Origin of the sequence: Cypionkella sp. (assembly GCF_030652235.1) — a bacterium.
Lineage (GTDB): Bacteria > Pseudomonadota > Alphaproteobacteria > Rhodobacterales > Rhodobacteraceae > Cypionkella.
The window spans coordinates 1-57,073 of sequence record NZ_JAUSBA010000010.1; the positions used below are offsets into that span (position 1 = coordinate 1).

51 protein-coding genes and 1 pseudogene are annotated in these 57,073 nt (G+C 60.1%); 19 read left to right on the forward strand and 33 right to left on the reverse strand.

The window, feature by feature from the left end; translation table 11 throughout:
• From Q7V03_RS02075 to Q7V03_RS02090, 4 genes and pseudogenes are all read left to right on the forward strand, one after another.
• On the forward strand, positions 1–468 hold a 468-nt coding region (locus tag Q7V03_RS02075), incomplete at its 5' end, for a tyrosine-type recombinase/integrase (RefSeq protein ID WP_304923953.1).
• Positions 465–1,457, forward strand: coding sequence for a tyrosine-type recombinase/integrase (locus Q7V03_RS02080; RefSeq protein ID WP_304923954.1), 993 nt, complete (start codon positions 465–467; stop codon positions 1,455–1,457). The genes Q7V03_RS02075 and Q7V03_RS02080, both read left to right, overlap by 4 nt.
• Positions 1,454–2,464, forward strand: a complete 1,011-nt coding sequence (locus Q7V03_RS02085) for a tyrosine-type recombinase/integrase (RefSeq protein WP_304923955.1) — start codon at positions 1,454–1,456, stop codon at positions 2,462–2,464. Before Q7V03_RS02080 ends, Q7V03_RS02085 begins: the two co-directional genes overlap by 4 nt.
• A gap of 180 nt (positions 2,465–2,644) precedes the next feature.
• Positions 2,645–2,806, forward strand: a pseudogene (locus Q7V03_RS02090) (JAB domain-containing protein); the annotation flags it as partial.
• Here Q7V03_RS02090 and Q7V03_RS02095 read toward each other — a convergent pair.
• From Q7V03_RS02095 to secA, 3 genes are all read right to left on the reverse strand, one after another.
• Entirely contained in the window at positions 2,784–4,307 is a 1,524-nt protein-coding gene (locus Q7V03_RS02095; RefSeq protein ID WP_304923956.1) for a phosphate ABC transporter substrate-binding/OmpA family protein, read from the reverse strand. The pseudogene Q7V03_RS02090 and the gene Q7V03_RS02095 sit on opposite strands and share 23 nt — an antisense overlap.
• 36 nt (positions 4,308–4,343) lie before the next feature.
• A complete protein-coding gene (locus Q7V03_RS02100; RefSeq protein ID WP_304923957.1) occupies positions 4,344–5,387 on the reverse strand; it encodes a hypothetical protein in 1,044 nt (347 codons plus the stop codon).
• 159 nt (positions 5,388–5,546) lie between these two features.
• On the reverse strand, positions 5,547–8,258 hold the full coding sequence (gene secA, locus Q7V03_RS02105; protein WP_304923958.1) for a preprotein translocase subunit SecA: 2,712 nt from the start codon (positions 8,256–8,258) through the stop codon (positions 5,547–5,549).
• A gap of 198 nt (positions 8,259–8,456) precedes the next feature.
• On the opposite strand from secA, the gene Q7V03_RS02110 reads away from it, so the two are divergent.
• The 4 genes from Q7V03_RS02110 to Q7V03_RS02125 all read left to right on the forward strand — a co-directional run bounded on the left by Q7V03_RS02110 (position 8,457) and on the right by Q7V03_RS02125 (position 11,453).
• Entirely contained in the window at positions 8,457–9,305 is an 849-nt protein-coding gene (locus Q7V03_RS02110; RefSeq protein WP_304923959.1) for a peptidylprolyl isomerase, read from the forward strand.
• 99 nt (positions 9,306–9,404) lie between these two features.
• Complete coding sequence (gene argJ, locus Q7V03_RS02115) at positions 9,405–10,727, forward strand: bifunctional glutamate N-acetyltransferase/amino-acid acetyltransferase ArgJ (protein WP_304923960.1); 1,323 nt, start codon at positions 9,405–9,407, stop codon at positions 10,725–10,727.
• A 74-nt stretch (positions 10,728–10,801) separates the two neighbouring features.
• Positions 10,802–11,200, forward strand: coding sequence for a (deoxy)nucleoside triphosphate pyrophosphohydrolase (locus Q7V03_RS02120; protein WP_304923961.1), 399 nt, complete (start codon positions 10,802–10,804; stop codon positions 11,198–11,200).
• Between the two features lie 112 nt (positions 11,201–11,312).
• Positions 11,313–11,453 carry a hypothetical protein gene (locus tag Q7V03_RS02125; RefSeq protein ID WP_304923962.1) on the forward strand — a complete coding sequence of 47 codons (141 nt, stop codon included), beginning with the start codon at positions 11,313–11,315 and terminating at the stop codon, positions 11,451–11,453.
• Positions 11,454–11,537: 84 nt separating this feature from the next.
• On the opposite strand, the gene infB is transcribed toward Q7V03_RS02125, so the two are convergent.
• The 6 genes from infB to pip all read right to left on the reverse strand — a co-directional run bounded on the left by infB (position 11,538) and on the right by pip (position 18,596).
• Positions 11,538–14,147 (reverse strand): translation initiation factor IF-2, encoded by a 2,610-nt coding sequence (gene infB / locus Q7V03_RS02130; protein ID WP_304923963.1) that lies wholly within the window; start codon positions 14,145–14,147, stop codon positions 11,538–11,540.
• Between the two features lie 5 nt (positions 14,148–14,152).
• Complete coding sequence (locus Q7V03_RS02135) at positions 14,153–14,788, reverse strand: RNA-binding protein (RefSeq protein ID WP_370651061.1); 636 nt, start codon at positions 14,786–14,788, stop codon at positions 14,153–14,155.
• 22 nt (positions 14,789–14,810) lie between these two features.
• Positions 14,811–16,421: a transcription termination factor NusA gene (gene nusA, locus Q7V03_RS02140; protein WP_304923964.1), complete on the reverse strand. Its 1,611-nt coding sequence runs from the start codon at positions 16,419–16,421 to the stop codon at positions 14,811–14,813.
• A gap of 14 nt (positions 16,422–16,435) precedes the next feature.
• Complete coding sequence (gene rimP, locus Q7V03_RS02145; RefSeq protein WP_299506256.1) at positions 16,436–17,041, reverse strand: ribosome maturation factor RimP; 606 nt, start codon at positions 17,039–17,041, stop codon at positions 16,436–16,438.
• Positions 17,042–17,177: 136 nt separating this feature from the next.
• A complete protein-coding gene (locus tag Q7V03_RS02150; protein ID WP_304923965.1) occupies positions 17,178–17,531 on the reverse strand; it encodes a cupin domain-containing protein in 354 nt (117 codons plus the stop codon).
• Positions 17,532–17,603: 72 nt separating this feature from the next.
• Positions 17,604–18,596: a prolyl aminopeptidase gene (gene pip / locus Q7V03_RS02155; RefSeq protein ID WP_304923966.1), complete on the reverse strand. Its 993-nt coding sequence runs from the start codon at positions 18,594–18,596 to the stop codon at positions 17,604–17,606.
• 60 nt (positions 18,597–18,656) lie between these two features.
• Here pip and ubiG point away from each other — a divergent pair, with 60 nt between their 5' ends.
• Entirely contained in the window at positions 18,657–19,400 is a 744-nt protein-coding gene (ubiG, locus tag Q7V03_RS02160) for a bifunctional 2-polyprenyl-6-hydroxyphenol methylase/3-demethylubiquinol 3-O-methyltransferase UbiG (RefSeq protein WP_304923967.1), read from the forward strand.
• Positions 19,401–19,507: 107 nt separating this feature from the next.
• On the opposite strand, the gene Q7V03_RS02165 is transcribed toward ubiG, so the two are convergent.
• From Q7V03_RS02165 to Q7V03_RS02195, 7 genes are all read right to left on the reverse strand, one after another.
• Entirely contained in the window at positions 19,508–20,107 is a 600-nt protein-coding gene (locus Q7V03_RS02165; protein WP_304923968.1) for a TetR/AcrR family transcriptional regulator, read from the reverse strand.
• Positions 20,108–20,176: 69 nt separating this feature from the next.
• Positions 20,177–21,730, reverse strand: coding sequence for an ABC transporter substrate-binding protein (locus Q7V03_RS02170; RefSeq protein WP_304923969.1), 1,554 nt, complete (start codon positions 21,728–21,730; stop codon positions 20,177–20,179).
• A complete protein-coding gene (locus tag Q7V03_RS02175) occupies positions 21,727–22,707 on the reverse strand; it encodes an ABC transporter ATP-binding protein (protein ID WP_304923970.1) in 981 nt (326 codons plus the stop codon). Before Q7V03_RS02175 ends, Q7V03_RS02170 begins: the two co-directional genes overlap by 4 nt.
• Positions 22,704–23,675: an ABC transporter ATP-binding protein gene (locus tag Q7V03_RS02180; protein ID WP_304923971.1), complete on the reverse strand. Its 972-nt coding sequence runs from the start codon at positions 23,673–23,675 to the stop codon at positions 22,704–22,706. Before Q7V03_RS02180 ends, Q7V03_RS02175 begins: the two co-directional genes overlap by 4 nt.
• Entirely contained in the window at positions 23,672–24,529 is an 858-nt protein-coding gene (locus Q7V03_RS02185; RefSeq protein ID WP_304923972.1) for an ABC transporter permease, read from the reverse strand. Before Q7V03_RS02185 ends, Q7V03_RS02180 begins: the two co-directional genes overlap by 4 nt.
• On the reverse strand, positions 24,513–25,463 hold the full coding sequence (locus Q7V03_RS02190; RefSeq protein ID WP_304923973.1) for an ABC transporter permease: 951 nt from the start codon (positions 25,461–25,463) through the stop codon (positions 24,513–24,515). The genes Q7V03_RS02185 and Q7V03_RS02190 overlap by 17 nt, the downstream gene beginning before the upstream one ends.
• Before the next feature lie 3 nt (positions 25,464–25,466).
• Complete coding sequence (locus tag Q7V03_RS02195) at positions 25,467–27,491, reverse strand: CocE/NonD family hydrolase (RefSeq protein WP_304923974.1); 2,025 nt, start codon at positions 27,489–27,491, stop codon at positions 25,467–25,469.
• Between the two features lie 120 nt (positions 27,492–27,611).
• Here Q7V03_RS02195 and Q7V03_RS02200 point away from each other — a divergent pair, with 120 nt between their 5' ends.
• Both Q7V03_RS02200 and Q7V03_RS02205 read left to right on the forward strand, forming a co-directional pair.
• Positions 27,612–29,636, forward strand: a complete 2,025-nt coding sequence (locus Q7V03_RS02200; protein ID WP_304923975.1) for an FAD-dependent oxidoreductase — start codon at positions 27,612–27,614, stop codon at positions 29,634–29,636.
• Entirely contained in the window at positions 29,633–31,165 is a 1,533-nt protein-coding gene (locus Q7V03_RS02205) for a trimethylamine methyltransferase family protein (protein WP_304923976.1), read from the forward strand. Before Q7V03_RS02200 ends, Q7V03_RS02205 begins: the two co-directional genes overlap by 4 nt.
• A gap of 24 nt (positions 31,166–31,189) precedes the next feature.
• On the opposite strand, the gene dnaJ is transcribed toward Q7V03_RS02205, so the two are convergent.
• The 3 genes from dnaJ to Q7V03_RS02220 form a co-directional block, all read right to left on the reverse strand.
• Positions 31,190–32,335, reverse strand: coding sequence for a molecular chaperone DnaJ (dnaJ, locus tag Q7V03_RS02210; protein WP_304923977.1), 1,146 nt, complete (start codon positions 32,333–32,335; stop codon positions 31,190–31,192).
• A 70-nt stretch (positions 32,336–32,405) separates the two neighbouring features.
• On the reverse strand, positions 32,406–34,313 hold the full coding sequence (gene dnaK / locus Q7V03_RS02215) for a molecular chaperone DnaK (RefSeq protein WP_304923978.1): 1,908 nt from the start codon (positions 34,311–34,313) through the stop codon (positions 32,406–32,408).
• A gap of 372 nt (positions 34,314–34,685) precedes the next feature.
• Positions 34,686–35,507: an ABC transporter permease gene (locus Q7V03_RS02220; protein ID WP_304923979.1), complete on the reverse strand. Its 822-nt coding sequence runs from the start codon at positions 35,505–35,507 to the stop codon at positions 34,686–34,688.
• 136 nt (positions 35,508–35,643) lie between these two features.
• On the opposite strand from Q7V03_RS02220, the gene cysQ reads away from it, so the two are divergent.
• From cysQ to Q7V03_RS02260, 8 genes are all read left to right on the forward strand, one after another.
• Entirely contained in the window at positions 35,644–36,438 is a 795-nt protein-coding gene (cysQ, locus tag Q7V03_RS02225) for a 3'(2'),5'-bisphosphate nucleotidase CysQ (RefSeq protein WP_304923980.1), read from the forward strand.
• Entirely contained in the window at positions 36,435–37,223 is a 789-nt protein-coding gene (locus Q7V03_RS02230) for a 3-deoxy-manno-octulosonate cytidylyltransferase (protein ID WP_304923981.1), read from the forward strand. The genes cysQ and Q7V03_RS02230 overlap by 4 nt, the downstream gene beginning before the upstream one ends.
• Entirely contained in the window at positions 37,220–38,437 is a 1,218-nt protein-coding gene (locus tag Q7V03_RS02235) for a glycosyltransferase family 2 protein (RefSeq protein ID WP_304923982.1), read from the forward strand. Before Q7V03_RS02230 ends, Q7V03_RS02235 begins: the two co-directional genes overlap by 4 nt.
• Positions 38,438–38,610: 173 nt before the next feature.
• Entirely contained in the window at positions 38,611–39,504 is an 894-nt protein-coding gene (gene galU, locus Q7V03_RS02240; RefSeq protein WP_304923983.1) for a UTP--glucose-1-phosphate uridylyltransferase GalU, read from the forward strand.
• Between the two features lie 3 nt (positions 39,505–39,507).
• Positions 39,508–40,674, forward strand: coding sequence for a glycosyltransferase family 1 protein (locus Q7V03_RS02245; protein WP_304923984.1), 1,167 nt, complete (start codon positions 39,508–39,510; stop codon positions 40,672–40,674).
• A 62-nt stretch (positions 40,675–40,736) separates the two neighbouring features.
• Positions 40,737–41,726, forward strand: coding sequence for a glycosyltransferase family 2 protein (locus Q7V03_RS02250; RefSeq protein ID WP_370651064.1), 990 nt, complete (start codon positions 40,737–40,739; stop codon positions 41,724–41,726).
• Positions 41,723–43,420: a beta-1,6-N-acetylglucosaminyltransferase gene (locus tag Q7V03_RS02255; protein ID WP_304923986.1), complete on the forward strand. Its 1,698-nt coding sequence runs from the start codon at positions 41,723–41,725 to the stop codon at positions 43,418–43,420. The genes Q7V03_RS02250 and Q7V03_RS02255 overlap by 4 nt, the downstream gene beginning before the upstream one ends.
• 1 nt (position 43,421) lies before the next feature.
• Positions 43,422–44,828, forward strand: coding sequence for a nodulation protein NodH (locus Q7V03_RS02260; protein WP_304923987.1), 1,407 nt, complete (start codon positions 43,422–43,424; stop codon positions 44,826–44,828).
• Here the strand turns inward: Q7V03_RS02260 and Q7V03_RS02265 are convergent.
• The 14 genes from Q7V03_RS02265 to Q7V03_RS02330 form a co-directional block, all read right to left on the reverse strand.
• Positions 44,825–45,292: a PTS sugar transporter subunit IIA gene (locus Q7V03_RS02265; RefSeq protein ID WP_054006688.1), complete on the reverse strand. Its 468-nt coding sequence runs from the start codon at positions 45,290–45,292 to the stop codon at positions 44,825–44,827. The genes Q7V03_RS02260 and Q7V03_RS02265 overlap by 4 nt on opposite strands.
• 36 nt (positions 45,293–45,328) lie before the next feature.
• Positions 45,329–45,904, reverse strand: coding sequence for a ribosome hibernation-promoting factor, HPF/YfiA family (gene hpf / locus Q7V03_RS02270; protein ID WP_304923988.1), 576 nt, complete (start codon positions 45,902–45,904; stop codon positions 45,329–45,331).
• A gap of 224 nt (positions 45,905–46,128) precedes the next feature.
• The gene (lptB, locus tag Q7V03_RS02275; RefSeq protein WP_304923989.1) at positions 46,129–46,881 is read right to left on the reverse strand and encodes an LPS export ABC transporter ATP-binding protein; all 753 of its coding nucleotides are present in this window, start codon (positions 46,879–46,881) and stop codon (positions 46,129–46,131) included.
• Positions 46,881–47,369 (reverse strand): LptA/OstA family protein, encoded by a 489-nt coding sequence (locus tag Q7V03_RS02280; RefSeq protein ID WP_304923990.1) that lies wholly within the window; start codon positions 47,367–47,369, stop codon positions 46,881–46,883. The genes lptB and Q7V03_RS02280 overlap by 1 nt, the downstream gene beginning before the upstream one ends.
• Before the next feature lie 12 nt (positions 47,370–47,381).
• Complete coding sequence (locus tag Q7V03_RS02285; RefSeq protein WP_304923991.1) at positions 47,382–47,984, reverse strand: hypothetical protein; 603 nt, start codon at positions 47,982–47,984, stop codon at positions 47,382–47,384.
• Complete coding sequence (locus Q7V03_RS02290; RefSeq protein ID WP_304923992.1) at positions 47,984–48,961, reverse strand: SIS domain-containing protein; 978 nt, start codon at positions 48,959–48,961, stop codon at positions 47,984–47,986. Before Q7V03_RS02290 ends, Q7V03_RS02285 begins: the two co-directional genes overlap by 1 nt.
• Positions 48,942–49,556, reverse strand: a complete 615-nt coding sequence (locus tag Q7V03_RS02295) for a ribonuclease D (RefSeq protein WP_304923993.1) — start codon at positions 49,554–49,556, stop codon at positions 48,942–48,944. The genes Q7V03_RS02290 and Q7V03_RS02295 overlap by 20 nt, the downstream gene beginning before the upstream one ends.
• Before the next feature lie 259 nt (positions 49,557–49,815).
• Positions 49,816–51,420 carry an FGGY-family carbohydrate kinase gene (locus Q7V03_RS02300; protein WP_304923994.1) on the reverse strand — a complete coding sequence of 535 codons (1,605 nt, stop codon included), beginning with the start codon at positions 51,418–51,420 and terminating at the stop codon, positions 49,816–49,818.
• Between the two features lies 1 nt (position 51,421).
• A complete protein-coding gene (locus Q7V03_RS02305; protein ID WP_304923995.1) occupies positions 51,422–52,150 on the reverse strand; it encodes an SDR family oxidoreductase in 729 nt (242 codons plus the stop codon).
• Between the two features lie 15 nt (positions 52,151–52,165).
• Positions 52,166–53,395, reverse strand: a complete 1,230-nt coding sequence (locus tag Q7V03_RS02310) for a sugar ABC transporter permease (RefSeq protein WP_304923996.1) — start codon at positions 53,393–53,395, stop codon at positions 52,166–52,168.
• Positions 53,392–54,201 (reverse strand): ATP-binding cassette domain-containing protein, encoded by an 810-nt coding sequence (locus tag Q7V03_RS02315; RefSeq protein WP_304923997.1) that lies wholly within the window; start codon positions 54,199–54,201, stop codon positions 53,392–53,394. Before Q7V03_RS02315 ends, Q7V03_RS02310 begins: the two co-directional genes overlap by 4 nt.
• 68 nt (positions 54,202–54,269) lie before the next feature.
• On the reverse strand, positions 54,270–55,322 hold the full coding sequence (locus Q7V03_RS02320) for a sugar ABC transporter substrate-binding protein (protein WP_304923998.1): 1,053 nt from the start codon (positions 55,320–55,322) through the stop codon (positions 54,270–54,272).
• A 217-nt stretch (positions 55,323–55,539) separates the two neighbouring features.
• A complete protein-coding gene (locus tag Q7V03_RS02325; RefSeq protein ID WP_304923999.1) occupies positions 55,540–56,421 on the reverse strand; it encodes an AraC family transcriptional regulator in 882 nt (293 codons plus the stop codon).
• 114 nt (positions 56,422–56,535) lie between these two features.
• Positions 56,536–56,898 (reverse strand): hypothetical protein, encoded by a 363-nt coding sequence (locus Q7V03_RS02330; RefSeq protein WP_304924000.1) that lies wholly within the window; start codon positions 56,896–56,898, stop codon positions 56,536–56,538.
• Between the last annotated feature and the right edge of the window lie 175 nt (positions 56,899–57,073).

Sequence of the window (57,073 nt, forward strand, 5' to 3'; positions counted from 1 at the left end):
AGCTACGGATTGCGTGCAAGAGAGATCGCGGCCCTGTGCCTCGATGATATTGATTGGGTGCATGAACAGATCAGTATCCCAAGGCGCAAAGGCGGCCAGTCGACCCGATATCCGCTGTCGGCGACCGTCGGCGAAGCCATAATCGCCTATTTGCACATTCGGCGCACGGATATCGCTGATCGCCAAGTCTTCTTGGCCGCAAGATCGCCCTATACCCCTATGACGCATACGGGTGTGTCATGCATGGTTTCGGGCCGCATGCACAGCATCGGCATTCAGGTTGCACGTGCTGGCTCGCACACATTGCGCCATGCCTGCGTTCAGCACCTTGTAGAAGCCGACCTGCCCTTCAAAGTCATTGGCGATTACGTCGGTCATCGCCACCCCGCATCCACATTGGTCTATGGCAAGGTAGCGGTGCACAAGCTGCGAGAGATGGTCCTTGCCCAAGGGGAGGACGTGCTATGACCGCCCCTTGGGACAGCTTTCAAAGCATTCTGGCCCCTCAGATCGAACAATACCTGCGTGTAAAACGCGCCATGGGATGCAAGTTCGCCTGCGAAGATCGCCAACTTCGGCTGCTCGACCGATTTCTCAACATCCGCGGCGTGGAAAGCATTGAGGCGATTGACGCACAGTGCCTGCAGGACTTCTTGGATTCCCGCAAACGCACCAACCCGCGCAGCTACAACAATCTGCTCGGAGATGTTCGACGGTTGTTCGACTGGATCGCCAGCCAACACATCCCAGGTGCCTCACCGGTAACGATCAAGGCTCAGCCGCAAACAGCGCGACAGCTGCCCTACCTGTTCTCTGACGAGACGATACGGCGCCTGCTGACTTTGGCAGCAGCATTGCCAGACAACGCGCGAGCGCCGCAGCGCGGCATCATCTATGAGATGATCTTTGCCTTGCTCGCCAGCCTTGGCCTAAGGGTCGGGGAAGTCGCTAATCTGCAATGGGGCGATGTGGACCTGACGCGCGACGTGGTGGAGATCCGCAACACCAAATTCGGCAAGGACCGACTTGTGCCCTTTGGACCCAAGCTGGCCGTCAGGCTGCGCACCTATCGGACACAACGGGAGCAAAATGGGTTCGTCTGCTCAGGCGCCCATCACTTGTTTTCCTGGAATGGCCGTACACCGATCAGCACCAACAGCATCCGCAACACGTTCCGTGATGATCTGTTGCCCCAACTCGCCCTTGCGATACCGATTGGCGTTTTCGGCCCACACGTTCATGGCCTGCGCCATTCATTCGCCGTGCGCACCCTGCTGAACTGGTACCGCCAAGGGATCGCACCAGCCGACCGTCTTCATCATCTGTCCACATTTCTGGGGCATCTCAATCCGAGCAGTACCGCTGTTTATCTGACTATCACGAACGACCTGCTTGGTGCCGCCAATCACCGCTTTGAGGCCTTCGCACCAACCCTATGCGGGGGAATCAAAGCATGACACAGCTGAACCTTGCCGCCGCCGTTCACCATTACTTTCTGGAGCATCTGCCGCGCCACAAAGGCCTGCAATCCAGCACGATCCGCAGTTATCGAGACAGCCTGCGCCTGTTCCTGATCTTCGTGGCCGATGCCAATCGGATCGGGGTCAGTGGCCTCGGGTTCGAGCATTTGGACTACTCTGCTGTGCAGGCATTCCTAAACAACCTGGAACTCAAGCGCGGTAACGCCATCAGCACGCGCAACCAACGCCTGACGGCCCTGCACGTTTTCTTCGAGTATCTCTGCCAGACCGCACCAGAGATGTTGCCGGTCAGCGCCAAGGTTGCAGCCATACCGATGAAGCGCCATCAGCGTCCAGAGATGAAGTTTCTGGCACGTGATGAGGTCGAGGCGCTCTTTGCCTGCATCCCCGCCCAGGATCGTCTTTCGCTGCGCGACCGCGCGCTCCTCATGCTGCTCTACAACACCGGTGCGCGCGTCTCAGAAGTCGCGCAACTGAAGGTGGGCCAACTCGATTTAGCCTCACCGGCGCGGGTCAGGCTGCTCGGTAAAGGGTCAAAGTGGCGAACCTGCCCTCTTTGGAGCCAGACCGCCAAGGCGTTGCAGGACATGCTGGATGAACGCACCACGGCTCTTTCGCCAGATACCATTGTGTTCGTCGGCGGCACAGGCGTCGGGATGACCCGTTTCGGCATCTACAAGCGTATTCGCCATTACGCCAAACTCTGGGAGGCGGCGGGCGTACAAGCCTCACGCACCCACATCACGCCCCACGTGTTTCGGCACACAACGGCGGTCCATCTTCTCGAGTCAGGGGTGGAGGTCAACGTCATTCGGGGCTGGTTGGGGCATGTCAATCTGGAGACGACCAATCGATACGCCGAGATAACCATACGCATGAAGGCGGAAGCCCTGAAACTGCTTGAGCCGGTTGCTAGTGGCAAAGCGCGAAAATCCGCATGGCGAGATGACGCGGCCATGCTGGCGTGGCTGTCATCCCTGTAGCGATATGACAGTGGGCGGCATGATTGGCCGCCCACTGTCTCGACAATCATCCTTCGCCCAAAACCAGAAACACCCGATACCAGCAGACATGCACCGTTATGTGCCCAGCCTTGCCTCAGAAGCCATTGCAAGAGCTACCGATCTTGACCGTGGGGCACATAAGAAAACGGGGCACAAAATGTGCATAACCACCCCTCAGGCGACCCCACCCCGTCGCAAGCCGACATCAGCATGACCCTGCAAGTGCAAGGGGCAGCACTGGTGTTGGGCATCACTTTGCATGACCATCTGATCATCGGCAAAAGTCGCGAGCTTAGTTTTAGGGCGGCGGGGTATCTGTAGCCTCGGGTTTGAACGACGGCTTCAACCAAACCTCCACACGGCGGTTCAGGCGGCGACCAGCGGCGGTTTCATCGCACGCCATCGGCAGCGCCTCGCCAAATGCCTCAACCTTCGGCAAGGCCGCCTCGGGCACCGCAGCGGCTTGTTTCAGCGCCGCGAGAATACCATCGGCACGGTCTTGCGACAGATCGAGATTGACCTTCGCCGCGCCCGAGCCATCCGAGAACCCGGCCAAGATCAGCACCTTGTCACGAAACATCCCGATCTCGATCAATCGCGCCAAATCTTCCAGGTTATCTTGGCTCGCCGCATCCAGCGCCGAGGTACCGTCCTGAAATCGGAAGGTTAGCGACAACCGATCCGCGCTGTCCATCAGATCGACCAGCCGTTTCAGATCGGCCAAGGTAGTCTCCGCGCCCGCGCCCTGAATCGCGTTGATCAGCCGCAATCCGTCCGCCGTCATCGGCTGGCTTTCGGGGCTGCGGTCAATATAGCCGCCGCGGGCTATCGCCGCTTGGGCTGTGGGCAGCGCCAGAAACTCCAAGAACTCGCGCGCCATCAGCGGAAGCCGGCGGCGCGGCGTCAACAGAAACACCGGCAGCGTCAGCGGATAATCCCCGGCCTTCACCGCCAAAGCGCTGGGCAACAAGGGAAAACCGCAACTGTCCGACAGCGGCAGCGCCCGCGCCGCACCAATCGACGCCCGCCCGGTCAGCGCGATGGCCCAAGGGTCTTTGGCGACTGCACCCGCCAGTGCACGCAGATCGGCATGGGTGACGCTCGCCGCCGGATCGCGCCCCAACCGTGCCGACAAAGCCCGTTGCAGATCGCTGTCCGCCGCCAGCCCATGCAGCACCAACGGCATATCTGGGCCGCCAACCTGTGCCCAATTCTTCACCTCTCCGGCCAAAACCTTCGCCAGATCAATCGTCGAAATCCCCGGCAGCGGGTTATCGGGGGCCACAATCGGCACCAGTGCATCCAGCGCCATCGCCTTCGATCCCAGATCGGGCTCCACCGCCGAGGCCACCATCAACTCGGCGCGCCCGGCTTTCAGTTCGATCCGGGCTTGGTCGGGCGGCAGCGGGCGGAAGGAAATCTCGGCCAGAACTTTTGCCGTCGCGGGGTCGGTCAGCACCGCAGGCGCGCCCGCTGTGGTGGGGGCGGTATAGACCAGCCCGCGTGACTGCGCGAAAGCCGCGATCAGCGGCGGCAGCAGCGCCGCCCCCGCATCCGCCTCGCCCACCAGCCGGATCACCGCTTTCGGGGCGGTCAGATCGGGGCAAGCCGGGCCATCACAGATCACCCCCGAGGCGTCGAGGGTCAGAGGGCCGTAAGCGCTTGCGATGCGAAAAAACTCGCCGTCATAGCCTTGCAGCGTACCCGCAATGCTCAGCGCGCCATCGCGTGAGGTCAGGGTGACATCCTGCGCCACAGTCACTGTGGGCACCACCGAACACGGGAAAAGCGCGGCGATGATCGCCGCGCGCCAGTAACCCATCATAAATCGCCCTGCCTGACCCTGAGTCTGTGACCCTTAGTTTGAGGAGGCGATAGTCATGTCCGGCACAAGATTTTTCAACACCAGATAGTCACCCACCGCATCACATTCGGGCATGGCAAGCGACATATCACTCACCTTCACCGCGCCTGCGGTGGTTTGCAGCGTTTGGCCCAGCAGTTCGCGGCCACAGGTGGCCTCGGTGACAGCGGCTTCTACCACGATCTCGGTCTTGATCTGGCTGTCTTTGGGATAGGTGTAGACCTGCGCCAGCATCGGCAGATCGGTGGTCGTATCGCCCAACAGGGTCAGGAAACCACCCTTGGCGGGCGCACCCACAATCGGTTGATGCGGCGTGGCTGCCGAGACATCCCCCGGCCCGCCGAAATCAGAGCCATCCTCGAAGCCGTGCAGTTGGAAGGCATCGTCTTGCTGCCATTGCACCGCAAAACGGCGCATCCCGGCCAGTTCTGGCACAGCAATCGAAGCAGCAACCGAGGTGTTGTCCTTGAACATCACCTCAACCTGAGCGTCGTGCAGCAGCGCGGGCAGATCGGTGAACAAAGCCCCGGTCAGCGTGGTTTTCGCGGTAACGGTCAGGCCCGCATGTTTCAGCACCACCCGCTCATCGGCGTGACAGGGGGCGACCAGCGTCACCGCGATCAACGCGTTGTCTGCATTGGAAAGTTCCAGCGAGACCGGGCAGGTATCGGCGCGCACGGGTTTGGCGGTGATTTCAGCCATCGGCGTGGGTGCAGCCGGGGTCGTTTCAGCCAGGACAGCGGGCATTGGCTTTGGTGCGGGCATTTCTGCCGCAGGGGCCGTCACGCTGGCCATCACCGGAGCGGCCGCTTTGGATAGTGCAGGTTTTGCCGTTGCCGGGGCTTCCAGCGCCACCATCGGGACAGACTTTTCGACAACCTCGGTCGCGGCGACCCGCTCGATGGCCTGGGGGAGGGTGGCAGGCTGGTTCTCAGCCGCGTGCGGCTGTGGCGCTTTGCCCGACATGCTTTGCACCAATTGTCCGGCCCCAAGCGCAATCGCGATCACGGCGACGCCACGGGCCAGTCTGCGCTTCATATCCACCGCCATCGGTTGCTCCATCGAAATCCGTTTGCGGGGTTCTGCCCCTCAAACGCGGCGGGGATGCGGCGCAATCAAGGAATGTTTCCGAAAACGCGGGCCATAAATGGGCAGGGGCGGCAAAAGCCTCCCCTGCACCAGCATTCCAGAAGCAGATTAAACCAGTTTGCCGTGGCACGCCTTAAAGCGCTGACCCGAACCGCAGGGGCAAGGATCATTGCGCCCCGGATCGCCCCAAGTCGTCGGGTCACTTTCGACAAAACCCGCCAGCGCCGCCATAACGGTCGCAGGCGCTGCCACTTCGACCGGATCCGCCGCGCGATCAGCGGCCTGTGCGGCCTGCTGTTGCGCGATAAACTGCGCCATCATGGCCTCTTGCTCGGCTTGGCTGATCGGTCGAATCTGCGCCAGCTTCTGCGTCACGTCTTGGCGCAGAGAGTTCAGCATCGATTCGAACAGCGTGAAGCTTTCGGTTTTATACTCGTTCAGCGGATCGCGCTGCGCATAGCCGCGGAAGCCCACGACCGAGCGCAGATGTTCAAGGCGCAGCAAGTGGTCGCGCCATTTTGCGTCAATGCTTTGCAGCAACAGCTGCTTTTCGATGTTGCGCATACTGTCCGGCCCGAAAGCCTCCAGTTTTTCGCCCATCAAAGTGTCGCTGGCCGCGATGATCCGATCGCGGATGGCTTCCTGATTGGTGCCTTCTTCGGCGGCCCAAGCCGCAACCGGCAAATCGAGGCCCATCTTTTCGATCAGCGCCTCATGCAACGCTGCGCTATCCCAACGGTCGGCATAGGTTTTCGGCGGCATGTAGTGGTCGACCAGATCCTCGGCAACCTGATGGCGCATATCCATGACGATCTCGCCCAGATCCTCGGCCTGCATCACTTCCAGACGCTGACCAAAGATCGCCTTGCGCTGGTCGTTCATAACATCGTCGAACTTCAGCAACTGCTTGCGGATATCAAAGTTGCGGCCTTCCACCTTGGCCTGCGCGCGTTCCAGCGATTTGTTGACCCATGGGTGAACAATCGCCTCACCTTCCTTCATGCCCAGCTTCGACAGCACGGCATCAAGACGTTCGCTGCCGAAAATCCGCATCAGATCGTCTTCGAGCGACAAAAAGAAGCTGGAACGCCCCGGATCGCCCTGACGGCCCGAGCGGCCACGCAACTGGTTGTCGATCCGGCGTGATTCGTGACGCTCTGTCGCCAGAACGAACAAACCGCCGGCCTTTTTCACCGCTTCTTCTTCATCGGCATGTTCTGCTTCAATGCGCGCGCGCACTTCATCGGGATGCACAGATGGATCCGAGGCAATCGCTTCCATCACTTTGAATTCGACGTTGCCGCCGAGTTTGATGTCGGTGCCCCGGCCCGCCATGTTGGTGGCAATGGTCACGGCGTTCAACTTGCCCGCATCCGCCACAATCTGCGCTTCCTGTTCATGCTGGCGCGCGTTCAACACGTTATGCGGGATGCCCGCCGCCTTCAGCATTTCCGAAAGCGCCTCGGATTTATCAATCGATGTGGTGCCCACCAAAATCGGCTGCCCGGTCGCATGGGCTTCTTGAATGGTCTTGACCACGCCTTCAAACTTTTCACGCGCGGTGCGGTAGACGGCGTCATGCTCGTCTTTCCGCTTCACCTCGCGGTTGGTCGGCACTTCGACCACGCCCAGTTTGTAGATTTCCATGAACTCGTCAGCTTCGGTGCTGGCCGTCCCGGTCATCCCTGCCAGCTTGTCATACAGACGGAAGTAATTTTGGAAGGTCACCGAAGCCAAAGTGACGTTTTCCGGTTGAATGGCCACGCCTTCTTTCGCCTCAATCGCCTGATGCAAGCCATCCGACAAGCGGCGGCCTTTCATCATCCGACCGGTGAATTCGTCAATCAGCATCACCTCGCCATCGCGCACGATATACTGCTGATCGCGGGTGAACAGCTTGTGCGCCCGCAACGCTTGCGTGACGTGATGCACGATGGTGGTGCTTTCAGGCTCGTATAGGCTTTGCTCGGCGGGCAGAATCCCAGCCTCGTGCAATGCGTTCTCAATAAACTCGTTACCGTCTTCCGAATAGGTGACGTTGCGGGTTTTCTCATCCAGCTTGTAATGCGTCTCGTTCAGCGTCGGGATCAGTTTATCCACCAGCTGATACAAATCGCTGCGGTCTTGACTTGGCCCCGAGATGATCAGCGGAGTCCGTGCCTCATCGACCAGAATCGAATCCACCTCATCGACAATCGCAAAGTTATGCCCGCGCTGGTTCATCTCCTCCAGCGAGGCTTTCATATTGTCGCGCAGATAGTCAAAGCCCAACTCGTTGTTGGTCGCATAGGTGATGTCGGCGCGGTAGGCCTCGCGCTTCTCAACTTCACCCTGATAGGGATAGACAACGCCGGTGGTCAGACCCAAAGCGCCGTAAACCTTGCTCATCCATTCCGCATCGCGCTTGGCGAGGTAATCATTCACCGTCACCACATGCACGCCCTTGCCCGAAAGCGCGTTCAGATAAGCCGGGAAAGTCGCGACCAAGGTTTTACCCTCACCCGTGCGCATCTCGGCGATATTGCCCTGGTGCAGAAAAATCCCGCCCATCAGCTGCACATCAAACGCCCGCAGACCCAAGGCCCGCTTGGCAGCCTCGCGGCAATTCGCGAATGCCTCAGGCAGCAGCGCGTCAAGGCTTTCGCCCGCTGCAATCCGCCGCTGAAACTCGGCGGTTTTCGCTATGATCTGATCATCGCTCAGTGCCGCAAATTCCGGCTCCAGCGCGCTAATCTTTGCCACCAAGGGGCGCACCGATTTGACCATCCGGTCATTCGGCGTTCCAAACATCTTCCGCGAAAGCGATCCAAGACCCAGCATGTTTTCTCCGCCCGGTCGTATCGACCACCGGTATTGACAATATCGTGTGAGGCTCTGACTTGCCCGGCCCGTCCAGCTTCCTTAGAAGGGCGGCAAACCTTGGGCAAACCCGCATCACACGCGACCCGTGCGATGTAAGGGCAAGGCCCGGCATAGTCAACGTCACGCAGGGTTGCGGACCGATCAGGAGAGTGTGAGATGGCAAAAGCGATGCGGTTTATGGCGGGGATGGCATTGTCCCTCGCCCTTGCAGCCCCGGCTTTGGCGCAAGATCCGACCGCCGATACGGTGATCGCCACCGTCAACGGCACCAATATCACTTTGGGCAATATGATCGTCGCGCGCGAAAGCCTGCCCGATCAGTATAAATCCCTGCCGCCGGATGTGCTGTTTAAGGGCATCCTTGACCAGTTGGTGCAGCAAACCGTGCTGGAACAGTCGATGGGCGACAAGCTGACCACGAAAGACACGCTGCAACTGGAAAATGACCGTCGCAGCTATCTGTCGAACGCCGCGTTGAAGCCGGTTGTGACAGCGGCCGTCAGCGATGCAGCGCTGCAAAAAGCCTATGACGATAAATTCAAAGACTCCAAGCCCGCCACTGAATATCACGCCGCTCACATCCTTGTGGACAGCGAAGAAAAGGCCAATGAGCTGAAGGCCGAACTGGCGAAAGGTGCGGTTTTCGCCGACCTCGCCAAAGCCAATTCCACCGACACCGGGTCAGGCGCGCAGGGCGGTGATCTGGGCTGGTTTGGTCTGGGTGCGATGGTCAAGCCGTTTGAAGATGCCGTCGTCGTCGCCAAAGTCGGCGAAGTCACGGGCCCGATCAAATCCGATTTCGGCTGGCACCTGATCTTGGTCAGCGAAACCCGTGTCGCCGCAAACCCGACGCTGGATGAGATGCGTGACGAGTTGGCTCAAGGCATCGAGCAAACGGTTGTCGAGGACCACATCAAAATCCTGACCGAGGCCGCCAAGATCGAAAAACCCGGTGAAGCTGTCGATCCGAAATTTCTCGGCGATGCCACGCTGCTGGATAAATAACAGTTACGCAGAGGCGCTAAATCGCTAAACATCGGCGCGCAGACCTTGGCGGTTTGCGCGCCGATTTCAGATATGCAACATATGCAAACGGGGGCCAGCATGGCGAAGAAAGAGTTGAAGGCGAAGGTCAAATCCTTGAAGGCCAAGCTGAAAGCCGCGACGCCCGCCGTCGAGGTGAAGGTTAAAAAAGCCAAACTGGTTTCGCCCCTCGCCCCCGCCGCCTTTCCCTGCCTGCCCCTGATCGCAGGCGTCGAATTTGCCGCCGTCGAGGCAGGCATCAAATACCAGAATCGTAAAGACGTGATGCTGGTGCGCCTGGCCCCCGGCACCGTGATGGCCGGGGTGTTCACCCGCTCCACCACCCGCTCGGCTTGCGTGCGCGATTGCCAAGCCAAACTGGCGCTGAAAGTCCCGGCCGATTCGGGTGCTGCCATTGTGGTGAACTCCGGAAACTCCAACGCCTTCACGGGCCGCGTTGGTGACGAGGCCGTTGCCGCCGTCACCATCGGCGTGGCTGATGCTTTGGGCATCCCCGCTGCCCGCGTGTTTTCTTCCTCTACGGGCGTGATTGGCGAACCGCTGCCCTACGCCAAAATCACCGACAAAACCGCTGAACTCGTTGCTAACTTGCGCGAAGACGCCGTCGAAATGGCCGCCCATGCGATGATGACCACCGATACTTTCCCGAAAGGTGCCGCCGCTACGGTTCAAGGCGACGGCGGGTTGATCCAGATCGCAGGCATCGCTAAAGGCTCGGGCATGATCGCGCCAGATATGGCGACGATGCTGGTCTATATCTTCACCGATGCCAAAATCAGCGCCACGATCTTGCAAAAACTGCTGTCGCGCAACACCGACGACACTTTCAACGCCATCACGGTGGACAGCGACACTTCGACTTCTGACACCCTTCTGTTGGCCGCCACAGGCAAATCCGAAGCGGCCGAGTTAAAAGGCACCTACCTGAAAGCCTTCGAGACCGCCCTGCGCGGCGTGATGATGGACCTTGCCCATCAAGTGATCCGCGACGGCGAGGGTGCCACCAAATTCGTCGAAGTTCGCATTACGGGGGCGGCCACTAACGCTGACGCCCGCAAACTCGCCATGGCCATCGCCAACTCGCCCTTGGTGAAAACTGCCATCGCCGGCCAAGATCCAAACTGGGGCCGCATCGTCGCGGCCATCGGCAAATCGGGGGCCGAGGCCGACCGCGATAAACTAAACATCCGCTTCGGCGATATCATTGTCGCTGAAAACGGCTGGCGCAACCCGGACTATAAAGAAGAAGACGGTGCCGCCTACATGCTGCAATCTGATCTGGTGATCGCGGTAGACATGGGCCTTGGCAAATCCAAACGCTCGGTCTGGACTTGCGATCTGACCAACCGCTACATCGAAATCAACGCCGACTACCGCTCTTGAATTTCATCTTGGCATAAATACTCCGGGGGTCCGGGGGCTGGCCCCCGGTTCCTTCGTCTCAGCGGAGCGACCCCATGAAAACCCTGCTTGTCTCCGCCGTCGCCCTGATCGACCCCGAAGGCCGCGTCCTCTTGGCCCAACGCCCCGAAGGCAAATCCCTCGCAGGCCTGTGGGAGTTTCCCGGCGGCAAAGTAGAGCCCGGTGAAACCCCCGAAGCAGCCCTGATCCGCGAGTTGAAAGAAGAACTCGGCATCGACACCTGGAAAAGCTGCCTCGCGCCGTTGACCTTCGCCAGCCACAGCTACGAGACGTTCCACTTGCTGATGCCGCTGTTCGCCTGTCGCCGTTGGGAGGGTATCGCCGCCCCGCAAGAAGGCCAAAACCTGGCATGGGTGCGGCCGCAAAATCTGCGCGACTACCCGATGCCCGCAGCCGATCTGCCGCTGATCCCTATCTTGCGTGATTGGCTTTAGAACTTGCCCAAAAATTCCGCCAGTTTTCGATGAATATGGCAAAATTGTAGTGGGAATTTTAACGAATCGCCGCTAGCCTTCTGGTTGAACACGCTAATTGGGGGATTGGCACATGCTGCGAACGATTTCAGTAGGAAGTTGTGTTTCTATTCAGGGGTTGCTGGTTGGCCAGATGGCTGATGGCAAGATCATGGTCAAGGTTGATGAAAAGACCTTCATCGGCTATCCGGTCGCCCGCGCCAAAGCAACTTAAATCCATCATCAGAATAAAGAAAAAGGCCGGGTTTACCCGGCCTTTTCTATTAGGGATAGCCCCCCAGTTCTGGGGAACCTTTGACTAGGCCAAAGTGCGCTGAATTTCTTCGCGCTCGAAGATCTCGATGACATCGCCTGCGCGCACATCGTCGTAACGTTCAAACGCCATGCCACATTCCTGACCCGAGATGACTTCCTTCACCTCGTCCTTGAAGCGCTTCAGCGTCTTCAGCGTGCCTTCATGGATCACCACGTTATCGCGCAGCAAGCGCACGCCCGCCGAACGACGCGCAACGCCTTCGGTCACCAAGCAGCCCGCAACTTGACCAATGCCAGTGACCTTGAACACTTCTTTGATCGTCGCATAACCGATGAAGGTTTCGCGAATCTCGGCCTTCAACAAGCCCGAAGCCGCCGCCTTGATGTCATCCACCAGATCATAAATGATCGAGTAATAGCGGATTTCCACGCCCTTCTGATGCGCCGAGTTCCGCGCCGAGGCATTTGCCCGGACGTTAAACCCGATGATCGGACATTTGCTGGCTTCCGCCAACATCACGTCGGTATCGGTGATCGCACCGACGCCATAAGACAGCACGCGAACACGGACTTCCTCGTTGCCAACCTTTTCAAGCGCTTGCACGATGGCTTCGGCAGAACCCTGCACGTCAGCCTTCACCAGCACCGGCAGTTCAGCTACCGACTGATCCGCCTTGGCTTTCGCCATCAGCTGTTCCAGCGTGGTTGCAGCCCCGGCAGCCGCGCGTTTGTCCTTGGCGGTTTTCAAACGGTAATCCGCGATTTCCCGCGCCTGCGCTTCGGTTTCCACCACGTTCAGTGTGTCACCAGCCGATGGCGTTCCCGACAAGCCCAGCACTTCAACCGGAACCGAGGGGCCAGCCTCATCAATCCGCTCGCCCTTGTCGTTGATCAAGGCGCGCACTTTGCCCCACTGCTCGCCGACGACAAAGATGTCGCCTTTGCGCAGGGTGCCGTTCTGCACCAGAACCGTCGCGATAGGACCACGACCGACGTCAAGTTTCGCTTCAATCACGGCCCCCGCAGCAGCCCGGTTCGGGTTGGCGCGCAGTTCCAGAATTTCGGCCTGCAAAGCAATGGCTTCCAGCAGTTCGTCAATGCCTTGGCCGGTCTTGGCCGAAACTTCCACGTCCTGCACGTCGCCCGACATCTGTTCCACAACGATCTCGTGTTGCAGCAGACCGGTGCGCACCTTGGTCGGGTCGGCGCCGTATTTGTCGACCTTGTTGATCGCCACGATCATCGGCACTTTCGCCGCTTTCGCATGGGCAATCGCCTCAATCGTTTGCGGCATCACGGCGTCATCCGCTGCAACCACCAACACCACAATATCCGTCACCTGTGCCCCGCGCGACCGCATCGAGGTAAAGGCGGCGTGACCGGGTGTGTCGAGGAAGGTCAGAACCTGACCCTTTTCGGTCGTCACCTGATAGGCACCGATGTGCTGGGTGATGCCACCGGCTTCGCCCGACACCACATTCGCCTTACGGATCGCATCCAGCAGCGAGGTTTTGCCGTGGTCAACGTGACCCATGATGGTGACAATCGGCGGCCGGGTGATCCGGGTGCCTTCGGCATCCGCAACCAGCTCAATCGCTTGTTCCACATCAGCATCCGACACACGCACTGCTTTGTGGCCGAATTCTTCGATCACAAGTTCAGCAGTGTCAGCGTCGATGGCTTCGTTCATCGTCACCATCATGCCCATTTTCATCAGGCTTTTGACAACATCTGCCGCTCGTTCGGTCATCCGGTTTGCCAGTTCAGCCACCGTGATGGTTTCCGGCAACTGCACGTCGCGGAATTGCTTCTCGGGCTTGCCTATTCCCAGCGCTTTCTGACGCGCCTTTTCTTGCTTGCGCTTCATCGCGGCCATCGAGCGGGTACGACCACTTTCGCCAGCCAGCGCATCATTCAGCGTCAACTTGCCTGTGCGGCGACCGTCATCGGTCTTGGCCTTGGCATTACGCTCACGTTCTTCACGATCCCGGTCAACCTTGCGGACGGCCAATGCGGGCTTGGCCCCCATCGGAGCGCGCGCGGCAGTTTCCGCCGCAGTTGGCGCTGCAGCAGGCGCATTGCGATCAGCGCGTTCGCCGCGTGCTGTCGGTGCAGCAGCTCCGGCAGGTTTTTCAGGCGCAGCAGGCTGGCGGCGCGAGGTGCCAAGCACATCGGCCTTGCGGGCCGCAGCTTTCGCCACAGCCTCAGCCGCGGCTTCAACGCGCACGCGTTCCTCTTCATCCGCCTTGGCTTTCGCCGCAGCCAAACGCTCGCGCTCTTCGCGCTCTTTGGTTTCGGTTTCTTCGCGCTTGCGGGCGCGTTCTTCTTCACGCGCCTTGTCGTCCTCGGCCCGGCGCGCGTTGTCTTCGGCTTCGCGGGCTTTCGCCACGCGCAAGGCCGCCAGACGGCGTTCCATTTCGGCATCGGAAATGCCAGCGGGGCGCTTGGAAGGATCGCCCAGATGTGATGCAGACCCAGGCGCAGCCGCTCCGGGCGTGCCCGGTTTGGCCGCAGCCACCGGCACGACCACGCGCTTGCGCTTCGTCTCGACCACAACGCTTTTCGTGCGGCCATGGGAGAAGCTTTGCTTCACCTGACCGGAACGAGGTGCGCCACCCAGGCCGAGGGGTTTTTTGCCGTCTGTATCGCTCATGCGTCCTACGTATCCTTCAAGGCGATCTCGTCGCCATCCTGCTGAACGGTTTGCCCACGCAACCCAGCCAGCCTTGCCGCTTCCTCTACAACACGCGTCGTGAGTCCACCAGCGCCAAGCGCGGCGTGTATCGCACGTTCGCGCCCGAAAGCCAAACCCAATTCCTCCGCTGACAAAAAGCCGATATACGACCCCTCGCCATCCGGCGCGCGTAGCTTAGTTTTGCCGCGTTCGGACCCGTCGGCGGCTTGCAGAAGCACCCGCACCTTGTCCTTTTGCAGCCATTCCTTGACCTTCTCATAGCCCATCACGGCCCCGCTGGCCTTGCGGGCCAGACTGATCAGATCAACCACCCGCCGCAACAGCAGCGTTTCTACCAGATCGGCCAGATCATCCGGCAGCTTGACCGGCTGGCGCGCGGCGCGAGAGAACAAACCCTTCTTCGCCGCCTTTTCTATCGCCGCCCGGTCGGCCGAGACATAGAACCCCCGACCCGGCAACCGCGCCAGAATATCCGGCACGATCAGATCTTCTGGCCCCAGACAAAACCGGATCAGACCCGCTTTCGGCTGAACTTCCCCAGTCGCAATGCACTTGCGTTCCGGGTCGTCTTGCAGATTTTCTCGGCCACCGCGCGTCACGGGCTTCCCTCCGAGGCCTAAATCAGGCCTCGGCCTCCTCGTCTTCGTCGACTTCTTCCGTGGCCGTGGCCAGTTCAGTCGGATCAACCCAGCCCAGCATCACCCGGGCGGTCATCACCAAAGTCTGCGCCTCTTCCAGCGAAACGTCAAATTTCTCCAGAACGCCCTCATCCTTCTTGCGTTGACCTTTCTCGGTGGTCCAGCCACCCGCCAATTCCCAATCGGCGCAGGTGGCAAAATCTTCCAGTGTCTTGATGCCGTCGTTCGCAAGCGCTTCCAGCATTTGCGGAGTAAGCCCCTCAAATTCAACCAGGCTGTCTTCCACGCCCAACGCACGTGCGGCTTCCATTGCCTTGGTGTTAATCGCTTCGAGGTATTCGCGCGCACGGGTCTGCAACTCGCCCGCAGTGCCTTCATCAAAGCCGTCAATCGACAGGAGCTCGTCCGTCTCGACGTAAGCGACTTCTTCCAGATTGGCGAAGCCTTCGGACACCAACAGTTGAGCCATCATCTCGTCGATATCCAACGATTCCATGAACAGCTTGGTGCGTTCAGCGAATTCAGCCTGACGACGCGCGGATTCGTCGGATTCGGTCACGATATCAATGTCCAAGCCGGTCAACTGGCTGGCCAGACGCACGTTCTGCCCCCGGCGACCAATCGCCAAAGACAGTTGCTCATCTGGCACCACAACTTCGATCTTGCCCGCATCATCGTCGATCACAACTTTCGAGACTTCCGCTGGCTGCAACGCATTCACCAGGAAGGTCGCCTGATCGGCGTTCCACGGAATGATGTCGATCTTCTCGCCCTGCAATTCGTTCACAACCGCCTGAACCCGGCTGCCGCGCATACCGACGCAAGCGCCGACCGGATCAATCGAGTTGTCATAGCTGATCACAGCGATCTTCGCCCGTGAACCCGGATCCCGCGCCACAGCTTTGATCTCGATGATGCCGTCGTAAATCTCTGGCACTTCCATCTTGAACAGTTCTGCCATGAACTGCGGGTCGGTCCGGCTTAGGAACACCTGCGGACCGCGCGCTTCGCGGCGCACGTCCTTGATGTAGCAGCGAATCCGATCATTCGGGCGATACGACTCGCGCCCGATCTTCTCGTTGCGGCGCAGAATCGCTTCGCCCCGGCCAATATCGACGATGATATTGCCGTATTCTTCGCGCTTGACCTGACCGTTGATGATCGTGCCCTTGCGGTCTTTGAATTCTTCGTACTGACGGTCGCGCTCGGCCTCACGGACCTTTTGCAAGATCACTTGCTTGGCCGACTGCGCCGCGATCCGGCCCAGATCAACCGGCGGCACTTCGTCGATGATCTCATCACCCACAACCGGGTCTTTCAGGTGGTCTTTCGCTTGCTTCACCGTCAACTGAGCGTGGTGATTCTCGACGCCATCATCCTCAACCACCGTCCGAATACGCGCAAAGGTGGCGCGGCCGGTCTTGCGGTCGATCTTCACCCGGATGTCCATATCCGCGCCGTAGCGCGACTTGGCCGCACGCGCGAGGCTGTCTTCCATCGCCTGAATGACCAGCTCGGGCTCGATCATCTTTTCGCGTGCCACCGCTTCGGCGGTTTGCAAAAGCTCAAGCTGGTTGGCAGAGGTAATCGCCATCGGAATTCTCCCGCTTAGTGTTTGGTGGGTTCTGGAGCGTCTTCTTCGTCGCCCTCAGATGTTTCAATCTCGTCAAAGGCTGATTCGTCGATCACGCCGCTGGCTTTCCTCTGCCGCAGCATCTCGGTGATCAGCTCGTCGGTCAGGATCAGCTTGGCATCAGCCAGCCATTCAAACTGCAAACCGATGGTGACAGTTCCGGTTGGTTCTTCAATCTCGATCAGCACTTCGTCGCCCTCAACTCCGGCCAAAGTGCCTTTGAAGCGGCGGCGGCCGTCGATCAGCTCGGTGGTCTCGACGCGGGTTTCCCAGCCCTTCCACATCTCAAAATCCTTAAGACGGGTCAGCGGGCGGTCGATGCCGGGCGAGGACACTTCGAGCACGAAGTTCTCTTCAATCGGGTCTTCCACGTCCAGCACAGCCGAAACCGCAGTGGAAATCTCGCCGCAATCATCCACCTCAATCCCGCCATCAGGACGGTCGGCCATGATTTGCAAGGTGCGGGTCGCCCCGCCCATAAGTCGAATCCGCACCAGTTCAAAGCCAAGCCCTTCGATCACCGGAGTGACGATATCGGCCAAGCGGCGATCCATAGCGGTTTTGGCAATCAGATCAGACATGATGTTCCAAAAACAAAAAACGGGCCAACAGGCCCGCGTGTGACGATCGGTAGCTTCAGGTTTGGACCCTGATGCAGCTGTTATCAGGGATATAGGCCGATCCCCCATGGTTTGCAAGCTGCATCTGTAACTGTAACTACCCCTGCACGATCACATACAGCTTACGCACCTGCTCGATCACCCGCCATTCGCCCTTCCAGCCCAAGGGTAAGGCAATCGCGTCGCCTGCACCAAGCTGCGCTTTGCTGCCATCGGCATGGGTCATTTCAAGCTTGCCGCTGATGAAATGGCAAAACTCCGACGACGCACTACGGTCAGCGGTAAAGCGGCCCGGCGTGCATTCCCACACCCCGATTTCCACCTTTCCATCGGCGGAAGTGAACAGCGCGATTGAGGCTTCCTGCTGGTTGCCCTCAATACTGGTGGATTTGGGCGCGAAGGCGTCCAGCGGGGTGTTGGCAAGCGCGAGGAAGGCTGAAAAGTCGATCATAGCGGCCTCATTGGGGGGAAGTGTTAGACGTGTTTTAACGCGGCAAGGTCAGGGCTTTTGTTTGTAGGGGTTCTATTTTGTCCCGAGTTGGGATCGGTCCCGCAAAGCATCCATCGCCGCAACCAAAGCCTCGGAAATTCCCGGCTCTGACAGCGCATGGCCCGCCATCGGCACCACCTTCAACTGCGCTTTATCCCAGCCATCGGCCAGTTTCGAGGCCGACACTGGTGGGCAGATCATATCAAACCGCCCCTGCACAATATTCGCGCCGATATGGGCGATCTTGTGCCGGTTTTGCAGGATCCAGCCGTCGGTTTCCAAGAAGGCCGCGTTGACGAAATAATGGTTCTCTAGCCGCGCGAAAGCCCGCGCATAATCTGCAGGGCCGTCGCCCCCCATGAACCCCTCGGATGATACGGAAGCCAGCGCATTCTCCCACCCCGCCCAGATCCGCGCGGCTTGGGTTTCCTGAACCAAATCGCCCCCGAACAGCCGCCGATGATAGGCGGCGATCAGATCATCCCGCTCTTCAGGTGGAATCAGCGCCACAAACCGCGCCCAAAGATCGGGATAAAACGCCCCCGCCCCACCGCCGTAGAACCAGTCCAACTCGGCCCGCGTGGCCAGAAATACGCCCCGCAAGACCAGATGCTTGACCCTGTCGGGATGCGAGATCGCATAGATCAGCGCTAAGGTCGCGCCCCAACTGCCGCCGAACAGGATGAACTGCTCCACCCCCATCGCGGCGCGGATTACCTCGATATCACGGACCAGATGCCAGGTGGTGTTATCCTCAACCGAAGCATGGGGCCGTGACCTTCCACAACCCCGCTGATCGAACAGGATCACACGGTAGATCGCCGGATCAAAATACCGCCGCATCGCCGGGCTACAGCCCCCCCCCGGCCCGCCATGCAGCACCAGAACCGAGATGCCATCAGGCCGCCCGCATTGCTCGACATAAATCCGGTGGCCCTCGCTCACATCCAACATCCGCTGATCGAACGGATCGACCGGCGGGTAAAGATATTCTGCTGCGCGCTTTTGCCCTGATCTGTGGTCCATATTCATCCTATATAATCGGTTCAGATTGCGCCACCACCGCCCGGCGCGCAAGGAGTTCCGATGAGCCAGACCAACACAATCGACCCCGCAGAAGTCGCCAAGTTTGAAGCGATGGCCGCAGAATGGTGGGATACCGAGGGCAAGTTCAAGCCACTGCATCTGATGAACCCGTGCCGTTTGGATTATATTACCAGCCAGATTGCTGCCGAGTTTGATCGGGATTTGACGCAGGCCATGCCGTTCAAAGGACTGCGTATCCTTGATATTGGCTGCGGCGGTGGCTTGCTTTCGGAACCGATGGCGCGGCTGGGGGCGGATGTGGTGGGCGCGGATGCCGCACCCCGCAACATCCCGGTGGCGCAGGTTCATGCGGCACAATCGGGGCTAGCGATTGACTACCGCCATACCACGGCAGAAGATTTGGCGGCCTCAGGCGCGCAGTTTGATGTGATTTTGAACATGGAAGTGGTCGAGCATGTCGCCGATCCGCAGGGCTATTTGACCGCCTGTCAGCAGTTGCTGAAACCGGGGGGGCTGATGATTTGCTCGACCCTGAACCGCAACGCCAAAAGCTTTGTGATGGCGATCATCGGCGCGGAATGGGTGATGCGCTGGTTGCCGAAGGGCACGCATGATTGGGCGAAATTCATCACGCCGGACGAGCTTTACGATCTGATCCGCAAGGCGGGGCTTGATCCGGTGGACCGCAAGGGGATGGTGTTCAACCCGATCAGCTGGAAGTGGGCGACCTCGGCGCGGGATTTGTCGTGCAACTATGTGACGGCCAGCGTGAAGCGCGGGTGAGCCTGCAGGTTCTTCCCCGCGGGGAATGACTTGTGTGTGATAGCAGAATATCTACCATATATAGACAGAATGCCGCGCGAATGGCGATTTTGGCAGCAGAATCCGCGTTAAAGTGGCCCCAGAGCCAGTTCCAAGGTTGAAACGCAGATCTGTTTGGCGGCTTTGGGCGAGAGCAATTTCGGCTCGATGCACCGCTCTAACCCCAAGCCATCCACCAAGGCGATCAGCATTTGGGCCAGCGATTTGACATCGACCGTCAGCCCGCGCTCGGTGGCAACCTCGGCCAGTGCGCTTTCAAGATCGCGGCGGTAGCGGGTGTATTGGCGGCGGTGTTCGCGTTTCAGCGCCGGGTTGTTGACGATTTCTGACCATAGGGCGAGCCAGATGTTCAACTCTTCCCGGCTGAAAAACTCGGGCGCGAACATGGCGTCGAGGATCGCCAGCAGGCGCGATTTCTTGGGGTTCGGCGCTTCTAACCCGGTGTGCAGGCGCTCATACATCGCGCGATACACCGCCACTAACAGGCCGTCTTTCGATTTGAAATGATGGGTGATCAGACCGCGCGACACCCCGGCCTCGTTGCAAATGTTGTCGATGGTAAATTCCAGAATTCCGCCGCGCGCGAGACAGGCCAGACCCGCCTGCACCAGACTGGCCGAGCGTTGCTCGGAGGTCATGCGGCTGTATTTCGGCGCGGTGCTGGTCATCATTTGCCTTTAAGATGGGCCGGGCCGGAAAACCCGGCCCGGTTGATGTCGCCGATTGCAGGGCGGCGATCAAGCCTTGGTAAACATCACCGGGTCTGGATGACCATCGGCCATGATCACGGGTTTGATGTTGCTGTGATGGATGGCGATGTAAGGCTCGAAACAGATGAAGATGAAATCGCCCGAGGCTTCCATCAGATCCTCCATCTTGTTGAAGATGGCTTTGCGCTTGGCTTCATCCTGTTCGGTGAGGCCCTGCTGATACAGGGATTCAAATTCGGCGCTGTCGAAGAAGGCCCAGTTGTAGATGCCGATCTGATCGGGACGGAACCAGACGAGGTTTTCGGTGGGATCAATGCCGCCCGCGAAATTCATCAACGCCAGTTCGAGCGATTTGTAACCGTCACCTGCGGTCTTGTCGCCTGCTGCCCAATAGGCGGCGTCTTCGGTGGGCTGGATTTCGATGGTGATGCCAGCCTCGGCCATATTCGCTTGGAAGATCTGCGCGATGGCTTGGGTGGTGCTGTCGGTCAACGCCACAAGGGTCAGGGTCAGGTCGGAAACGCCAGCCTCGGCCAGCAGGGCCTTGGCCTTTTCGACATCGCGGGTCGGGATCAGGTTTGCGGCACGCGCAAAAGGCCCGGTCGGCGGCACAACGCCCGTCGAGCGAGTCGCCAGCCCGTCATAAGCGCCGATCAGCACCGCGTCGCTGTCATAGGCGTATTGGATGGCTTGGCGGACGCGTATGTCCTTTAGGGGCTCGGCGTTCTGGTTGATCACCAGCCACGAATAGCGGGTCGATTGCGCCTCAATGAGAGTGGCGTTTTCTGGCATGGCCGCTTTGATTTGCGCTGTGGCACTGACGGCCAGTTTGGTGAAATCGAAGGCGTCGGCTTCAAAGGCGAGTTGGGCGGCCTGATCATCGCTGACGATGTAAATTTCCACGGTGGGGAAGGCGGGATTTGGGCCTGTCCAATCGGGATTGGCGGTGAGGGTGATTTTCTGGTTCTGCTCCCACGCGGCAAAGCGGTAGGGGCCACATTCGGCGGGGGCTTCGGTGGTATAGCTGCCGCCGACTTTCTCGGTGGCGGCTTTGCAGATGATATTGCCGCCGTAATAGGGCAGCGCGATCACCATGAAGGGGGCGAAGGCTTCTTTCAGGTGGATGATGCCAGAGCGGGCGTCGATGACTTCAACATGGTCGAGTTTTTCGAATTGGTAGGCCCAGGCGGAATCGCTGCCTGCGATGCGCTCAAACGAGAATTTGACATCTTCGGGGGTGACGGGGCCAAAACTGTTTGACCATTGCAGGCCTTCGCGCAGGGTGAAGCCGATTTTGGTGGGGTCGATCCAGTCGATTTTCTCGGCACCCCAAGGCTGCCATTTGTTGCCGTCGCGCATGTCGCCAAGCCGGACAAGGGCGACTTGGGTGCAGCGGGGGATGATCTCATCCAGCTCGCCGATGATGCCTTTGGGGTCAAGGCACTGGAAATCGGCGGTTGCGCGGATGCGCAGGGTGTCGCCTTCGGCCGCCCAAGCGAATTTCGCGGGCAGGGTCAGGGCGGCGAGGGCTGCGCCTGCGGTTTGCAGGAAACCGCGACGGTCGGTGCGCCAATGGGTCATGATAGGGCTCCTGTTGGGGGTGTGGCGAAGTGGCAGCGTGCGAACCTGTGTGGGCTGATTTCGCGTAAGGTTGGGGGATCGGTGCGGCAGATCGCTTGGACGAGGGGGCAGCGGCTTTGGAAGACGCAAGCCTTGGGGCGGTTGAGCAGGCTGGGGATCTCGCCTTTGATCGCAAGGTCTTGGCGACGCTTGCGCGGGTCTGGTAGCGGCTCGGACGCGATCAGGCTTTGGGAATATGGGTGCAGGGGGTGGGCGAAGGTTTGTCTTGTGGGGCCGATTTCGACAAGGCGGCCCAGATACATTACCGCGATGCGGTCCGAGACATGGCGAACCATCGCAAGATTGTGGCTGATGATCAGGTAGCTGAGGTTCAGCCGGGTTTTGAGGTCGGTCATCAGGTTGAGAATTTCACCTTGGACTGACACATCAAGGCCCGCGGTGGGCTCGTCTGCGATCACCAGTTTGGGGTTCAGCACCAGCGCGCGGGCGACGCCGACCCGGCGGGCTTGGCCACCTGAAAGCTCGTGCGGGTAGCGAGTGGTGAAATCGGGGGGGAGGCCGACAAGAGCGAGCATTTCGGCGATTTTGGTTTTGGGGGCGGGGTGGCCGTGGATGGTCAGCGGCTCGGCCAGCAGGGCACCGATGGTCATGCGGGGGGAAAGCGAGGCGATGGCGTCTTGGAACATCATCGCGGTGTGCGCGCGCATGGCGGTAAAATCTGCGGGGGTGCGGCGTGCGGTTTGGTCGAAGTGGATGGTGCCGTGGGTGGCGGGGGTTAGACCCAGCAGCGCGCGGGCGAGGGTGGTTTTGCCGGAACCGGATTCGCCGACAAGACCCAAGGTTTCGCCGGGGTTCAGGGTGAAGGAGACATCGGCGAAGATTTGCAGGCTGCGGCGGGATTTGGGGTTGAGGGCGGAGAGGATGCCACCGCGCAGAGGCAGGTCGAGGGCGAGGTTTTGGACGGTGAGCAGGGTCATGGCTGCCCCCCGGCCTTGTGGCACAGCGCGGATTGGGTGGGCGAGATTTGCACGCGGGGCGGTGGGGTGGCGCAGATCGTCTCGGCCAGCGGGCAGCGGGGGGCAAAGCTGCATCCGATGGGCGGATTGCGCAGATCGGGCAAGCGGCCGGGGATGGTGGGCAGGATTGGGGCGGCTTGTTCAAAATGACCGGGATCACAGGCGATCAGCCCGCTTGTGTAGGGATGGCGGGGGGCGTGGAACAGATCGTCTACCAAAGCCTCCTCCACGACCTCGCCCGCATACATCACGTAGACGCGGTCACAGAGTTCGGCCACAACGCCAAGGTGGTGCGTAATTACCAGAATCGCGCCTTGATACTCGCGGCGCAGGTCGCGCAGCAGGTGGATGATTTGCGCCTCCATCGTCACATCCAGCGCGGTGGTGGGTTCATCTGCGACGAGAATCGTCGGGTTCATCAGCAAAGCGGCCGCGATGGCGACGCGCTGGCGCATGCCGCCGGACAGTTGGTGCGGGTAGCGCCGCAGGGTCAGGTCGGGGTCGGGCATGCCGACGCGGGTTAGCAGGGCGCGGGCGCGGTTTAGTTTTTCAGCGCGGGGGATTTGCGCGGCGTGCTGGAAATCGACCAGTTGCGCGCCCATCGTCAGTACCGGGTTAAAGGCGGTCATTGGGTCTTGGAAGATCATCGCAATGTCTTGGCCGCGCAGGGCGCGCTGGGCCTCGGGTGGAAGCGTCAGAATGTCTTGGCCCTTGTAGCGCACGGCGCCGCTGGTGACTTGGGCGGCGTGTGGCAGCAGGTTGATCACGCTGGCCGCAAGGGTGGATTTACCGCAGCCGCTTTCGCCGACGATGCCGATGACTTCGCCTGCGCGGGCGATCAGACTGGCGCCACGCAGGGCCGAAAGTTTGCCGTGGTCGGTGTGATAGGCGATGCTGAGGGCGTCGATTTCTAGCAGGGGTGGATTCATCGCGGCCTCGCGGTGGCAAAGCGGGGGTCTAGGGCGTCGCGCAGACCTTCGCCGAGGAAGGTGAAGCCAAGGGTTGCCAGCACGAGGGGGGCCCCGGCGGCGATCACAAGGGTGCTGGAGGCGCGGATGGCGGTATAGCCGTCGTAGAGGATGTTGCCCCAGGAGGGCGTTGGCGGTTTGACGCCAAGGTTGAGGTAGCTGAGCCCAGCCTCCAGCATGATCACCACGGGGATGTCCATCGACAGCACGATACACAGCGGGCCGAACACGTTGGGCAGCAGGTGCATCAGCAGGATGCGGGGGGTGCTGGCGCCGATGGCTTGTTCGGCCACGATGAAATCGGCGCTGCGCAGGCTTAGGGTTTGCGCGCGGATCAGGCGGGCGTAACCGGGGATTGAGACGAGGACGACGACGAGGATCAAGGTGCCGGTGCCGGGGCCAAGCACGGTGATGATGGCAAGGGCAAACATCATCATCGGCAGCGAGTTCAGCGCGTCGAAGATCAGCACCAAGGCGGCATCCAGCCAGCGCGGGCCGTAGCCTGCGATCAGGCCCAAAAGGATGCCGATGCTGCCTGCCAGACCTATGGCGGTGAGGGCGATGGTGAGGGCTGTGCGTGCGCCGTAGATGATGCGCGACAGGGTATCGCGGCCCAACTGATCGGTGCCCAGCCAATGCGCAAGGCTTGGGGCTTGCAGTTTGGCGCGCACATTAAGGGCAAGCGGATCGTAAGGCGCAAGGATCGGCGCGGCCACGGCCATCAGAATGAACAGCGCCACAAGAATGAGGCCCATCAGCCCCATCGGATCGCGGATCAGGGCGCGCAGCGCGCGCAGGTTAGCGGGCCAGCGCATCGCGCACCCTCGGGTCCAGCTTGGCAATCAGCAGGTCGGCGCAGGTGATCACCAGCAGGTAGAAGGCTGTTGTCACCAGCACGGTGCCCATCACCACGGGGTAATTGCGCTTGAACACCGCGCCCGTGATCAGCGTGCCGATGCCGGGGCGCGAGAACACGGTTTCGACAAACACCGCGCTGGACAGGATGCTGCCAAGGCCGACGGCGATGACGGAAATGGTGGGCACGATGGCAAGCCGCAGGGCATAGCGGGTGACGACGCGCCGTTCGGGCAACCCAAAGGCGCGGGCGGTGCGGATGTGGTTGGCCGCCATGATTTCCAGCATCGAGGCGCGGACCATGCGGGCGAGGTAGCCGACCCAGCCGATGCCCACCGCGATGGAGGGCAGGATCAAGGCTTTGATTTGTGACGGAATATCGCCCGCCTTGCCCGCACCGATGGCGGGCAGCCATTGCAGCCAGACCGCAAAGATCAACAGCAGGTAGATGGCCACGACAAAGGACGGCACAGATATGAAGCTGACCGAGATAAGGCCGAGGGCGCGGTCGATCATGGTGCCGCGATAGACCACCGCCAGAACGCCGAGGGTGATGCCGAGGGTCAGCGCCCATGTCAGGGCGACGGTGCCGAGCAGCAGGGTTTGCGGGAAGGCCTCAAGGATTTGGTCCAGCACCGGGCGTTTTGACCACACGTCGATGCCCAGATCGCCTTGGGCCGCATTGGTGAAGAAGCGCCAAATTTGCACGGCGACGGGTTGATCGAGGCCCATGCGTTCGGTCAGCATGGCTTTCAGCGCGGGGGTGGCCCGGGGGCCGAGGGCAACGCTGGCGGGGTCGCCGGGGACAAGGAACACCATGCCATACATCGCCAGCATGACCACAAACAGGATCAGCACCGCGAGGGCGACGCGTTTGATCGCATAGGTCAGCATCGGTCAGACCATGTCACGCGCGATCTCCTCATCCCAATTGCGTTCAAAAATCAGGGTGTCGGCCTCGTGGATTTTCAGGGTTTGCTCGACGCGGAAATGGGTGGCGGTGCAGGACATTCTTCCGGTGGAATGGTGGTGGATGGTGGTTTGCGGGAACTGCATGGTGACTTTGTAGTCGGTGAGGGTGACGGCAGAGAGCGGGTCGCCGTCGATGATTTCATGGCGGATGATGCCGGTGGCGGTTTGGGTTTGGCCAATGTCTGGCATGGTTTTGGAATAGGTCCAGCGCGGGAAATCGACGGTCATTTTGCCCGACAGCAGATCACGGGTGACGCGCCGCAGCGGTGGGTTTTCGACCGGGTGATAGCTGTGCGGGGTCTGGGGCGCGCGGATGGGTGGGGCGAAGGTGGCGAGGTTGGCGTCTTCGGGGCGCGGCGGGCGGATGGGGAGTTCTAGGTGGCTTTCGCCAAGATGCACGGTAAGGGTGGCAAGCTCGGGTGAGGGCCAGGCGATCGGGTAGTAGGTGGTGGAGATTGACACTGCGATGCGGTGGCCGGGCGGGAAGGCGTGGGCAATGTCGTCTAAGTCAACGGTGGCGGTGTAGGTTTGGCCGGGGATCAGGGCAGCGGCATGTTCGTGGCTGTCGCGGTGGGTCAGATTCAGCAGGCCAATGGCGACGCGGGTAGAGCGGCCATCGGGGGCAACGTCATTCAGCCGGACGGCGACGAGGGCTTGGGGTTTGTCGCTGGAGAAGCTCAGGTGCAGTTGGGCCGCGCCGAGGATTTCTTTCTGTTTCGTCAGGGGGGCGCTGATGAACACCAGCGAACCGCCATCATCCTCGCGCTGATCAGTGGGCCAGTCGGCATCGTTGCCGTAGCGCCCAACTTCTCCGGCGGTCAGGCCGACCCAGAGGGGAGAGCAGATTTGAGCGGTGCCACCGCCTTTGCCGCCGAGGGTGCCGTGGTTCCCAAGCGTCAGGCGTTCGGGTTGAATCCGGAGGGAGGGCCAAGTGTCTTCGGCCACCCAGCGCCCGGGGCGGGCGTGGTAGCAGGTTTGCGGCGGCACATAATCCTGCATCCAGACGCGATACATCGGCTGATCCATCATGCCGGTGTCGATGCCCTTGGTCCAATGATCCAACCAGCGCAGCAGTTCTTGCAGCCAGCCGATGGCGGGTTCAACCGTGACCTCATGCGGGTAACTGTGCGCCCAAGGACCGATCAGGCCAAGGCGGGGGCCTTTCAGGTTCGCAAGCAGGCGCGGCACGGCTTCGGAGTAATTGTCGGCCCAGCCGCTGATCGCATAGACCGGGATTTTGATGGCCGAAAAATCTTCACAGATCGAACCCTGCTTCCAATAGGCATCGCGGCGCTGGTGGTGCAGCCATTCGATGATCCACGGTTGGTTGGCTTGGATGCGGTCCATCCACATCGCGCGCCACGCCTTGCCGAAAATTTGCGGATCAGGCGGCAGGTCGTTGCCGGAAAACATGGTGGCAGACCAGTCGAAATTGTCTTTGGAAAGACAGCCGCCGACCCAATGAATATCGGTGGCGTAGCGGTCATCGGTAGACCCCACCGTGATGACGGATTTCAGCGCCGCAGGCTGGCGCGCGGCGATTTGCAAGCCGTTGAAGCCGCCCCATGAAATGCCGATCATCGATACTTGGCCATCGCACCACGGTTGCTGCGCCAGCCATTCTATTGCGGCGACACCGTCGAGCTGCTCTTGCTCGGTATATTCGCCTGTGATCACGCCATCGCTGTCGCCCGTGCCGCGAATATCCAGCCGGATGCAGGCGTAACCGTGGCCTGCAACATACATATGCAGGCCCTGATCGCGGGTGCGGGTGCCGTCGCGCAACCGATAGGGCAGGTATTCTAGCAAGACCGGAACTGGGGTCGCCCCGGTCAGAGCCATCTCGGGCAGCCAAAGCTTTGCCGCCAGTCGTGTGCCATCGGGCAACGGCACCCAGAGGGTTTCGATGACCTGCACTTGATGCGGAAACTTGGTCTGGATGTGCGGCATATTATCCTCTTGTTGAACGATCATGTAACAAGACGATTGCACTTGGCAACATAAATTTAAGGCCATTGACGCATAGAGAAATCCACTCATACTATACGATCATTCAACACCGAGGCGACTATGGACCCCACCCACGCGATCTTGTTTGAGCCTGTGCGCATCGGGCCCGTCACTGCGCCGAACCGATTCTACCAGACTCCGCATGCCACGGGCCTGGGCTGGCAACGCCCGCAGGCGGGGGCAGCTTTGCGCGGGATGAAGGCAGAGGGCGGCTGGGGCGTGGTCTGCACCGAGTATTGCTCGATCCATCCGACCTCGGATGACAGCCCGCATGGCTTTCTGACTTTGTGGGATGACAGCGACATATCCGCGTTGGCGCTGACGGCGGATGCGATCCATGCGCATGGCAGTCTGGCGGGGATTGAGCTTTGGCATGGCGGCGCGCATGCCTCTAACCGGATGACGCGGCTGCCGGGGGTTGCGCCAGATGTGCAGCCTGCGATGTTCCATCTGCCGACGACCGCGCGGGCGATGGATGCCAGCGATATCAAAGCATTTCGGGGCTGGCAGCGGGATGCGGCGCGGCGCGCCAAGCGCGCTGGCTTTGATATTGTCTACGTCTATGCGGGCCACGATTATCTGCCGTTTCAGTTCTTGTCAGGCCGCAGCAACACGCGGGGCGATGCCTATGGCGGCAGTTTGGAAAACCGCGCGCGGCTGCTGCGTGAGATGATTGAGGATACCAAAGAGGCCGTCGGCGACACCTGCGCCGTCGCGGTGCGGCTGGCGGTGGACGAGTTGCACGGCCCGCGCGGCATCACCAGTGCAGGCGAGGGGCGCGAGGTGATTGAGATGCTGGCCGAACTGCCAGACCTGTGGGATGTGAATATCGCGGGCGCGCTGGGCAATGACAGCAAATCGGCGCGCTTCAGTGCCGAGGGGTTTCAGGAACCCTATGTGGGGTTCGTGAAAAGCCTGACGACGAAGCCCGTGGTGGCGGTGGGCCGCTTCACTTCGCCCGAAACCATGGTGGCGCAGATCAAACGCGGGGCGCAGGATTTCATTGGGGCCGCGCGGCCCTCCATCGCTGATCCATTCCTGCCGTTGAAAATTCGCGAAGGCCGGGCGGATGAAATCCGCGAGTGCATCGGCTGCAACATTTGCCGCGCCGCCAACAACGAGGCGGTGCATCTGCGCTGCACGCAAAACCCGACGATGGCCGAGGAATGGCGGCAGGGCTGGCATCCTGAGCGGATTGCGGTTCTGCCCAAGCGGCAAAAGGTGCTGGTGGTGGGTGCCGGGCCTGCGGGGTTAGAGGCGGCGCTGAGTTTGGGGCGGCGCGGGGCCGAGGTGAGTTTGGCCGAGGCCGGTGGCGTTTTGGGCGGACGGATTTTGCGCGAATCGACGCTGCCTGGTTTGGGAACGTGGATCAGGGTGCGCGATTGGCGGGCGCATATGCTCGGCAAATTGGACAATGTGCAGGTCTATCCCGGTAGTGAGATGACGGTGGGTGACATCGCTGATTTCGGAGCGGATCATGTGGTGCTGGCGACGGGCTCGCGCTGGCGACGCGATGGCGTGGGGGTGATCGGGATGCAGGCGTTGGATTTGCCCAAGGCGCTGACTCCTGACGATATTTTTGCTGGGGCTGCGGTGGAAGGCCCGGTGGTGATCTATGACGACGAGCACTACTTCATGGGTGGCGCGTTGGCGGAACGGCTGCGGACGCTGGGCCATGCGGTTTGCTATGTGACACCGCATGCGACGGCGTCTAGCTGGACGACGCTGACCGATGAGCAGGTATTTGTGCAGACGCGGTTGCTGGAGGCCGGGGTCGAGATTGTCGCCTTGCATCTGCTGGTCGGGCAGGCGGTTGGGGTTGTGCGGTTGGCCTGCGCCTATACTGGCCGCGAGACAGAACGCTTTTGCGGGACGCTGATTGCCGTGACGGGACGGCTGCCCGTGGATGATCTTTATGCGCCATTGCTGGCCGCTGGCATTGCCGTTTCACGCGTGGGGGACTGTTTGCAACCATCCTCCATCGCCGATGCGGTCTATTCGGCGCACCGCTTTGCGCGCGGATTTGGCGCGGCAGTGGAGCCTGTGTTGCGGCGCGAAAAACCGCCGTTGAAAGGATTGCTATGACCGATTCCGCCCCGCGCAAACGCAGCGCGACCCGTGGCCCGCGCACGATGGGGGCGCTGCATCAGGCACCATTTGGTCAGGTGCCGCGGCCTTATGCGCCCACCGAAGTGCTGTCGGCGGATCATGTCATGGCGATCCACCGATCCGCTTTGCGGGTGTTGGCTGAGATTGGCATGGCGGTGCTGGAGCCGCGGGCGCGGGACTTATTCGCACAAGCGGGGGCAGAGGTTTCGGGCGAGATGGTGCGGCTGGATGCGGATTTGGTTGGCGGTTTGCTGTCGACGGTGCCGCGCACTTTTGGGCTAGAGGCGCGCAATCCGGCACGGAGTCTGCGGTTTGGTGGTGTGGATTGCGTGTTCGCCTCGGTCGGCGGGCCTGCCTATGTGATGGACAATGACGGCGGTCGCCGCACGGGCAGCTTTGCCGAGATGCAGGATTATCTGAAGCTTATTCAAAGTCTTAACGTGATCCACCAAAGTGGGGGCAATCCGTTTGAACCGATGGATCTGCCTGCCGACACCCGCTATCTCGACTGCTTTCATGCGCAGATTCGGCTGTTGGACAAGAACTGGCAGACCGAAACCTTGGGGCGACAGCGGACGTTGGACGGCATCGAGATGGCGGCGATTTCTTTGGGCACCACGCCGGAAGGCTTGCGCGACCGCCCGTGTTTGCTGGGCATCATCAACACCAACTCGCCGTTGCAGCTGGACATCCCGATGGCCGAGGGGCTGATGACGATGGCGGAATACGGGCAGGTGGTGGTGATCACCCCGTTCACGCTGGCGGGCGCGATGAGCCCGGTGACGCTGGCGGGGGCGCTGGTGATGCAACATGCCGAGGCGATGGTGGGCATCGCTTTGACTCAGATCGTGCGAAAGGGCGTGCCGGTGATGTATGGTGGGTTTACCTCGAACGTCGATATGCGGTCGGGTGCGCCCGCGTTTGGCACGCCGGAATATACCAAGGCGGCGCAGGCCTCGGGGCAGCTTGCGCGGCTGATCGGGGTGCCGTTTCGGTCGTCGAACGTCAATGCGGCGAATGAGGTTGATGCGCAGGCGGCGTATGAGTCGCAGATGTCGCTGTGGGGCGCGATGATGGGCGGCGCGCATCTGATCGAACACGCGGCGGGGTGGCTGCATGGCGGGCTGACGGCGAGTTTTGAGAAGCTGATTGTCGATGCCGAAATGCTGCAGATGATGCAGGAATATTTCAAGCCGCTGGTGGTGGATGAAGCGACATTGGCGTTTGATGCGATCCGCGAGGTGGGGTCCGGCGGGCATTTCTTTGGATCAGATCACACGATGAGCCGCTATGAGCAGGCGTTTTACACGCCGCTGTTGTCGAATTGGGACAACCATACGACATGGCTGGACAAGGGCGGCATCAAGACCCGCGAGCGGGCGAATTTGGTTTGGAAGCAGATGCTTGCGGAATATGAACAGCCACCGCTGGACCCTGCGATTGATGAGGCGCTGGGCGCTTTCGTGGCACGGCGCAAGGCTGAAGGCGGCGCGCCGATGAATTAGGCGGGCATTGCTGCCCGCCTAAATTTAGCTTTTCATGCCGTCCCAAAAGCCTTTGACCTTTGAGAAAAACGAGCTGCCTTCGGGGTTGTTATCGGTGGCCAGCGTATCGAATTCCCGCAGGATTTCTTTCTGACGCGCGGTCAGATTGACCGGGGTTTCCACCGCCAACTCGATCACCATATCGCCGGAACCACCGCCACGCAGCGCGGGCATGCCTTTAGCGCGCAGGCGCATTTGCTTGCCGGTTTGCGCGCCCGATGGCACTTTGACACGAGATTTTCCGCCGTCAATTGTCGGCACTTCGATCTCACCACCCAAGGCAGCGGTGGCCAGACTGACCGGCACGCGGCAGAACAGATGCACGCCGTCGCGTTGGAAAATCGCGTGCTCTTTCATCTCGATAAAGATGTAAAGATCACCCGACGGGCCGCCACGCATCCCGGCCTCGCCCTCGCCCGCCAAGCGGATTCGGGTGCCAGTTTCCACCCCAGCCGGGATGTTGACCGACAGCGAGCGGTCTTTTTCGATCCGACCATGGCCTGCGCAATTCTTGCAGGGGTTTTTCACCATCTGGCCCGCACCGTTACAGGTCGGGCAGGTGCGTTCGACAGTAAAGAACCCTTGCTGTGCGCGGACCTTGCCCATGCCGGAACAGGTCGGGCAAGTCACAGGCTCCGCGCCGCCTTCGGCCCCGGTGCCGTGGCAGATGTCACAGGTGACGGATGTGGGCACGTTGATGGTTTTCTGAACACCCGCAAAGGCTTCTTCCATGCTGACGCGCATATTATAGCGCAGATCAGAGCCACGCTGCGCCCGCGAACGCCCGCCGCCCCGGCCACCGGTAAAGTTGCCGAACAGATCTTCAAACACGTCCGAAAACGCAGAGGCAAAATCACCGTTGCCTCCCGCATAGCCACCACGTTGACCGCCGCCGCCCATGCCACCTTCAAACGCCGCATGACCATAACGGTCGTATGCCGCCTTTTTGTCGGCGTCTTTCATCACCTCATAGGCTTCGTTCAGCTCTTTGAACTGAGCTTCGGCGTTGGGATTGTCAGAATTGCGGTCGGGGTGAAGCTCTTTTGCTTTCACCCGGTAAGCCTTCTTCAAATCCTCTGCGGAAGCGCCCTTCGAGGCACCAAGAATGTCGTAATAATCGCGCTTTGCCATGCAAAACCCCTTCATGGGAACGCGGCAGGGCGGCCCTTAGCTGGGCCGCCCTGTTTTGGTTCCTGGCGGCTTACTTCCGCTTGTTGTTCCCGAGATCCTCAAAGTCAGCGTCGATGATGTCTTCATCCACGCCACGCTGATTATCCTCATCCTTCCCATCAGCTTGATCTGCCGAGGACTTGTAGATCGCCTCGCCCAGCTTCATCGCCGCTTCGGTCAGGTTTTGGATGCCGCCTTTGATCTTGCCAGCATTTTCCGTCGTCAGCGCATCTTCCAGCGCCGACATTGCCAGTTCGATCACTTCGACAGTCGAAGGATCAACCTTGTCAGAGTGTTCTGCCAGCGAGCGTTTGGTCGAGTGCATCAGGCTTTCGGCCTGATTCTTCGATTCCACCAGCTCTTTACGCTCTTTATCGGCCTCGGCATTGGCTTCGGCGTCTTTCACCATTTTCTCAATATCCTCGTCGGACAGACCGCCCGAGGCTTGAATGGTGATCGCTTGCTCTTTGTTGGTGCCTTTGTCTTTGGCTTTCACCGACACGATGCCGTTGGCGTCGATGTCAAATGTCACCTCGATCTGCGGCAGACCGCGCGGAGCCGGCGGGATGCTTTCCAGATTGAACTGGCCCAGCATCTTGTTGTCGGCAGCCATTTCCCGTTCGCCTTGGAAGACGCGAATGGTCACGGCGTTTTGGTTGTCTTCCGCCGTCGAGAACACTTGGCTTTTCTTGGTCGGGATCGTGGTGTTGCGGTCGATCAAGCGGGTGAACACACCGCCCAAGGTTTCGATGCCCAAGGACAGCGGCGTTACGTCGAGCAGAACCACGTCTTTGACGTCGCCTTGCAACACGCCTGCTTGGATCGCAGCACCAGCGGCCACAACTTCATCCGGGTTCACACCCTTATGCGGCTCTTTTCCGAAGAACTTGGTCACTTCTTCCAGAACGCGCGGCATCCGGGTCATACCGCCGACCAGAACCACTTCGTCAATGTCGCCGATCGAGATGCCAGCGTCCTTCAACGCAGCAGCGCAGGGCTTCATCGACTTTTTCACCAGATCATCGACCAAGGATTCAAGCTTGGCACGGGTCAGCTTGACCACCAAGTGCAGCGGCTGGCCGGTGTTTTTGTCCATGCTGATGAACGGCTGGTTGATTTCGGTCTGCTGGCTGGACGAAAGCTCGATCTTCGCTTTTTCCGCCGCTTCCTTCAGACGCTGCAGCGCCATCTTGTCCAAGGACAGATCAACGCCGTGCTCTTTCTTGAACTGATCCGCCAAGTAATTGACGATGCGCATGTCGAAGTCTTCACCACCCAAGAACGTGTCGCCGTTGGTGGATTTCACCTCGAACAAACCGTCGTCGATTTCCAGAATGGTAATATCGAACGTACCGCCGCCAAGGTCATAAACCGCGATGGTACGGGCTTCTTTTTTGTCCAGACCGTAGGCCAATGCGGCTGCGGTCGGCTCGTTGATGATGCGCAGCACTTCCAGACCCGCGATGCGGCCCGCGTCTTTGGTGGCTTGGCGTTGCGCGTCATTGAAATAGGCAGGCACCGTGATCACGGCTTGGGTGACGGTTTCGCCCAAGTAGCTTTCAGCGGTTTCTTTCATCTTTTGCAGGATGACAGCCGAAACCTGAGCGGGGGAGTATTTCTCACCGCGCACTTCGACCCAAGCATCGCCGTTGCCACCGTTGACGATCTTGTACGGCATGTTCTTCTGGTCTTTGACGATGACGGGATCGTCATGGCGACGACCGATCAATCGCTTGACGGCGAAGATCGTGTTGCTGGCGTTGGTGACAGCCTGCCGCTTGGCAGCTTGGCCGACCAGACGCTCGGTTTCTGTGTAGGCTACGATAGACGGCGTGGTGCGCGCGCCTTCCGAGTTTTCGATGATCCGGGGTTGCGATCCGTCCATGATGGCGACGCAAGAGTTGGTCGTCCCGAGGTCAATCCCAATGACTTTGGCCATAAGTAGGTCCCTTTCCTTAGGCGATGTTGTGGTGCGGAACCCAAACAGGCATTCCGTCCCGATCCCATGAGACCCGGAAGGGCTACTGCCCGTTTCCGGCTTCTGGGCGTATATAGGCAGGCTGATTTGACCCTGCAAGCGCTGCGTGGGGGGTAAAACCTAATCAATGATCGGAAAATTGTCGGGTTTGGATTGTGGGGGCGGATTTCAGGGTGCCCAAGGCGCCAAACGACAGGAACCGCGCAAGGTTTTCGCAGGCTGATCGCGGCTTGCTGCCCAAAACAGATCAAGGCCGATACCAAAGCCTTGGTCGCACATGCCATCCGAACAGGCCAGCCCGCGCAACACGGCTATGTCACACCCTCAACCGCTTCATCGTCCAGCGCCCCAGCTGGCAGAGACATGCCTGCGGGTGAAATTCTCGCCCATCAGGCCAATGATCATCAGCACGAATGTCACCCAGATGGTGTAATCGATCGAGCTGTTGTGCGGGTGGTAGTTCTGAAACATATAGCCACGGGTCTGGTCAATCGAGTGGAACAGCGGGTTCCATGTGTAATAATGCAGACGGCTGGACGGCATGGTGTTGGCCAAGAACATCTTGCCGGAAAAGATCATGTTGGCGCGGGCGTAGATCGAGGTCGCGATGCTGAAAAACTCGGGTTGCCAAGGGGTTGCGGCCTTGAAGATCATCCCCACCCCAATGCCCGAGGCCCAGGACAGCATGTAAATCCCAATCACCGGCACCGGATCGTAGATGGTGATCGGGGTCCACAATGTGTGGTAGAAGAACAGGATCACCATGGCCGACAGGGTTTGCAGATACAGCGCCCCCAACGCCGCCGAGGAAATCGACACAATCGTGTTCATCGGTGAATGTTTCATCATCGCCGAGGTTGGCCCGTCTGACTTTGAAACTGCACTCAGCGTTTTGGCATGAGTGGCAAAGTTGAACACCCCCGACATGATATACAGCACGAAATCACCGCGCACCCCCGAGCCGCGCATCCCCAGCAGATCAAACATGAACACCATGATCACCACCATCAGCACCGACTGGATGATGCTCATCAACAGCCCGATCACCGCATTGCCGTGCTGCTTGCGCACATGTCGCACGGCGGCGTGAAAGATCAGCTCCAGCATGGCAAAGCCGCTGGTCACTTTGGTGCGTTTGACTTCTGGGCGAAACATTACTGCAACCTCATGTTTGGGCGAAGCCCATTATGGCGCAGGAAATCTTGCTGTTCCCTTTGCAAGCGATGATAAAGGCGATGTCTGAATTAATCAACAACACGGCAATGCGATGACGCGCTTGTCAGGAGAGCCTATGAACTTTGACCATCTGATCCCCGTCATTCGCCGTCTGGCCCTGGAAGCCGGCGACCGCATCATGCAGGTCTATAACGGCCCGGATTTTGCGGTGAAGTCGAAATCTGATGCAAGCCCGGTGACCGAAGCCGATGAGGCCGCCGATGCGATCATCTCGGCGGGCCTGCGCGCAGCGTTCCCGGAAGTGGTGCTGATCACCGAAGAACAGGCGGACAGCCACGCTTTGACAGCCTCGACCTTCCTGATTGTCGATCCGCTGGATGGCACCAAAGAATTCGTGCAGCGTCGTGGCGATTTCACCGTCAACATCGCCTATGTCGAAAACGGCGTGCCGTTGCGCGGGGTGGTCTATGCGCCCGCGCAAGGTCGGTTGTTCTACACGCAGGCAGATGGTTCGACGGTGGAAGAAACTGGGGTGTTCGCTAAGGATGCGGCTGGTCCGGTGACGCGGCTTTCCGTCTCCAAGCCCGACAATACCGCGCTGATGGTGGTGGCGTCAAAATCCCACCGAGATGCCGCGACCGATGACTACATCGCGAAATACGCCTACAAAGATATGAAATCGGCGGGTTCCAGCCTGAAATTCTGTCTGATCGCAACCGGAGAGGCCGATCTTTACCCCCGGCTTGGTCGAACGATGGAATGGGACACCGCCGCAGGCGATGCCGTGCTGCGCGGCGCGGGGGGGCATGTTGTGCGCTTTGATGATCACACCCCGCTCGCTTATGGCAAACAAGGCTGGGACAACCCGTTTTTCATCGCCTACGCCCCCGGCGTGGCCTTGCAAAAATGAGCGTGCTTCTGGTCATTCCGGCCCGCTATGCCAGCGCGCGCTATCCGGGCAAGCCCTTGGTTTCGCTGAAAGGCCCGGATGGCGAGAAGACCCTGATCCGGCGCAGCTGGGAGGCTGCCATGGCGGTGTGCGGGATCGCGCGTGTTGTGGTGGCCACCGACGATACCCGCATCCGCGACCACGCGGCGGGCTTCGGGGCCGAGGTGATTATGACCTCTTCCACCGCGCAAAACGGCACCGAACGCTGCGCGGAAGTGGCGGCTTTGTTGCCGGGGTATGACATTGTGGTAAACCTGCAAGGCGACGCGCCGCTGACGCCCGCGTGGTTTGTTGAAGACCTGATTGCGGGCCTGCGCGCCGCCCCCGAAGCCGACATCGCCACCCCGGTGCTGCGCTGCGATGGTCGGGCGCTGAACGGCTTTCTGGCGGATCGTCGTGCGGGGCGTGTCGGCGGCACAACGGCGGTTTTTGGCGCGGGAATGCGGGGCCTGTATTTCTCGAAAGAGGTGATCCCCTTCACCGGGCGCAGTTACGGCGATGATGAAGCCACCCCGGTGTTCCACCATGTCGGCGTCTACGCCTACCGCCCTGCCGCTTTGGCCGCTTATCCAACATGGCCCATCGGCCCGCTAGAAGCGCTTGAAGGTCTGGAGCAACTGCGTTTCCTCGAAAACGGACGGCAAGTGCTGTGTGTTGAGGTTGATGGCAAAGGCCGGACGTTCTGGGAGTTGAACAACCCCTCTGACGTGCTGGTGATCGAGGCCGCATTGGCAGCGCTGGCATGACCACGCCCCCCGTCAGCGTCATCGTCGTCAGCCGCCACCGCGCGGCCGCTTTGATGCGCTGCATTGTGGCTTTAACCCAGCAGGATCATCCGAATGTTGAGCTGATCGTGGTGGCCGACCCCGAGGCGATCCGGCAGGCGGAAACCCTTTCCTTGCCGCTGAAATGCGTGACGTTTGACGAGGCCAACATCAGCGCCGCCCGCAACGCCGGGCTGGCCGTGGCTGCTGCTTCCATCGTGGCCTTCATCGACGATGATGCGGTGGCCGAACCGACATGGCTGTCGCGACTGGCCGCGCCCTTTGCCAATCCCGAAGTGACCGCCAGCACAGGCTTTATCCGAGGCCGCAACGGCATTTCCTATCAATGGCAGGCCTGCGAGGTCGATCAATTCGGCCAAGACCACCCGCTGACCATCACCGAGCCGACACTGCGCCCCAACGCGCCGCAGCGTGCGGTGAAAACCCAAGGCACCAACTGCGCCTTCCGCCGTGATGCTTTGCTGGCGATTGGCGGCTTTGATCCGGCCTACCGCTTTTATCTGGACGAAGCCGATGTGAATCTGCGGATGGTGGGCCAAAACCTGTCCGGCCTGACCGCGATCATCCCCGACGCGCAAGTGCATCACGGCTATCTCGCCAGCAGCCGTCGTGCTGCCAATCGCATGCCACTCAGCCTGCATGACATTGCCGCCAGCACGGCGATTTTCCTACGCCGCCACGCGCCCGAAGCCGACATGGGGGCCGCGCTAAAGGCTTTGTCCTTGCGGGAATCTAGCCGTATCGCCGCGCATCGTCGCGCGGGCCGCATTGACGCGCAGGCGGAACTGGCCCTGCTGACCAGCCTCACCCAGGGCTGGGCCGAGGGGCTTGCCCATCCTCTCGCCGCGCCGCCCCCGCTCTTCCCAGCAACCACCCCAATGCAAGCTTTAGATACAGGTCCCCGCCCCGGCAAGATCCTGTCCGGGCGGTTCTGGCAAAAGCGTCGACTGCTGGCCGAAGCCACAGCCAGCACCGCTACCATTACCACGGTTTTCCTGTTCACCCCCACCGCCCGCCCGCACAAACTCAGCTTCCAGCCTCAGGGTTATTGGCTGCAAACCGGTGGTATCTTTGGCCAATCGACGCGGCACGGGCCGCGCTTTCGGGTGATCTCGTTCGGCAAGCGGGTGGAAGAAGAAACCGCACGGCTTGCCCAATATCGTCCTATCGCCTAAGCGGCGGCGAAAATCTGCTGCACCCATGCAACTTTTCCCCGCAACCCGCGTTGTAAGAACGTGCTACTACACCTCGACACCGCCACAGGCATCGCAGACAGATTGTTCTCTTAAGATTTCTGCGATAGGCTTGAAAAAACAAAAATGCTTAGGCTGCGCGAAAGATTGGGCAAATGAAGATCAAAAAAGTCACAAAAGCAGTGTTCCCGGTTGCCGGAATGGGCACGCGGTTTCTGCCAGCCACCAAATCCATCCCGAAAGAGATCATGACTCTGGTGGACCGGCCGCTGATTCAATACGCGATTGATGAGGCGCGCGCGGCGGGCATCAAAGAGTTTATCTTCGTCACCTCGCGCGGCAAATCCGCGCTTGAGGATTACTTCGATCACTCACCCGAGCTGGAAAACACCCTGCGCAAAGCCGGGAAAGATGATTTGTTGGAGATCCTGAAGGAAACCAACATGGATTCTGGCGCGATTGCCTATCTGCGTCAAACCCGCCCCTTGGGCCTTGGTCATGCCGTCTGGTGCGCTCGCCGTCTGATCGGGGATGAACCCTTTGCCGTGCTGCTGCCCGATGACGTGATCGCGGCTGAGAAGCCGTGTTTGCAACAGATGATGGAAGCTTACGAGCAAACCGGCGGCAATATGGTCGCCGCGATGGAAGTGCCGCCGCACAAGGCCTCGTCTTATGGTGTGTTGGACATTGCCGAGGATATGGGCGCGATTGTGCTGGCCAAAGGCATGGTTGAAAAGCCGAAAGCCGAGGATGCGCCGTCGAATCTGGCGGTGATCGGTCGTTATATCTTGACACCCAAGGTGTTGAGCAACCTGAACAAAATGAAGCAAGGCGCGGGCGGTGAAATTCAGCTGACCGACGCCATCGCCGAAGAAACCAAGACTGGCAAAGTCTACGGCTATCGCTTCCGTGGCCAGCGCTATGATTGCGGCTCGAAAGCGGGCTTCTTGCAAGCAACGGTTGCCTTCGGTCTTGCGCGCCCTGATCTGCGTGAGGAATTCGGCGCCTATCTGAACGACATGATCGCGCTGCAAAAAGCGGCGCAGTAAGCGGTGGTCCCGGCGCGGCTGCTTGACCTGACGCGGCTGATGTCGCGTTTGGGCAAGGGGCCGATGACCGGGGTGGACCGGGTTGAGTTCGCTTATCTTGATCAGTTTTTGCGGCTGGACACGCCATGCCTTGGCTTGGTGCGTACGGCTTTGGGTTTCCTGCTGCTGGACCGTCCTGCGATGACCGCACTGCGCGATGGCGCGCTAAACCTGACCCGAAATGATCTGATTGGCCGCATCGCGTGGCGGCGTGACCCCGCGCGCGGTCGGGCCGAGGCGGCGTTGCGCCGTCTCGCCATTGCCCGCTGCACCAAGCGCGGTCTGGCGCGTCTGCTCAAGCGCCACCTGCCCCCCGGCTCTAGCTATTTCAACACTGGTCACGCCAATCTGGACGACCGCTGCTTGCGCCAAATCCACGCCGCGGGTCTGAAAATCGCTGTGCTGGTGCATGACACCATCCCGCTCAATCACCCCGAATTCGCCCGCCCCGATACGGTAGACCCCTTTCACCGCAAGATGCAGGCGGTGGCGGGCCATGCTGATCTGGTGATCCACAGCACCGACGCCACCCGGGCGCTGTCCGAGGCGCAACTGGCCCGCTTGGGGCGCCTGCCTGACGGCATCACCGCCAATCTGGGCGTTTCCGCCGCCCAACCCATCGCCACCGATGCCCCAGCGCAGCCCTATTTCGTCACCCTTGGCACCATCGAGCCGCGCAAGAATCACGTTCTTTTGCTGAACCTCTGGGCGCAAATGCCCAATCCCCCCGGCCTGCTGATCCTTGGTGGGCGCGGGTGGTCCAACGCCGAGGTCTTCGCCCGGTTGGATGCACTGCCCGATGATTCCCCGATACAGGAACGTGCTGGCCTGTCCGACGGCCAGATCGCCTTCCTGTTGCAAGGTGCACAAGCTTTACTCTTTCCAAGCTTTGCGGAGGGCTTCGGCATCCCGGCGCTAGAGGCTGCGAGTTTAGGCACCCCGGTTGTCGCCGCCGATTTGCCGGTATTTCAAGAGCTTCTGGGGGAGTTCGCAGTTTACCTTGACGTAACGGACAGTTATTCTTGGATGGAAACAATCAGACGGCTGGCCACGGTTGGGCTAGCGAAAAGGACGGTCAAGACGCCACCAAACTGGGCGGAACATTTCAAGCTTGTGTTAAGCAGGATGTGATACCCCGTTAGCGACGGTGGCGGGGAAACTGGAAGTATAGGGTGGGTGTATTCTCAAAATATATGCTGCGGCTGGCGCGTAAGCGCTGGCGTATCCGCGCTTTTCGCAAGCGGCGGGAGTTGCGCGGCGTTGTGGATCGTACCAATTTGATCGCACCGGATCATATCTTGCTATTTTCCACCCTGCGCAATGAGCGCATTAGGCTGCCGTATTTCCTGCGCTACTACCGCAACCTTGGCGTCAATCATTTCATTATCGTGGATAATGACAGCGACGACGGCAGCCGCGAATACCTGCAAGCGCAACCGGATGTCTCGCTGTGGACCACTCAGCACAGCTACAAACGCGCCCGTTTCGGCGTCGATTGGCTGAACTATCTGCAAAACAAATATGCCCACGGCCATTGGGCGCTGATCGTTGATCCGGATGAATTCTTCGTCTATCCGTTCTGCGACACCCGGCCTTTGCGCGCTTTGACCGATTGGCTGGATGCCTCGTCGATCAAATCCTTCTCGGCGATGCTGTTGGATATGTATCCCAAAGGCCCGTTTGACGCCGCCCCCTATGCCGAGGGCCAAGACCCGTTTGAGGTTGCGCCCTATTTCGACTCTGGCAATTACATCATCCACCGCAACAAGAAATTCGGCAATCTGTGGATTCAGGGCGGCCCGCGCCTGCGGATGTTCTTCCAAGATTTGCCCGAACGCGCGCCAGCGCTGAACAAAATCCCGCTGGTGAAATGGGATCGCGATTACGCCTACGTATCCTCGACCCACATGCTGCTGCCGCGCGGGCTCAATCAAGTCTATGACGAATGGGGCGGTGAAAAAGCCTCGGGTTGCCTGCTGCATGCCAAGTTTCTCGATACCTTTGCCCATAAGGCCGAGGAAGAGATGGAACGTCGCCAGCATTACGCCAACAGCCACGAATACCGCGCTTACCGCGCGGGCATCAGCACGCAACCCGATCTTTGGTGCAAGTGGAGCGAGAAATACATCAACTGGCGGCAGCTTGAAATTCTGGGCCTGATGTCGAAGGGCAACTGGGCATGAGTGTTGGCATCGTTATGCTGTGCCACTCGGCGTTTGATCGCGCAGCACAGGTGGCGCGGCATTGGGCGGTGCGCGGTTGCCCGGTGGTGATCCATGTGGATCGGCGGGTGAAGCGCAAGGCTTATGACGGTCTGATTAAAGCTTTGATCGACCTTGATAATATCCGCTTCTCTGGCCGTCATGCCTGCGAATGGGGCACTTGGGGCATCGTCGCCGCCACCCAAGAAGCCAGCACCATCATGTTGCGCGATTTCCCGCAGGTGCGGCATGTCTATCTGGCCTCAGGCTCCTGCCTGCCTTTGCGCCCGGTTGAGGAAATGGTGGCTTATCTCGCCGACCGTCCGCGCACCGATTTCATCGAATCCGTCACCACCGAAGATGTCGGCTGGACCATCGGCGGGCTTGATGTTGAACGCTTCACCCTGCGCTTCCCTTTCAGTTGGCGCAAGAAGCGGCGGCTGTTTGACGGCTATGTCCGCCTGCAACGTCGGCTTGGCTTTCGCCGCCGCATCCCTGCTGGCATTGTGCCGCATTTGGGCAGCCAGTGGTGGTGCTTAACGCGCCAAACGCTGTCTGCGATCTTGGAAAACCCCGAACGGGATGAAATTGACCGCTACTTCCGCCGCGTCTGGATCCCGGATGAAAGCTATTTCCAAACCTTGGTGCGGCAGGTCTCGGCGCATGTCGAAAGCCGCTCGCTGACGCTGTCTAAGTTCGATTTTCAGGGCAAACCGCACATTTTCTACGATGACCATCTGCAACTGCTGCGCAGGTCCGATTGCTTTGTCGCCCGCAAAATCTGGCCCCATGCCGGGCGGCTTTATAAAACCTTTCTGTCGGGTGATCCCGGCGGTCAAGCGGCGGCAGAGCCGAATCCCGGCAAGATTGACCGCCTGTTTGCCAAAGCGGTGGAGCGCCGCACCAAGGGCCGCCCCGGCCTGTACATGCAATCCCGACACCCCAATGAAGACTGGGAAAATGGCCGCACCGCCGCGCCCTATTCGGTGTTTGAAGGCTTTGCCGATCTGTTCGACAACTTTGAAATCTGGCTTGGCAAGGCCACAGGAACCCGCGTGCATGGCCATCTGTTCGCTGCAGACCGGATTGAATTTGCTGGCGGTGAAAAGATCTACAACGGGGCGGTCTGCGATTCCGCTGCCATTCGCGACTATAACCCGACCTCGTTTCTGACCAACCTGATCTGGAACACCCGCGGCGAGCGGCAGTGCTTTCAGTTCGGCCCGGATGACAGCCAAGTGCTGACCAATTTCATCGCAGGTGATCCCAACGCGCAAATATCTGTAATTTCAGGGGCTTGGGCGATCCCACTGTTCCACTCCAACAGCAATTTCGGCGAAATCCGCAAAGAGGCCGCCCGGCTGCAAAAGATTGAGGCTGAGTTTCTGAATGAACTGCGCAAGCCTTGGGTCAAAGCCCGTGTGCGCACTTGGTCCTTGGCGGAATTTGTCGAAAACCCGATGGAGCCTTTGCAAACCATCGTCGATGAAATCAGCCCGCGCGCGATGCGCCGTCTGACCGAAGCGCCGCGTCTGGCTGATCTGACGGGCTTCGGCCAATTCCTGCAAAACCTGCGCAATCAGGGCATGCAGCCGGTGCTGATGGGCGATTTTCCGACCGGCGACGATCCGCGCCCCTCGACCTCGCGGCGTGGCCGCCCCTATTTGGTGAAGTGACTTGTCCGACCTTATTACCGCTTTTACGTCTTTCGTGATCTTCGCCGAAATGCGCACCGGATCGAATTTTCTTGAGGCCAATCTGAACACTATCGACGGTGTATCCTGCCATGGTGAGGCGTTTAACCCGTTCTTCATCGGCGGCGCAGGCAAACAAGAGATGTTCGGCATCGACATTGCCGGGCGCAGCGCTGACCCGGCAGGATTTCTGCGCGCGATGCGGGCGCAGACCAAGGGGCTGGCGGGGTTTCGCTATTTCTCCGATCACGATCCACGGGTGTTTGATCTGGTGATCGCCGACCGCGCCTGCGCCAAGATCATCCTGACCCGCAATCAGCTGGAAAGTTTTATCAGCTGGAAGATCGCCAAGGAAAGCGATCAGTGGTGGATGGCGAACACCAAACATCTGAAAACCGTGCGCCCGCGTTTTGATCTGGATGAGTTCACCACCCGGATCGGTCAGTTGCAACAGTTCCAAGGCAAGCTGGTGCATGCCCTGCAAACCACGGGGCAGACCGCCTATTACATTGATTATGAAGACATTCGTGAGTTAGACGTGCTGAACGGCCTTGCCAGTTTCCTCGGCATCCCCGCCCGGATCGCAGCACTCGACTTCCGTTTCAAAAAGCAAAACCCCGAAGCGATCGCGGCGAAAGTTTCCAACCCACTGGAAATGCAGCAGGGCTTGGCAACCGTGGATTGGTTCAACCAAAGCCATGTGCCGAATTTTGAACCGCGCCGTCTGGCTGCTGTCGCGCAGTATATCGCGTCCGAACAAGCCGATCTGTTGTTCATGCCGATCAAATGCGGACCCGATGCGCAGCTGAAGAAGTGGCTGCAAAGTTACGGGCCGCTGCTGCCCGCCTTTGATCGCCAGTCTTTGCGCAAATGGAAAGCGACGCATCCCGGCCAGCGCAGTTTTACGGTGCTGCGCCATCCGCTTGCCCGCGCCTATACCGCTTGGTGCGATTTCACCGCCAAGGAATGGATGCCCGAACTGCGGCCGTATCTGAAGCGCGTACATAAATTTCAGCTGCCGCCCAAGGGCAAGCCCTTTGAGACCCCTGAAGATTTCCGCGCCGGATTTTTGGTGTTCCTCGAATTGATCAAGCACGTTCTGGCGGGCCGCACCGAATTGTGGGTGATGCCGCAAATCGCCTCGCAGGGCGCGCTGATCCAAGGTTTTGCGCAGGTGCAAAGCCCTGACCTGTTGATCCGTGAAGACAAATTGAACGAAGGTCTGGCCCATCTCTGCGCCGATCTGGGTCTGGATGCCAAACCGCTGCCCGCAGCGGCCGATAAACATCCCTACCCGCTGGCAGAGCTATACGGCCCCGATCTGGAAGCCGCCGCACGCGAAGCCTATTGGCGCGATTACGAAGGTTTTGGCTTTAGAAACTGGGCCTAGGCGGCAACCTGCGGCGTCCGCGCTTCGGTCAGAATCGCATACAGCTTGTCCGGATCGGTGTTCGCCCGCAACTTGGCGCAAATCCCCGGATCGCGCATCGTGCGCGACACCTGCGCCAGCGCTTTCAGATGCTCGACCCCGGAATCCTTCGGCGCGAACAGGCCGAACACCAGATCGACCGGCTGACGATCCACGCTTTCGTAATCCAGCGGTTTTTCCAGCCGAATAAAAACGCCAAAAATTTTCTCGATCTCTTCAAGCCGCGCGTGCGGCAGCGCGATACCATTGCCCACCCCGGTTGGCCCCAGACTTTCGCGTTCCTGCAGGCCATCAACGACAATCGCCGATGACAGGCCATAGGCTTGAAAAGTCACCTCTCCCAGCTCTTGGAAGAGGCGTTTTTTACTGGTCAGTTGGCCAAGCACCCGGACGGCTCCCGGTATCAGCAGTTTAGACAGGTCCATCCGGCGTCTCGTCCTTCCGCAGCCATTCGGCTTACGTTATCTGGTGTTGCGCGGGTCAATCCAGCCGATATTGCCATCATCGCGACGGTATACGACGTTCACGCCCGCATGTCCTTCATTGCGAAACACCAGAAACTTCTGACTTGTCAGTTCCAACTGCATCACGGCCTCACCCACGGTGATCGACGGAATTTTGGCTTCCATCTCGGCAATGATAATCGGCTGTGGAACCCCGTTGTCGTCATCTTCCGGCTCTTCGGTTGGAGCGAGGATATATGACGAGCCTTCGCCGAATTCAACCGGCACCGGACGGCTGTGATGATGGTTGCGAATCCGCCGTTTATAGCGCCGCAACTGCTTGTCCATTTTCTCGCGGCAGGATTCAAACGCCGCGTAAATCTCGGTTGCGTGACCCTTGGCCTGGGCGTTCAGCCCGGTTGAAAGATGGATCACCGATTCGCAGACGAACTCATGCGCCGACTTGGAAAAAACGATGACAGCCTCGGTTGGGCGTTGGGCGTATTTCTCAACAACCTCGCCCAGTTCAGACTTTACATGAGTCTGCAAAGCCTCGCCGATGTCGATTTGTTTTCCGCTGATCTGGTAGCGCATAATGCCTCCTTTAGCGCATAGGGTCATAGACTTCCGCAGCACACGGAAGGGTTGACACTCTTTGATTTACAGTAAGTTAACGAGGCCAATCGCCACAAGTCGCGGGGCCTTTTAGGGGCCGCTTCCGTCTGATTGGGCAAGGCGCAATGGGCTCGCATCGTTATCATTTGGGGATGCAGGGGGGCACTTGTCAACAGGGCTGTCACGCCATTGTTAAACTTGCGCTAAATGATGCGGAAATTCTCGCCCAGATAGACCCGGCGCACCATTTCATCCTTGACGATTTCATCGGTGGTGCCGGTTTTCAGCACCACGCCATCGTGCAGAATATAGGCGCGGTCGACGATTTCCAGGGTTTCGCGCACGTTATGGTCGGTGATCAGCACGCCGATGCCACGCGATTTCAGATCATGCACAAGATGACGGATTTCACCGACCGCAATCGGATCAACCCCGGCGAAGGGTTCATCCAGCAGCAGATATTTCGGATCAGCCGCCAGACAGCGGGCGATTTCGACTCGGCGACGCTCACCCCCCGACAAGGCCAGCGCGGGTGCACGGCGCAGGTGGGTGATGGAAAACTCGGACAGCAGTTCTTCCAGCCGTTCGCGGCGCTTGTGGTGATCCCGCTCGCGGATCTCCAGCACGGCGAGGATGTTGTCTTCCACCGACAGCCCGCGAAAGATCGAGACTTCTTGCGGCAGATAGCCAATGCCCAGTTGCGCGCGGCGATACATCGGCAGGCTGGTGACATCCCGCCCGTCGATCATCACCTGCCCGCTTTCCGGCGTCACCAAACCGGCGATGGTGTAAAACATCGTGGTCTTGCCGCAGCCGTTCGGCCCCAGCAGCGCCACCACTTCACCGCGGTTCAGATGCAGCGACACATCGCGGATCACCGGACGGCGCTTGTAGCTTTTGCGGATATGGCGGATCGACAGGCCTGCATCGCCGTCAGTAACCGTCAAATCAAGCATCACTTCTTCCCCGGCACGAAGGTGGTTTTCACCCGGCCTTCCATGCGGCCCAAGCCAGTTTTCAGATCAATCACCAGCTTGCCCGCCGACATCGCGGCTTGGCCTTGGGTCAGCAACACGTTGCCGGTCATCACAACCTCACCCGAGGCAATGGTATAGACCGCGTTATCGGCCTGCGCCGCATCAGAGGCGTTGACCAGCAACACCTTGCCCGAGGCATACAATGTCTCAATGCTGGTCTTGTCAGCGCCGTAAGCGACACGCACCTCATTGGCCGACATCTTCATCGCGCCCTGGGACACCACAACATTGCCAGAAAACACCGCCGTACCATCGGCTTGGCTCACGGTCAGCGTATCGGCGTTCATTTCGACCTGTGCGGTGGTGTCACCTTTCAGCCCACCAAAAGCCACCTGTGCCCCCTCGGCCAAAGCAGATTGCGCAAGGCTTAAAACCAGCGCGGCGGAACAAGCGATATTACGAAGCATTGCAAAATCCTGTCATCTACCCGGCTGGTATAGCAGCCGCACCTTGCCATTGAAAACCAGAAGATACGGCCCCGCCGCAGCCCGCTGGGAAAGCACCATATGATCCGCCGTCAACTGCCCGCCGGGACCAACTGCGCTGATCGGGCCACGGCTTTCGACGCGGGTGTCGGCGGTCGAAACGCCAAAACCCTGCGCCTGCACCACATAGCCATTCGAGGCGCGCAATTCAGCCCCATCGGTCAATTCGATCATCTTTTGCGCAGAATCCAACGTCACCGCAGCCGAGGCGAGTTCGGTTTTCGCGCCGTCAGGCGTTTGCAACAGCCCCTGCACCAGCTTTAACGCACCGCCCTCTGCCGTCGGTTTCGCCTCGCCCGCCTGAATGCTCAGCGCCGCCCCGTCCGAGGTCATGCCGGCAAACCCCGCATCCGTCATCTTCGGATCGCGCAAGCGGTCCTCCACATCGACCGTCGCATAGGGGATCGCATCTTCAGGATTGATCTTGCGCGAGAATAAAAACAGCGTCGACAGCAGCACCAGCGCGATCAGTGGCAGCAGCACCTTCAGCACCGACACGAGCCGCGAGTGCCACATATCCCGGCGCGGAATCGCCATCAGATCACCCCTGCGCGCAAACAATCATGGATATGCACGATGCCAAGCGCTTGCCCCGGTGCCGCAGGATCAACCGCGAACAGGCAGGTGATCTTGCGCTCGTTCATCACGAGCATTGCCGCTTCGGCCAAAGCATCCGGCGCCACCGTGGCAGGGGCACGGGTCATCACTGCCCCCGCCGTCAGGCTCAACAGCCGGTCCATATGACGGCGTAAATCGCCATCGGTGATGATCCCCACCAGTGCACCCGCCTCGGTCACCCCCACCACGCCAAAGCCCATCTGGCTGATCACCAGCAACGCCTCGGTCATCGGGCTGTTGGTCTCGATCAGCGGCAGGTCGACATGCATCAGATCGCGGACTTTCAGCAGCTTTGCCCCCAGCTTGCCGCCGGGATGAAACAGCCGGAAATGCTCGGGCGTAAAGGCGCGGTGTTTCATCAGAGCAATCGCCAAAGCATCGCCCAAAGCGAGCATCATCGTGGTCGAGGTGGTCGGCACAATCCCCGTCTCACAGGCTTCCGGCGCATCGGGCAATAAGATCGCCACATCCGATTGCCGCACCAGCGTGCTATCCGCCCGCGACGCGACAGCAATCAACGGAATTCCGAACCGCCGCGTGTGGGCAATGATATCCGCCAGTTCCACCGTCTCGCCCGAGTTCGACAGCACCAGTGACACATCGCCCTTGGTCAGCATCCCCAGATCACCATGGCTGGCTTCGCCCGGATGCACGAAATGCGCGGGCGTGCCGGTGCTGGCCAAAGTTGCCGCGATCTTGCGCGCGACATGCCCCGATTTCCCCATCCCCGAAACGATCACACGGCCGGTCGCCGCCATGATCAGGTCTGCTGCTTGCGCGAAGCTTGGCCCCAGATGATCGGCCAAGATCAGCAAAGCCTCGGCCTCGCGCCGGATCACCCGTTGCCCGGCGGCCAGAAGATCTGTGGGGTGCAGATCAGTGGTGGAAAAGGTCATTCGGCTCGTCCCATCCCAAAAGATCCAACTCGGCGCGGGTGGGCAGGAAATCGAAACACCGTTGCGCCAGATCAAGCCTGTCTTCGCGGATCAAGATAGCCTCCAGCGCCTTCATCAGCTTGTGCAGATACAAAACGTCCGACGCTGCATATTCCTTTTGCGCGTCCGTCAGCATGAGCGAACCCCAATCCGAGGTCTGCTGTTGCTTGGACACATCCACCCCCACCAACTCGTTCAGCAGGTATTTCAGCCCATGCCGATCGGTGAACGTGCGGATCAACTTCGCCGCGATTTTGGTGCACCACACTGGCGCGGTCGTCACCCCAAACGCCTGTTTCATCGCGGCCACGTCAAAGCGGCCAAAGTGGAACAGCTTGATCACGTCCGGGTCAGTCAACAACGCCTCAAGGTTCGGGGCCGATTTCTGCCCCTTGGCGATCTGCACCAGATGCGCATTGCCATCCCCCGACGACAGCTGCACCAGACACAGCCGATCCCGCATCGGGTTCAGCCCCATGGTTTCGGTATCAATGGCCACAACCCGGCCAAGTTTCAGCCCAGCGGGCAGGTCGTTTTGGTAAAGATGAATGGCCAAGGATGACGCCTTTTTTACAATATCGTAGGATGCCATGGTGATAGGCGCAAACCCCCGCAAACTCAACCAGCCCCGCATGGATTGAGTTAAAGCGCCGAAAGCGCGGGATCTGCGCCTGCGGTGGTTCGCAGAAGCCCGTTTTTCGGGGCTAATTGGCCAAGGGCGCCCAAAGCGCCAGATCTTAACTAATCCCTAACGCCAACACGTTAACAAGCTGATATAAAACAATAAAATATGGTCCCGTGTTGGGACCGCTGCTTCAGGCGGTGTTGCGCGCCAGACGCGCCGCAGTTTGCAACGCCTTGAACGCTTCATACCGACTGTTATGTACGGCAATGTGCTGCCCCGTGCTGGGCGGAAAGCTTTGCTTTGGCCTCGACATCGCCACCATCGCCTGCGGTATCGAGCCTTGCAGCCCGCCGGCCACCGCCGCCAAGATCGCCGAACCCAGCAGCACGGGCTCCTCCGCCTCGGTCGCTACAACCGTCACCCCGGTGCTATCAGCCAGCAGTTGGCGTACCAGATCATGCTGCCCCGCGCCGCCACTGATCATCACCCGCTTAATCGGCGCACCATGCGCGGTTTGGGTATCGATGATCTGCCGCAGCCCATAGCCGATGCCGCACAGACCGGCGACATAGAGCTGCACGAGGCTGGCGAGATCTTCTGCCATCCCCAAGCCCGCAATCAATGCACGGGCGTGCGGATCAGCAAACGGTGCGCGGTTGCCCAAGAACTCTGGCACCACATGCACGCCTCCGGCCAGATCAACCGCATCCGACAGCGTGGCCGAGGCCTCCGCCGCCTGATTGGCCAGCCACACCGCCAGCGGCAGGCCCGCAGCCTTGGCCGCAGTTTTCGCGTCGGCATGGGCGGGGTGCAGCTTCAGCAAGTGGTCAATCGCGGCCCCGGCTGCGGATTGGCCGCCTTCGTTCAACCACATCCCCGGCACCATCGCCGAGAAATACGGCCCCCAAACGCCGGGGACGAATTGCGGCTCTGCCGTGGTGGTCATCGTGCAGGACGAGGTGCCAAAGACATAAGCCATATTTTCGGTTGCATCCGCGCCCATCGCGCCCACTGTGCCGACACCGCCTGCGTGGGCATCAATCAGGCCAGCGCCGACCGGAGTTCCTGGGCGCAGTCCAAGGTCATTGGCGGCTTGGACGGTTAGCCCTTGCGCCAGCGCGGTGCCGGGTTCCACCATCTCAGTTCCGATACGCGCAAAGCCCTCATCGGCCAGAACGCCCAGTCCGATCTGCTGAAAGTAACTCGCATCCCAGCGTTTTTCATGCGCGAGGTAGGTCCATTTGCAAGTGACGGTGCAGGTCGAACGCGCGCGGCTGCCGCTGGCTTTCCACGTCAGGAAATCTGCCAGATCAAAGAAATCATGGCCCGCATCAAAGATTTCCGGGCGGTTTTCGCGCAGCCATAACAGCTTTGGCGTCTCCATTTCCGGCGAAATCACGCCGCCGACATATTTTAGCACATCATGCCCAGCTGCATTGATCCGCTCGGCTTGCGGCACCGCGCGGTGATCCATCCAGACGATGATATTGCGGCTCGGGTCTTCAGATGGCCCGACCGCCAGCGGCACGCCGCCCGCGCCCAAAACCACCAGCGAACAGGTGGCATCAAAGCCGACACCCGCCACCTCCGCAGGATCAATCCCCGCCGCCTGCATCGCATCCTTCACTGATTGGCACACCGCTTCCCAGACCTGATCCGAGGATTGCTCGACAATCGACCCGGCCTCTTGCCACATCGTCACATCGGCTTTGGCCGAGGCAAGCATCGCACCTTTTGCGTCGAATACCCCGGCGCGCGCGCTGCCCGTGCCTACGTCAATGCCGATCAGATACATGCTACAGGTCCACCGAGTTGGGCAGGATCACCAGATCCCGGATCGTCACATTGCGCGGACGCGTCAACATGAACAAGACCGCATCGGCGACTTCTTTCGGCATCATCAGGCTGCCATTGGCAAGCGCCTCGTCCATCTTCGCCTTTGGCCAATCATCCAGCAAAGCCGTCACCACCGGGCCGGGACAAACCGCGCCCACCCGGATGCCATGTTTGGCGACCTGACGGCGCACGGTATGCACAAACGCCTGCACCGCGAATTTCGACGCGGTGTAGATCGGCTCCCACACCACAGGCACGATCCCCGCGATGGAACTGGTCATGATAATGTCACCCGTCTGGCGTTCCACCATATGCGGCAACACGGCTTGCACGGCGCGGAACGAGGCGTTGATGTTCAGGTTCAGCATCCGATCCCATACATCTGGATCGCCCGTGACGACGTCACCGCCAACGTAAGCCCCTGCATTGGCGTGGAAAATATCGAGGCTGCCCGCCTTCGCCAAAATCTGCGGCATCATCGTCGCCACGCTGGCCGGGTTGGCGAGGTCAATCACCAAGGGGATGGCGTCGGCCCCAAGCTCGGCACACAACGCCGCCAGCTTGTCTTCGGCGCGGTCGATCAGCACCACCCGCGCCCCGGCCTTCAGCATAGACCGCGCACATTCCAGCCCGATCCCCGAGGCCGCCCCGGTGACAGCGGCGACTTTTCCGTTCAATTCTTGCGACATCATCATATCCTTGGATTAAGCCCGGCCATGCGAGGCGCGGCTTTGGCGGGCAAGGCTGTCGACGATCACGGCGATGGCCAGAACCGCCCCGGTGATCATGTAGCGCAGGCTTGAGGACAGGTTCAGCAGGGTCAGCCCGTTGGCAATCGACTGGATCACGATGATGCCCAGCAGCGCCGAGAACGCGGTGCCACGGCCACCGAACAGGCTGGTGCCGCCGATCACTGCCGCAGCAATCGCGTTCAGGTTGACGTCGCCCGTCCCGGCCTGCTGGCTGGACGAGGCCAGACGTGCCGCCGACAGAACACCACCCAGCGCGGCCAGCGCCGAACACAGCATAAACGCGCTGATATAGATGCCGCGCACATTGATGCCCGCCCGGCGTGCCGCTTCGGCATTGCCGCCGACAGCTTTCATCGAGCGCCCCCATTGCGTGCGGGTCAGCGCGTAATTCATCGCCAGAACCAGCGCCACGAACAGTGCAAACATCCACGGCACACCCCGGCCAAGCGACAGGTAGGCAACGATCGCCAGCAAAGCGATGGTGGTCAGCACGGCTTTGATAAAAAGCCCCGTTGACGACCCCGCCGACAGATTGGCCGCCCTACGGCGCGCATTGGTCGACCGCCCCACCACCAGCATCACAATCCCCGGTATCAGCGCCAAAGTATAAGACAGCCAAGCGGGCAGGATCAAAAGCTGACCGAACTCAACCATTTTCGAGCCATACGGCAGGTTGATCGACCCGGTTGCGCCCAGCATGTACAACTGCAAGCCCAGCAGGGCCAAAAGCCCCGACAGGGTAGAGACGAAACTCGGCATCCCTAGGCGATTGCGCAGGGTGGCATAAACCGCGCCGATCAGCGCACCCAAGGCCACAGCAGTGCCAATCGCCACGGGCAAAGGCACGCCCTGATTGACCCAAAGCACCCCGATCAGCGCAGAACCCACCCCGCTCATCGAGCCCACCGACAGATCAATCTCGCCCAGCATCAGCACGCAGACGATGCCCAAGGCGATCACTCCGGTGGTGGAGCAATCAAACAGCAGGTTCACAAGGTTGTTCGGCGACAGGAAAATCGGGTTTAGGGCGGTGAACACCGTCCAGATGATCGCCAACCCCACGACCACGGGCAAAGACCCCAGATCGCCGGATTTTACCCGATCCATGAAGGCTTTCACGCTGCCGGAAAGCCCGGTTGCATGGGTCACGCGCGCGTCGGCACGGTCTAGTTGTGGGTTCATAGCGGCTCTCCTGCGGCTTCGCGCAGACGGTCAGCCCGGCGCGAGACGGCGTTATCGGTGGCCCCTGTGATGGCCCCCACAAGGTCTTGATTGCTGGCATCCGGCGTGAACACACCATTGTTGCGCCCCAAGCGCAGCACAACGATACGGTCGGCCACAGCGCGCACGTCTTCCATATTGTGGCTGATCATAATGACGCCAAGGCCCTTGTCGCGGACGCGTTCCACAAGGTTCAGAACCTCGGCGGTCTGCGCCACGCCCAAGGCGGCGGTGGGTTCATCCAGCATGATGATCTTGGGGTTCAGCAACAGCGACCGCGCAATGGCCACCGTCTGTCGCTGCCCGCCCGAAAGCGAAGCAATCGGTTCGCGCACCGAAGGGATGCGGGCGGCGAGTTCATTTAACAGTGTCCAGGCCCGCACCTCCATCGCGACTTCATCCAGTCGCAACGGGTTCAATTCTTGACCCAGAAAGATATTCGCCACCACATCCAGATTTTCGCACAAGGCCAAATCCTGAAACACCGTGGCAATCCCCAACTGTAACGCCGCCGCAGGGCTGGCCATCGTCACGGGTTTGCCCTGAAACTCGATGCTGCCCGACGAGGCCTGATGCACCCCGGCCAGCACCTTGACCAGCGTCGATTTGCCGGCGCCATTGTCGCCGACCAAGGCCACGACTTCGCCTGCATGGACATCAAGATCAATATCCGTCAGCGCCGACACCGCGCCGAAATTCTTGGAAATGCCGCGCAAGGAAAGCAGCAGCTCTCCGGGGGCTTTGCGGGTCTGGGATCGGTCCGACATGGCGGCTCCTTTCAAAGCGATGAAGTCCGTCTGGGCCGGGGAGGGCGGCCCAGACGGTGGGGTTGCGGTTACTTGATGCCAAGCTCCGCACAGCCAGCGGCATAGCGATCCACACACAGCTCGGCTGCGGTCAGGATGCCTTTGTCGATGATCTCGGCTTTCAGGTTTTCGCGGGTCACAACGGCGGGGACGAACAACTGCGATGGTGTGTCATAGAGGCTCATTTCCGCTTTCGGCGTTTCGCCATTCAGGAACTGCACGGCGATATTGGCCGCAGCGGCTGCCACGATTTCCGAAGGTTTGGAAATCGTGTTGTACTGGTCGCCCGCAATGATCAACTGCAGCGCCGCCAAAGTCGCATCGTTGCCGGTCACGGGCGGCACCGGATCAACGCCCGCCGCTTTGAAGGCTGCAACCGCACCGCCGCCGGTGCCGTCATTCGCGGCCACCACACCGATGATGTCAGCCCCGAACCGAGTGATCTGGCCCGCTGCCCATTCCTGCGCTTTCGGCGGCGCCCAATCTGGGGTGTCGAACTCGGCCAAAGTCGCATAACCGCTGGCAGCAATACCCTCGTGGATACCGTCTTTGATCAACCCAGCGGCTGCATCGGTGGGCGAGCCGTTGATCTGCAACACGCCGCCCTTGTCGGTGGGCAGGCCCAGATCCTTTAGGTGCGCCATCAACGATTCCGCAATCGCCTTGCCGATGCCTTTGTTATCAAAAGAAACATAGTAATCTGCGGGCTTGTCGGGGATCGGGCGGTCATAGGCGATCACCTTGATGCCTTGGCTTTGCGCAAGGCTGACCAAAGCCGCAGCCGCACTGCTGTCGACCGGGTCAAGCACGATCACTTTCGCGCCTTGGGTAATCACCGAGTTGAACTGCTGCTGTTGCAGCGCCACATCGGCATTGGCGTTTTGATAGATCACCGTGCAATCGGCACACAGCTTTTTCATCTCGGCTTCAAAGCCGGGGAAATCGTGCTGCTCGTAGCGGGTCGAGGCTTGGTCGGGCATCAAAAACGCCACGGTGCCCGCGGTTTGCGCGAAAGCCGCGCCCGAAATCAGGGCAGTCGACAGCGCCAAGGCCCCCGTCAGGTGCGATACGATAAGTTTCATTGGTCGTCCTCCATGTTGACCGGTTTTGATGGAACCTCGGCGGCGCGGGTCAGCACCGCCGAGGCTTATCGGCTTGTCATCAGGCAAAGCACGGCCCTGCGGAGGCAGTAGGGTTCTGCCACCGTTGCCATTTGCCTTCCGTCAAGCCGGATCTTCGCCAGAAGCGGCACCTGCGGATTTCCTCCTGCCCGCAGGTTTGGCCTATGGCCGAATAGGTTCAGGCCGCAAGGGCCCCGTGTTGGTTCTCCGCCAGCAAGTCCCGAAACCGCGAGGGCGTCATGCCCTTTTGCGCCTGAAACTGCCGGTTAAAGTTGGATATGTTGTTGAAACCAGACGAAAAACACACATCGGTGATCTTCATCTCATCCTTGTCCATCAGCAACTGACAGGCCAGGTTGATCCGCAAACGGTTGACGTATTTCACCAAAGCTTGGCCCGTGTGGCGGCGAAAGCTGCGCGAAAATGCCGAAGGCGAAAGCCCCGCGATCGCGGCCAGATCGGTTTCGGTGAAAGGCTCGGTCAGGTTGGCGTTGATATAGGCCAGCGCCTCATTGATGCCCGTAGACATAAAACCAGAAGGATCGGGCAGGTAATTCGTCGAGGTCAGTGTGGTCACTTCAGCCCGCTGCAACAGGCCCAGCAGACCGATGAACACCTCAATCCGCCGAATGCCCTGCGCGGTCACAAGTTCGGCCAACATTGGTGCAGCGGCTTCGGCGGTGGCTGGGCTGAACAGCGCCCCTTGACGGCTGATTTCCAGCAGCCCTTCACAGGCGGCCAATTCCGGCAGAAGTGCCATCGCATCGCCGATAAACTCTTCGGTGAACTGCAACACCCTGCCGCGCAACGGCACGCTTTCACCCGTAGCCAGATGGCTGACCCAGTTGTGTGGCAGGTTCGGCCCCGTCAGCACCAGATTTCCCGGCTCAAAATTGCCAATGAAATCGCCGACGAAATAGTGGCCCGACGTCGCCACCACATGATGAATTTCGTATTCCGGGTGAAAATGCCAGCGCACCGTATGGTACGGATAGCCATGCGCCCAAGCCTTGAAAGATTCCGACCGCCCAATCTGGACGACCTCTAGATCCGGTTTCATCCGCGTCTCCTCCCTGCGCAAATCCAGACTCAAGGCCCGGTGATTGCGTCGTCTTGCCCTGTCGGTTGCTCCATGGCATCTGACAAAGTTAACAGGGCTGATCGGGGCAGACTACTACGGCAGCACGCTTCGGCTGATACTTTTTTGCCGATTTTGGCCAAATTCGGCTGCAATATTGCGATGCTTGGCGGAAGGCTGCATTATGGGCGCGGCAGAGGTGGTGAAAGAATCAGCCATTGCGCCCAGGCAATGGCGAGTCGATGCCCCCTCCAGCAGCACAGTCACCTCATCGGCGCGTTTCAGAAGGTGAATCGCAAACCGTGCCGTCTTTGATTCAGCCCCTGCAGCAAGACAAAGCTGATTATCCCCCGGCAAAGCACCGCCCGCCCAAGCTTGACGCAAGGTTGCCAAATGGGCGTCGTAAACCCGATGCCGATCCGCAAAACTCTGCCCAAAGGCGGTGACCAGTGACGGCATGCTGCAAAACCCACGCCAAGCTGCAACCGCCCCTTTGACAGCGCATCGGTCACCGCCGCATCCCCCCCCCCGCACTGGGCCCTCCATCATCAAGGTCACTGCCCCGGCTGGCGGGATTGCCCGCGCTCTCAACTGCCGTGATCCGCGAGGCGACGAATGAGCATGAGGCGCTATG

What these genes read in the sequence shown, in the direction of transcription:
- Q7V03_RS02080 (WP_304923954.1), top strand. Translation starts at nt 465, where the DNA reads ATGACCGCCCCTTGGGACAGCTTTCAAAGCATTCTGGCCCCTCAGATC.
- Q7V03_RS02085 (WP_304923955.1), top strand. Translation starts at nt 1,454, where the DNA reads ATGACACAGCTGAACCTTGCCGCCGCCGTTCACCATTACTTTCTGGAG.
- Q7V03_RS02095 (WP_304923956.1), bottom strand. Translation starts at nt 4,307, where the DNA reads ATGGGTTACTGGCGCGCGGCGATCATCGCCGCGCTTTTCCCGTGTTCG.
- Q7V03_RS02100 (WP_304923957.1), bottom strand. Translation starts at nt 5,387, where the DNA reads ATGAAGCGCAGACTGGCCCGTGGCGTCGCCGTGATCGCGATTGCGCTT.
- secA (WP_304923958.1), bottom strand. Translation starts at nt 8,258, where the DNA reads ATGCTGGGTCTTGGATCGCTTTCGCGGAAGATGTTTGGAACGCCGAAT.
- Q7V03_RS02110 (WP_304923959.1), top strand. Translation starts at nt 8,457, where the DNA reads ATGGCAAAAGCGATGCGGTTTATGGCGGGGATGGCATTGTCCCTCGCC.
- argJ (WP_304923960.1), top strand. Translation starts at nt 9,405, where the DNA reads ATGGCGAAGAAAGAGTTGAAGGCGAAGGTCAAATCCTTGAAGGCCAAG.
- Q7V03_RS02120 (WP_304923961.1), top strand. Translation starts at nt 10,802, where the DNA reads ATGAAAACCCTGCTTGTCTCCGCCGTCGCCCTGATCGACCCCGAAGGC.
- Q7V03_RS02125 (WP_304923962.1), top strand. Translation starts at nt 11,313, where the DNA reads ATGCTGCGAACGATTTCAGTAGGAAGTTGTGTTTCTATTCAGGGGTTG.
- infB (WP_304923963.1), bottom strand. Translation starts at nt 14,147, where the DNA reads ATGAGCGATACAGACGGCAAAAAACCCCTCGGCCTGGGTGGCGCACCT.
- nusA (WP_304923964.1), bottom strand. Translation starts at nt 16,421, where the DNA reads ATGGCGATTACCTCTGCCAACCAGCTTGAGCTTTTGCAAACCGCCGAA.
- rimP (WP_299506256.1), bottom strand. Translation starts at nt 17,041, where the DNA reads ATGTCTGATCTGATTGCCAAAACCGCTATGGATCGCCGCTTGGCCGAT.
- Q7V03_RS02150 (WP_304923965.1), bottom strand. Translation starts at nt 17,531, where the DNA reads ATGATCGACTTTTCAGCCTTCCTCGCGCTTGCCAACACCCCGCTGGAC.
- pip (WP_304923966.1), bottom strand. Translation starts at nt 18,596, where the DNA reads ATGGACCACAGATCAGGGCAAAAGCGCGCAGCAGAATATCTTTACCCG.
- ubiG (WP_304923967.1), top strand. Translation starts at nt 18,657, where the DNA reads ATGAGCCAGACCAACACAATCGACCCCGCAGAAGTCGCCAAGTTTGAA.
- Q7V03_RS02165 (WP_304923968.1), bottom strand. Translation starts at nt 20,107, where the DNA reads ATGACCAGCACCGCGCCGAAATACAGCCGCATGACCTCCGAGCAACGC.
- Q7V03_RS02170 (WP_304923969.1), bottom strand. Translation starts at nt 21,730, where the DNA reads ATGACCCATTGGCGCACCGACCGTCGCGGTTTCCTGCAAACCGCAGGC.
- Q7V03_RS02175 (WP_304923970.1), bottom strand. Translation starts at nt 22,707, where the DNA reads ATGACCCTGCTCACCGTCCAAAACCTCGCCCTCGACCTGCCTCTGCGC.
- Q7V03_RS02180 (WP_304923971.1), bottom strand. Translation starts at nt 23,675, where the DNA reads ATGAATCCACCCCTGCTAGAAATCGACGCCCTCAGCATCGCCTATCAC.
- Q7V03_RS02185 (WP_304923972.1), bottom strand. Translation starts at nt 24,529, where the DNA reads ATGCGCTGGCCCGCTAACCTGCGCGCGCTGCGCGCCCTGATCCGCGAT.
- Q7V03_RS02190 (WP_304923973.1), bottom strand. Translation starts at nt 25,463, where the DNA reads ATGCTGACCTATGCGATCAAACGCGTCGCCCTCGCGGTGCTGATCCTG.
- Q7V03_RS02195 (WP_304923974.1), bottom strand. Translation starts at nt 27,491, where the DNA reads ATGCCGCACATCCAGACCAAGTTTCCGCATCAAGTGCAGGTCATCGAA.
- Q7V03_RS02200 (WP_304923975.1), top strand. Translation starts at nt 27,612, where the DNA reads ATGGACCCCACCCACGCGATCTTGTTTGAGCCTGTGCGCATCGGGCCC.
- Q7V03_RS02205 (WP_304923976.1), top strand. Translation starts at nt 29,633, where the DNA reads ATGACCGATTCCGCCCCGCGCAAACGCAGCGCGACCCGTGGCCCGCGC.
- dnaJ (WP_304923977.1), bottom strand. Translation starts at nt 32,335, where the DNA reads ATGGCAAAGCGCGATTATTACGACATTCTTGGTGCCTCGAAGGGCGCT.
- dnaK (WP_304923978.1), bottom strand. Translation starts at nt 34,313, where the DNA reads ATGGCCAAAGTCATTGGGATTGACCTCGGGACGACCAACTCTTGCGTC.
- Q7V03_RS02220 (WP_304923979.1), bottom strand. Translation starts at nt 35,507, where the DNA reads ATGTTTCGCCCAGAAGTCAAACGCACCAAAGTGACCAGCGGCTTTGCC.
- cysQ (WP_304923980.1), top strand. Translation starts at nt 35,644, where the DNA reads ATGAACTTTGACCATCTGATCCCCGTCATTCGCCGTCTGGCCCTGGAA.
- Q7V03_RS02230 (WP_304923981.1), top strand. Translation starts at nt 36,435, where the DNA reads ATGAGCGTGCTTCTGGTCATTCCGGCCCGCTATGCCAGCGCGCGCTAT.
- Q7V03_RS02235 (WP_304923982.1), top strand. Translation starts at nt 37,220, where the DNA reads ATGACCACGCCCCCCGTCAGCGTCATCGTCGTCAGCCGCCACCGCGCG.
- galU (WP_304923983.1), top strand. Translation starts at nt 38,611, where the DNA reads ATGAAGATCAAAAAAGTCACAAAAGCAGTGTTCCCGGTTGCCGGAATG.
- Q7V03_RS02250 (WP_370651064.1), top strand. Translation starts at nt 40,737, where the DNA reads ATGCTGCGGCTGGCGCGTAAGCGCTGGCGTATCCGCGCTTTTCGCAAG.
- Q7V03_RS02255 (WP_304923986.1), top strand. Translation starts at nt 41,723, where the DNA reads ATGAGTGTTGGCATCGTTATGCTGTGCCACTCGGCGTTTGATCGCGCA.
- Q7V03_RS02265 (WP_054006688.1), bottom strand. Translation starts at nt 45,292, where the DNA reads ATGGACCTGTCTAAACTGCTGATACCGGGAGCCGTCCGGGTGCTTGGC.
- hpf (WP_304923988.1), bottom strand. Translation starts at nt 45,904, where the DNA reads ATGCGCTACCAGATCAGCGGAAAACAAATCGACATCGGCGAGGCTTTG.
- lptB (WP_304923989.1), bottom strand. Translation starts at nt 46,881, where the DNA reads ATGCTTGATTTGACGGTTACTGACGGCGATGCAGGCCTGTCGATCCGC.
- Q7V03_RS02280 (WP_304923990.1), bottom strand. Translation starts at nt 47,369, where the DNA reads ATGCTTCGTAATATCGCTTGTTCCGCCGCGCTGGTTTTAAGCCTTGCG.
- Q7V03_RS02285 (WP_304923991.1), bottom strand. Translation starts at nt 47,984, where the DNA reads ATGGCGATTCCGCGCCGGGATATGTGGCACTCGCGGCTCGTGTCGGTG.
- Q7V03_RS02290 (WP_304923992.1), bottom strand. Translation starts at nt 48,961, where the DNA reads ATGACCTTTTCCACCACTGATCTGCACCCCACAGATCTTCTGGCCGCC.
- Q7V03_RS02300 (WP_304923994.1), bottom strand. Translation starts at nt 51,420, where the DNA reads ATGTATCTGATCGGCATTGACGTAGGCACGGGCAGCGCGCGCGCCGGG.
- Q7V03_RS02305 (WP_304923995.1), bottom strand. Translation starts at nt 52,150, where the DNA reads ATGTCGCAAGAATTGAACGGAAAAGTCGCCGCTGTCACCGGGGCGGCC.
- Q7V03_RS02310 (WP_304923996.1), bottom strand. Translation starts at nt 53,395, where the DNA reads ATGAACCCACAACTAGACCGTGCCGACGCGCGCGTGACCCATGCAACC.
- Q7V03_RS02315 (WP_304923997.1), bottom strand. Translation starts at nt 54,201, where the DNA reads ATGTCGGACCGATCCCAGACCCGCAAAGCCCCCGGAGAGCTGCTGCTT.
- Q7V03_RS02320 (WP_304923998.1), bottom strand. Translation starts at nt 55,322, where the DNA reads ATGAAACTTATCGTATCGCACCTGACGGGGGCCTTGGCGCTGTCGACT.
- Q7V03_RS02325 (WP_304923999.1), bottom strand. Translation starts at nt 56,421, where the DNA reads ATGAAACCGGATCTAGAGGTCGTCCAGATTGGGCGGTCGGAATCTTTC.
- Q7V03_RS02330 (WP_304924000.1), bottom strand. Translation starts at nt 56,898, where the DNA reads ATGCCGTCACTGGTCACCGCCTTTGGGCAGAGTTTTGCGGATCGGCAT.